Source organism: Mesorhizobium sp. M1403 (assembly GCF_040317695.1).
Classification (GTDB): Bacteria; Pseudomonadota; Alphaproteobacteria; order Rhizobiales; family Rhizobiaceae; genus Mesorhizobium.
On the sequence record NZ_JAMYKY010000010.1, the window covers coordinates 1 to 57,240 of the forward strand.

The window sequence follows — 57,240 nt, forward strand, 5'->3', positions numbered from 1 at the left end:
CACCCGCCCTTTTAGATCCCATTCCCCCCGCGCGGGCTGAGCCCGCGCGGTTCTTCGTCGTTACCGTCCTTCGCCGTTTGCCGTCTTGGCGCGCGGGAGAAAATTTGCCCCATCGCAGAATTGACGTTTACGCAAACGTCAATATTTGTTATCTCGACCGCAACGTTGGTCCGTCTGCCATCCTCATATGCTGAGGCTGATTTCGGGGCCAAGACCGCATGGTGGAGGAAACGCATGCCGATCTACAGAGCGCCGATCCGGGACACGCTGTTCGTGCTGAACGAGGTGCTGGGCTATCAGCGCTATTCCAATCTTCCCGGATTTTCCGACGCGACGCCGGATGTGCTCGAGGCCATCCTTGCCGAGGGCGCGAAGCTCGCCGAAAACGTCATGCAGCCGCTCAACCGTGTCGGCGACGTGGAAGGTTGTGTGCGCCATGTCGACGGGTCGGTGACGACGCCAAAAGGCTTCAAGGAAGCCTTCGACCAGTATCGCGAAGGTGGCTGGATGGGGCTCGCCGCACCTGTCGAGTTTGGCGGGCAAGGCTTGCCCTATGCAGTGCATACTGCGGTTGCCGAATATATGGTGTCGGCCAATATGTCGCTGATGATGTATGCCGGACTGACGCAAGGTGCGATCGCTGCGATCATCACCCATGGCACCAAAGAGCAGAAGGCGACATGGTTGCCGAAGCTGGTCGAGGGCGCCTGGACCGGCACCATGAACCTGACCGAGCCGCACTGCGGAACCGATCTCGGCTTGCTGCGCACCAAGGCCGTTCCAAATGGCGACGGCACCTATAGGATCTCCGGCCAGAAGATATTCATCTCGGCCGGCGAGCATGACATGTCGGGAAACATCGTCCACCTCGTGCTGGCCCGTATCGAGGGCGCGCCGGATGGCGTGAAGGGCATCTCGCTGTTCATCGTGCCGAAGCTCAAGCTCGATGCATCAGGCAATCCGGGCGAGAAGAACACCGTCTCCTGTGGCTCGATCGAGGAGAAGATGGGTATCCATGGCAATTCGACCTGCGTCATGAATTACGACGACGCTGAAGGCACACTGCTCGGCGAGGCCAATGGCGGGCTGAAAGCCATGTTCACCATGATGAATGAGGCGCGGCTTGGCGTCGGCCTGCAGGGGCTCTCGCTGTCGGAAGTTGCCTACCAGAATGCGGTTTCCTACGCCAAGGATCGCCTGCAGGGCCGCTCGCTGTCGGGGCCGAAAGAACCGGACAGGAAGGCCGATCCGATCATCGTCCATCCGGACATCCGCCGCAGCCTGATGACCATGAAAGCTTTCAACGAGGCCGGTCGGGCGCTGGCGCTGTGGACGGCGATCAAGTCCGACATCGCTCACCGCTCCGGTGACGACAAGGACCGCCAGGCCGCCGACGACTACACCGGGCTGATGACGCCGGTGGTCAAGGGCGTGCTCACCGACAAGGGTTTCGATCATGCGGTAATGGCGCAGCAGGTGTTCGGAGGCCACGGCTATATAGAAGAGCACGGCATGAGCCAGTTCGTCCGCGATGCCCGCATCGCCATGATCTATGAGGGTGCCAACGGCATCCAGGCACTCGACCTCGTCGGCCGCAAGCTGGCCTTGAATGGCGGTCGCGCGGTGCAGGCGTTCTTTAGGGAAGTCGGCGAGTTCTGCGAGGAGAACCGCACCGACGAGAAGATGGCGCCCTTCACCAAGGCGCTGAAGAAGAGCCTCAACGATCTGCAGGCGGCGACGATGTGGCTGATGCAGAACGGCATGGCCAAGCCCGACAATGCCGGTGCCGCCTCGACCGACTACATGCATCTCTTCGGCCTGGTGGCGCTGGGCTATATGTGGGCGCAGATGGCCAGGGTGGCCGCAGCGAAATTGGCGAATGGCGCCGACGGCGCTTCGTCTTTCTACGACAACAAGCTGGTGACGGCGCGCTTCTTCGTGGAGCGGATCATGCCGGAGACGGCGGCGCACCTTGCCCGCATCTCCAGCGGCGCCGACACATTGATGGCGCTGCCGGCCGAAGCGTTCTAGGCTCCCCTCTTCCTCGCGAGGAGGGTGGCCGCGAAGCGGCCGGGAGAGGGCGCCACGGCAGCGCGCCAGCCTCAATTCTGGCGGCGTGCTTGGAAGGAGGATCAGAGAATAAACATGACCAGTCCCGCCGAAATCCTTGGCCTTCCAAAACCCGCCTGGGCGGCGGACGAGGTCGGCATGCTTTATGACATGGCGCACCGCTTCATGTCGGAAGAGATCGCGCCGCGTTACGACGAGTTCGAGAAGAACGAGATGGTCGACCGCGAAAGCTGGCTGAAGGCGGGTGCGGCCGGCCTGCTCTGCGCCTCGATGCCGGAGGAATATGGCGGCTCGGGCGGCAGCTTCGCGCATGAGAGCGCCATCATCGAGGCGATCGCCCATGTCGGCGTCGACGGGTTCGGCATTGGCCTGCACAATTCGATCGTCGCCCCCTACATCCTCCATTACGGCTCGGACGAGCAGAAGAAGAAATGGCTGCCGAGGCTGGCGACCGGCGAACTGATCGGCGCCATCGCCATGACCGAGCCGGGTGCGGGCTCCGACCTGCAGGGCGTCAAGACGCGCGCCGAAAAGGACGGCAACCAGTACAAGCTCAACGGCTCGAAGACCTTTATCACCAACGGCCAGCTCGCTAACTTCATCATCGTCGTCACCAAGACCGATCCGCAGAAAGGTGCCAAGGGCATCTCGCTGATCGTCGTCGAGACCGACGAGGTGGAGGGCTTCGAGCGCGGACGCAACCTCGACAAGATCGGCCTCAAGGCCAACGACACGTCGGAACTGTTCTTCAACGACGTGCGTGTGCCGACCTCGAACCTGCTTGGCAACGAGGAAGGCCAGGGCTTCGTCCAGCTGATGCAGCAATTGCCGCAGGAGCGGCTGCAGATCGGCACCACTGCTATCGCAATGGTCGAGCGGGCGCTGGCTCTTACCATCGACTACGTCAAGGAGCGCAAGGCCTTCGGCAAGGCCATCATCGAATTCCAGAACACTCAGTTCAAGCTGGCCGAATTGAAGACCGAGGCGACCATTGGGCGCGTCTTCTATAATGACTGCGTTGCCCGCCACATTAACGGCGGCCTCGACCCGGTGACGGCCTCGATGGCCAAATACTGGCTGTCAGACCTGCAGGGAAAAGTCGTCGACGAATGCCTTCAATTGCATGGCGGCTATGGCTACATGAATGAATATCCGATTGCGCGCATGTTCCGCGACGCCCGCGTCCAGCGCATCTACGGCGGAACCAACGAGATCATGAAATTGCTGATCGGGCGCTCTCTCTGAGCGACTTTCAGCAAACCCAAGGAGCAGGAAAATGGCCGAAGCTTACGTCTATGATGCCGTGCGCACGCCGCGCGGCAGGGGCAAGAAGGATGGCTCGCTGCACGAAGTGCCGGCGGTGCGGCTCGGCGCCAAGGTGCTCGAGGCGATCCGCGACCGCAACGGGCTGGACACCGGCACCGTCGACGACATCATCTTCGGCTGTGTCGATCCGGTTGGCGAGGCGGGTGCAGTCATTCCACGTGCCGCTGCTTTCGAGGCCGGCTACGACACCAAGGCGCCTGGCATGCAGATATCGCGCTTCTGCGCCTCGGGCCTCGACGCCATCAATTTCGGCGCCGCCAAGATCGCGCAAGGCGCCGACGAGATCGTGATTGCCGGTGGCGTCGAATCGATGTCGCGGGTCGGCATGGGCGCCTCCGGCGGCGCCTGGTTCATGGATCCTTCGGTCGGCCTGCCCGGCTGGTTCGTGCCGCAAGGCATATCGGCCGACCTGATCGCCACCAAATACGGGTTTTCGCGCGACGACGTCGATGCCTACGCGGTCGAAAGCCAGAAGCGTGCCGCCAAGGCGTGGGGCGAGGGCCGCTTCAAGAATTCGGTGATCTCGGTCAAGGACCAGAACGGCCTGACCATTCTCGATCACGACGAGCACATGCGGCCTTCGACCGACATGCAGTCGCTGGCCGCGCTCAACCCGTCCTTCGTCATGCCCGGCGAAATGGGCGGCTTCGACGCCGTCGCGGTGCAGAAGCATCCCGAGGTGGAAGAGGTCAACCACGTCCACCATGCCGGAAATTCGTCCGGCATCGTCGATGGCGCGGCGGCCGTGCTGCTAGGCTCGAAAAAGGCGGGAAAGACGCTCGACCTCAAGCCGCGCGCGCGTATCCGCGCCTTTGCCAACATCGGCTCCGAACCGGTGCTGATGCTGACCGGTCCGGTCGACGTCACCGAAAAGCTGTTGAGGCGGGCGAAGATGAAGCTGTCGGACATCGACCTGTTCGAGCTTAACGAGGCCTTCGCTTCGGTGGTGCTGCGCTACATGCAGGCTTTCGACATTCCTCATGACCGGATCAACGTCAATGGCGGCGCCATCGCCATGGGCCATCCGCTGGGCGCCACCGGTGCGATGATCTTCGGTACGGTGCTGGACGAATTGGAACGCCGCGACCTGAACACCGCGCTGGTGACGCTTTGCATCGGCGCCGGCATGGGCACCGCAACGATCATCGAACGCGTCTGACGGAGAGAGATGATGAGCTATACCAATTTCACCCTCGACACCGACGCCGACGGCATTGCTTTGGTCACCTGGGACATGCCGGACCGTTCGATGAACGTCTTCACCCAAGAGGTGATGCTCGAGCTGAACGTCATCGTCGACAAGGTGGCGACCGATGCAGCGATCAAGGCGGCGGTCATTACCTCCGGCAAGGATACGTTCTCGGGCGGCGCCGACATCACCATGCTGCAGAAGATGCTGGCGACCTTCGCCGCCGACAAGGCAAAGGACCCAGAGAAGGCGACCAAGGCGCTGTTCGACAATGCGGGCTATATGAACGGCCTGTTCCGTAAGCTGGAAACCTCGGGTAAGCCGTGGGTTTCGGCGATCAACGGCACCTGCATGGGCGGCGCGTTCGAATTGTCGCTCGCCTGCCATGGCCGTGTCGCGGCCGATTCCGACAAAGTGAGGATGGCACTTCCCGAAGTGAAGATCGGCATTTTCCCCGGCGCCGGCGGAACCCAGCGCGTGCCGCGGCTGACCGACCAGCAGCAGGCGCTGCAAATGCTGACCTCCGGCCAGACGCTGTCGCCGCAGAAGGCCAAGTCGATGGGCCTGATCCATGAGATTGCCGAGCCGGACAAGCTGGTCGAAACCGCCAAGGCGATGATCAGGAACGGCTTGAAACCGGTGGCGCCCTGGGACGAAAAAGGCTTCAAGCTGCCCGGCGCTCCGATCTATTCGGTGGCCGGTGCCAATCTGTGGCCGCCGGCCATCGCCATCCTGCGCCGCGAGACCTATGGCAACTATCCCGCCGCTGCCGCCATCCTGAAATGCGTTTACGAGGGCTTGCTGGTGCCGTTCGACACCGCCTTGCGGATCGAGCAGCGCTACTTCACCGAGATCATGCAGACCAGGGAAGCGGCAGCGATGATCCGCTCGTTGTTCGTGTCGCTCCAGGAACTGAACAAGGGCGCGCGCCGCCCGGCCGGTGTGCCGGAAACGAGGTTTAAGAAGATCGGCGTGCTCGGCGCCGGCTTCATGGGCGCCGGCATTGCCTATGTGACGGCCAAGGCGGGCATTCCGGTGGTGCTGCTCGACCGTGACATGGAGTCTGCCGCCAAGGGCAAGGCGCATTCCGACAACCTTATCTCGGATCAGGTGAAGAAGGGCCGTGCCAAGCCACAGGACAAGGACCAGTTGCTGACGCTGATCACGCCGACGGCCGATTACGCCGATCTCGCCGGCTGCGATCTTGTCGTCGAGGCGGTATTCGAGGATTCGGCCGTAAAGAAGGGCGCCACCGAACAGGCCGAGGCTGTGCTCAAGCCTTCGGCGACCTTCGCCTCGAATACGTCCACCATACCGATTACATCGCTGGCCAGGAATTCGGCGCGGCCAAAGAATTTCATCGGCATCCACTTCTTCTCGCCGGTCGACAAGATGATGCTGGTCGAGATCATCCTCGGCAAGAAGACCGGCGACAAAGCGCTGGCCACCGCGATCGACTTTGTCCGCGCCATCAAGAAAACCCCGATTGTCGTCAACGATACGCGCGGTTTCTATGTCAATCGCTGCGTACTGCGCTACATGTCGGAAGCCTACAAGATGCTGATCGAAGGTGTTCCGGCGCCGATGATCGAGAATGCGGCGAAAGCCGCCGGCATGCCGGTCGGTCCTCTGGCGTTGACCGACGAGACCGCGATCGACCTTGCCCAGAAGATCATGAAGCAGACGATGCGCGATCTCGGCGACAAGGCGGTCGACCCGAAGCAGATGGCGCTGATCAGCACGATGGTCGACACACACGGTCGCTTGGGTCGCAAGAACAGCAAGGGCTTCTACGACTATCCGGCAAAACCTGCCAAGAAGAAGCTGTGGCCAGGCCTCAGGGACCTCTACCCGCAACTGGCGCCGGAGAGGGTCGATTATGAGGAGCTGAAGCAGCGGCTGCTGGTCACCATCGCGCTTGAGGCGGCACGGGTGATGGAGGAGGGCATCGTTACCGATCCACGCGAGGCCGATGTCGGCTCGATCCTGGCCTTCGGCTTCGCGCCCTACACAGGCGGTGCACTGTCCTACATCGACGGCATCGGCGCGAAGAAATTCGTCAAGATCGCCAAGCGCCTGCAGAAGAAATACGGCGCCGAGTTCAGGGCGCCGAAGCTGCTGCTCGACATGGCCGAGAAGGGCGAGACCTTCTATGAGCGTTTCGATCCCTATGACAGGAACGAGGCCAAGGAGGCAGCGTGACGCCGTCTTCGGCGGTGGACAAGATGGCGGCCAAGAGGTAGAACAGGGAAGGTATTTTTTCCTGTTTCGAAGGAGAGCAAGGTGCTCTCGCATGACCGCGTTTGGGCCGCCATCGACGCTCTCGCCGAGCGTTATTCGCTTTCGGCCTCCGGGCTGGCCAGGCGCGCTGGCCTCGACTCGACGGCCTTCAACAAATCGAAGCGGCTGTCCTCGGATGGGCGGCCGCGCTGGCCGTCGACCGAATCGCTGGCCAAGATCATCGAGGCGACCGGCGCCTCGCTGGATGAATTTGCGGGGCTGGTCGAAGGCCGGGGTAATTCCGGCGCACTGCCCGTGCAGAAATCGTCGGTGCCGCTGCTCGGCTTCGCCCAGGCGGGCGCCGGTGGCTTCTTCGACGACGCCGGGTTTCCGGCGGGGCAGGGATGGGACCTGATCGAGCTGCCGGCACGGGCAACCGAAACCTCCTATGCGTTGAAGGTCCAGGGCGATTCCATGCTGCCGCTTTACCGCAATGGCGATGTCCTGATCGTCGAGCCGGGGGCTATCATACGAAAGGGCGATCGCGTCGTCGTCAAGACCAATGCCGGCGAGGTGATGGCCAAGGTGCTCGACCGCCAGACACCGAAGTCGATCGCGCTGGTCTCCCTCAATCCCGATCATCCGGACCGCGACATCCCCATGCGTGATGTCGAATGGGTGGCGCGGATTGTCTGGGCAAGCCAGTAGGCGCGGGGCCGGTGCGTCTGCCTCACCTTGCCTTGGCCGTTCTGGCGATTCCGGCGATGGCCACGGCAATTGTCGCTGGCGGCCGCGCCGTCCAGAACCAAAGCGGCGGCCCTGGCGAGCAAATTCAGGTCAGCGCTGAACCCCAGCCCGCCGCGCCGGCTACGTCGGCCATCTCGAAACCAGAGGCGGCCAAGCAGGCTACGCATTCAAGGGCAATCGATCCGGAAATCGTGGTGCCGCCGCAGCTCGGTTCCGACGAGCTTGAACGGATTGAGCCGCGCGCACCGTTGAGCGATCTGGCATTGGCCGGACTGCCCAGGCCGCCAAAAACGAAAATGCCTGACGACTGGAAAGGCACGAAACTGTTCCAGCCGGTCGCGCCGGCCGCCGGGGTCATCGAGGCAAAGGGCTATTCGATTGCGGTTTCCGGCATCGACATCGTCAAGCAGGACGAGACTTGCACCGACGGCGGCAAGTCTTGGAGTTGCGGCATCCGGGCGCGAACTGCCTTCCGCGCTTTTCTGCGCGGTCGTGCGGTGGTCTGTGCCGTGCCGCCCGAAGGCGGCCGTGACCTGATCGCCGCCGAGTGCCGGATCGGCAATCAGGATATCGGCCAATGGTTGGTCGAAAACGGCTGGGCGCGCGCCGCCAAGGGCGGCGCTTACATAGAAGCCGGCGAGAAGGCGCGTGCAGCGAAAAAGGGCGTCTTCGGGCCGGCGCCGAGCGTCTCAGGCCTGCCGCCGCTCCCCGCTGCGTCGCGATCCGCGCCTGTGGCGCCGGGCTCGATCCTGGAGGAGCAGGACGGCGTCCTCAAGCCGCCAGCTGACCAGCAAGCGCCCGTCGAATGAGCTCACGCGTTTCGGCAATGCCGTAGAGTGCGGCGAAGGAACCGAAGCGCGGCCCGCGTTCCTGACCTATCAGCACCTGATAAATCATCTGGAAGAAGGCGACGGAGACGCCGGGTCCACCCTCAGGGCTCTGCTTGGAACGATCCTGGTAGCGCTCGATCTTGCGCGCGACATTGAGGGCGGCGTTCTGGATCGCCTCGCCGGCGGCGTCAGCGGGCAGCGCGGCGAGCGCTTCCGAAAGTTTGGTCAGCGCCTCGCGCTCGACCGCGTCGGCGGCACGGTACACCTTAGCCGGCTTCACGAAATCGTCGAAATAGCGGATGGCATATTCGGTCAGCCGGTCGAGTTCGGGGTGAGTTGCCGGCGTCACACCCGGTGCGTGGCGCGAAATGAAGCCCCACAGCACGTCCCTGTTCTGCGCATTCGAGGCGCTGACCAGGTTGAGCAGCAGCGCGAACGACACCGGCAGGTCGATGATAGGCGGATTGCCGTCATGCATGTGCCAGACCGGATTGCCCAGCCGTTCTTTCCAATCCTGCTTCTGATAAGCAGAGAGGAACGTGTAATATTCGTCTACCGCCTTCGGGATGACGTCGAAATAAAGCTTCTTCGCGGTTCGCGGGCGCTGGAACATATAAAGGCTAAGGCTCTCGGTCGGCGCATAAGTCAGCCACTCGTCGATGGTTAGCCCATTGCCCTTCGACTTCGAGATCTTCTGGCCGTGCTCGTCGAGGAACAGCTCATAATTGAAGCCCTCCGGCGCTGGAGCATCGAGCGCACGGCAAATCTGCCCGGCGAGCTTGACGGAATCGATCAGATCCTTGCCGGACATCTCGTAATCGACGCCGAGTGCTGCCCAGCGCATCGCCCAGTCTGGCTTCCATTGCAGCTTGGCATGACCGCCGGTCACCGGCGTCTCGAAGCGCTCGCCGGTGTCCGGGTCGCGCCACACGATGGTGCCGGCGTCGAGCTTGCGCTCATCGATCGCGACTTGCATGACGATGCCGGTCTTGGGATGGATCGGCAGGAAGGGCGAATAGCTCTGCGCCCGCTCTTCACGCAGCGACGGCAGCATAATTGCCATCACCTTATCGAAGCGCTCGAGCATCTTGAGCAGCGTCGCGTCGAAGCGGCCGGAAGTATAATAGTCGGTTGAGGAAGCGAATTCGTAATCGAAGCCGAAACGGTCGAGGAAGGCGCGCAACCGTGCGTTATTGGCGGCGCCGAAGGACGGATACTCATTGGAGAAAGGGTCCGGTATCCTGGTCAGCGGCTTGCCGAGATACGCGCGCAGCATGTCCTTGTTAGGCACATTGTCCGGCACCTTGCGCAATCCGTCCATGTCATCGGAGAAGCACAGCAGCCGCGTCTTGACCTTGTCTTCGGTCAGCACGCGGAAGGCGTGGCGCACCATAGATGTGCGCGCCACCTCGCCGAAAGTGCCGATATGCGGCAGCCCCGACGGGCCGTAGCCGGTCTCGAACAGCACCGTTTCCGGGTAGCCGCTGCTCGCGTAGCGGGCGACGATCTTTTTCGCTTCCTCGAACGGCCACGCCTTGCTTTCGGCGGCGGCGGTGAGGACTTCCGGGCTGAGATCGATCGGCTGTTGTCCGGCCATGATGCTATTTCCTGCAGCTTTGCCGGCATCCGTGCCGGCAGCCGCATGCTCTAGACTATGATCCCGAAAAGTGGAACCCGGTTTCCGGGCAGGACCGTGATCAGGCAAGAAGATATGAGCCCCGTCCCATTTAATCGGTATGGATCAGGCTTCAGGGCCTGACCGGAGCGTCAACGATCGCGGCTCTTTTTCCTTGCGGCGCCGGTCCCTCGTTCCTAACTTCGGGACCCGTCTCAAGGAGTTGTAAATGCCATTGTCGCCACACGAAGCCATGATCTACCTGATGGTCATCACCTCGGCGTCAGACCGCGACATGACCGATGTCGAACTGGCGCGGATCGGCGACGTCGTTCGATCCTGGCCGGTGTTTGAGGATTTCAATCAGGAGCGGCTGGTCGAGGTCGCCCAGGCCTGCCAGAAAATGCTGCAAGAAAAGGACGGGCTGGAGGGCGTCCTGGCGCGCGTCGCCGAGGCGCTGCCCGACCGCCTGCGTGACACCGCCTATGCCGCTGCCTTCGAGGTCGCGGCCGTCGATCTCGAAATGCGACTGGAGGAGGTGCGCGTGCTGCAGCTCGTCCGCCGGGAACTCGACCTCGATGCGCTGACGGTTGCCGCCATCGCGCGAGCCGCCAAGGCCCGCCTTCGCACGCTGACCTGAGCCAGCAGCCAAGCTCAGAAAAAGCTGACCGGAAAATAGCGCAGATAGAACTCGGCGAACGTGCCTTTCACCGAAATTTCCTGCAGCGCATAGTCGAAAGCGGCGGCCAGGGCCGGATCGTCGGCCCTGGTGGCGATCGCCATGCCCGAGCCGAGATATTCGGGCGCCAGATAGGGGCCGCCGGCAAAGCGGCAGCAGCCCGCCGCATCCGAACCGCCGAGCCAGAACGCAAAACGCATGCCATCGCCGAAGGCGGCGTCGATCTTGCCGGCTTTCAGCTCGCCATAAAGCTCCTCCGGCTTTGCGAAGGGGACGATTTGGACGTCGCCGAAATAATCGCGCAGCATCCGCTCATGCCCGGAGCCGGCGATCACGCCGACACGCTTGCTGCGCAGCTTGTCGAACATTGGTTCCGTCAGCGCCTGTGTCTTCGGCACGACGAAGCGTGCCGGAAATTGCAGGTAGGAGCGTGAAAACGCGTATTTCGACCGCGATTCCGGCGTGGCGGCGATTCCGGCAATGATCGCTTCGCCTTCGCCTTTCCGCAGCGCGCCTTCGAGCTCGGCCCAGGGCAGCGCCTGGATCTGGCATTTTTCGGCAATGCCGAGCTCGGCGCAGATGGCGCGCGCCAGGTCCACATGGAAGCCGGACAGTCGGCCTGCCCCGTCGAGAAAGTTGAAGGGCGGGAAATCGGTGGTGGTCAGGAATCGCAGCCGCGGCAGCATCGAAAGGTCCGGCTTTGGCAGCCGCACCTTGGCGTCCCAAAACACCGGCACCTGCGGCTCCGCAGCGCGCGCAGCACCCGCAAGCGATTGCACTCCGATCAGCATCGAGATCAATGAAATGGATATGCACCGAAACGCCACGCGACGACTCCGTCCAGTCTTGCCCCGGCTTTCGTACGAAATAACACAGGTTCTTGTACGAAAATAACTCAGGCACAACGGTTTTTGGTTTCATCATGGCAATTTAGGGATATTGTTTAGTGAGTTTGCAAGTGACTGTATGATGCCGGCTCAAGAGGAGCGGTGGGGCGTACAGAGGGAGCAGCTTTGCAGTCCGGGGTTGATGGCGTAGTGCGGGTTGATCACTGCCATTGGTCTCAAGTGCGGAAGGCAACATGGGGTAGATGTTGCGATGGGTCATTTCGATCGTACCCTGGAGTTGATAGATCAGTTGCAGCACGCCGGCACAGCGGCCGCCGTCTGCGAAAAGCTGCTGGGGGTAACAAGCGGGTTCGGGCTGACGGCGCTGATGGCCGGGACGGTTCCGCAACCTGGAACGCCGAGAAATCAGCAAAAGAACCATGTGCTGCTTTGCGACTGGCCGGCTGAATGGCTTGAGCGCTACGTCGCGCGCAACTACGTCGATCACGATCCCGTCGTCAGCCACATGAAGCAGCTTCAGGCGCCGTTCCAGTGGCGGGAAGCGTCTCAGGGCATCCGCATCGGCAAGAGCGGCGGCGAGGTGATGGGCGACGCCGGTGAATTCAAGCTGCGCGACGGGTTGGCCTTCCCGCTGATCACGCTCGATGGCCAGATCGTCATGGTGTCGCTGGGCGGCGAGGCTGTCGAATTGTCGGGCGCCGAGTTCGGGTTGGTCTCGTTGGTCTCGACTTATGCGATTGGCCGCGCCATGCAGCTCCACACCATGGCGGGCAAAACCATCGACCATGTCGAATTGACGCCGCGTGAGCGCGAATGCCTGCAATGGGCCGCCGTTGGCAAGTCCGAATGGGAGATTTCCCAAATTCTCGGCATTTCGGAACACACGTCAGAGAAACACCTTCTTAACGCCAAAAGCAAACTCGGTGCCGTCAACCGGGTCCAAGCCGTCGCGGAAGCGATAAGGCGCGGCTATATTAACTAGGTCGGCCGCGCCGGCCTAGAAATTCTTGCCTACGTGATCGCGTAATTTTCTCGGGGGAGCACGGCCGTATTTTCCTATTGAACCTAGGAGACGGCAAATGCTTTTTTCCCTCACCACCCAGGAATTGATGGAACGCCCAGGCCTTTGGGAGGCAGTTCATCGGTTGCGTTACAAGATTTTCGTCGAGGAGATGGGATGGACCGATCTGCAGCGCCCCGATGGCCTCGAGATCGATCAATTCGACCACGACGAGGCAGTGCACCAGATCGTCATCCGCAATGGCGAGCTCGCCGGTTACCAGCGTATGTTGCCGACGACCCGGGCACATCTTCTAACCGATGTGCTGGCGGACCTTTATGAGGGAACCCCACCGTCGGGGCCGAATGTCTATGAACTGACCCGCTATGCGGTTGCGCCGGGATTCCGCGACGGCCGGCGCGGCGTGTCGACGGTGGGCACCGAACTGATCGCCGGCTTCGTCGAGTGGGGTCTGAAGCGCAACGTCAACCAGGTGATCATCGAATTCGAGCCGATGTGGGTGCTTCGCGCGCTGCAACTGCATTTCCTGGCAACGCCGCTCGGCTATCAGCGGACCTATGGCAACCAGCAGGTCGTTGCCACACTGCTCACCTTCAACGAGCACACGCTCGACGTGGTGCGATCGCGCCGCAATCACTTTGCGCCGGTGCTGGCCAGAGGGTACCCGGACATGCTCGGACAGAGACGCGCCTCGTAAGATTGGAGAGGGCCATGAACGTTCACTCAAAAACAGAATTCCGCAATCACACGCTGATCGTCACCGTATCGTCGGGTGACGGCCGCCCGGTGCTGGACAGGCGGGCCTACGAAAGCCTGGCCAGGACATTCCATGAAGCCGCTGTCGATGACGACGTCCGCGTCGTGGTCCTGCGCGGCCTGGCCGGGTGCTTTTGCCTCGGTGCTGATTTCTCCGAATTTCTCGATGCCACCAAACATCGGCGATTGATCGCCGCCGTCACCGATATGTTCCGCACGCTGGCGACGTTCCCGAAACCGGTGCTTGCCTGTGTCGACGGCGACGCCGTCGGCGTCGGCTGCACCATCCTGTTCCACTGCGACATGGTGATCGCCTCGAGCAAGAGCACGTTCCGGGTGCCGTTCGTCGATTTCGGCCTGGTGCCGGACGCGGCGACCAGCATCCTGGCGCCGCAGAAGCTCGGCTATGCCGGTGCGTTCCGCTTCTTCTGCCTCGGCGACACGCTCGCCGCCGAAGATGCCAGGCAGCTCGGCCTTGTCGGCGAGATCGTGACGGACGTCAGTGTCGAGGAAGCCACGTTGGCCAGAGCCAGGCAGCTCGCCAAGAAGCCAGTCGCGGCACTGCTGCAGACGCGCGACCTGCTTAGGGGGGACACCGGCGCGCTCTGCGACCGCATCGATCAGGAGATCTCGCTTTTCCAGCAGGCGCTGCAGGACGACACCACGCTGAAGCGGCTGCAGCGGATTGCCCGGATGGCGGCATGAGAGCCGTGAATCGATGAGGTGAGCTTATTTTTCGAGGAAAGTCGGCCCTTCGCCGATGATCTTCTTGTCCTCCTTGCCGATGACGTCGAGGTCACGGCCGTCATAGGGAAGTGACAGGAGAATGCGCTGCATGACCGCCAGCCGTGCGCGCCGTTTGTCGTTCGCCCGCACAATGATCCAGGGCGCGAACTCCTTGTGCGTGCGTTCGACCATCAGGTCGCGCGCCTTGGTGTAGTCGTCCCATTTGGTGATGCCGGCGATGTCGATCGGCGAAAACTTCCAGCTCTTCAGCGGGCTCCAGCGACGGTCATGGAATCGCTCAAGCTGCGTTTCCCTGCCGATGTTCAGCCAGAATTTGAAGAAATAGATGCCCTCGTTGCGGATCATCCGCTCGAAATGCGGAACCTCGTCCAGAAATTGCTCGTGCTGCGCGGGCGTGCAGAATCCCATCACCGGTTCAACGCCGGCGCGGTTGTACCAGGAGCGGTCAAAGGTGACGAATTCGCCCGACGTCGGGAAGTGGTCGACGTAGCGCTGGAAGTACCATTGTCCAAGCTCAGTGGCTGTTGGCTTGGTCAGCGCCACGTTGCGCGCCGTCCGAGGGTTCAGATACTGGCGCAAAACGAAGATCGTGCCGCCCTTGCCGGCAGCGTCGCGTCCCTCGAACAGCGACATCACCCGCTTGCCCGTCGACTGTAGCCACGCCTGCGCCTTGACCAGCTCGATCTGCAGCTGCTCGAGCCTCTCGTCATACCCCTCGCTCTTCATCTTCTTGTCGTAGGGATAGCCGCCGGCGGTCAGCTTGCGGTCCTCGACCCAGTCCGGAAGAGTGGGGGCCTCGATGTCGAACTCCCGCTCCTTGCCGTCGATCATGATCTTCAACGGCCCCGACGAACCTGTAGCGGGGCCTTCCTTGGCGTTTTTCATCGAGACGAACCTTTCCAGCTTCCGGACTCATGCTATTGGGAGCCTCCATGCCGGTCCAGCAGGAAGTTCTTGAGGTGGCCGCAGACGGAGCGCAGGCGACGGAGCGCAAATGGCCGACATCGGCACAGAGCGGAAAGGCAGGGCGCAAGCCGTCGCCATGCGGCTGTGGAACAGCCGCTGGCTGCTGGCGGCCGGCTTCGTTGCAGTTCTGATGGTCTATGGTTTTGCCGGCATATCCGGCTATGTGGTGCTGCTGGCAGGCGCCGTGCTGGTTGCCGCTGCGATGCTGCCGGCCGGCGTCGCGCATCAATCGACCGAAAATGCCGCGGCCATCGAGGCGAGCGGCCTGCAACGGCTTTCCGGCGAATATCTCGCGGCGGCGGTTGCCGATCCGCTGATCATTTTCGATCGCTCCGCCGCCATCGTCCATGCCAACGCCGCCGCCTTTGCAGCCTTTGGTGGGATTGCCCCCGGCGTATCGCTGTCGCTGAAATTCCGCGCGCCGGAAATGCAGGCCTTGCTGGATAATATCTTGTCGGGCAACGTCGCTTCGGACAGCGTCGACTACATCGAGAAGCTGCCGGTCGAACGAGCTTATCGGGTGAGCGCGTCTTCTGTCGGCCACGCCACGGATCTCTACGTGCTGGTGTTCAAGGACCAGAGCGAGGCGCGCCGGATCGACAGAATGCGCGCCGACTTCATTGCCAATGCCAGCCACGAGTTGCGCACGCCTCTCGCCTCGATCGCTGGCTTCATCGAGACGCTGCGCGGGCCGGCCCGCAACGACCCCGCGGCACGCGAGCAGTTCCTGCAGATCATGCAGAACCAGACCAGCCGCATGGCGCGCCTCATCGACGACCTTCTGTCGCTGTCACGCCTGGAGATGAAGCCCTATCTCAAGCCGGGAACCGAGGTCGATCTGCGCCAGGCCATCGACAGCGTCATCGATTCGCTTGGGCCGCTGGCCAAGGAAAACGGCGTCGTCATCGAGCGGGATTTCGCGCAAGGGCCGCTCGACGTGCCCGGCGATCGCGACGAGCTTTTCCAGGTTTTTGAAAACCTGCTAGAAAACGCCTGCAAATACGGTCAGTCCGGTGGACGCGTCGTGGTGTCGATCACGCGCGGCGACAGCGATCCCGAGCCGGGCATCGACGTCACCATCAGGGATTTCGGCCCCGGCATCCCCGAAGAACATATCCCGCGCATCACCGAGCGCTTCTACCGCGTCGATGTCGAGAACAGCCGGACCCAAAAGGGCACCGGCCTTGGCCTGTCCATCGTCAAGCATATCCTGACGCGCCACAACGCCAGACTCTCCATCAGGTCGGAGGTCGGCAAGGGCGCGGCGTTCACGGTCCATTTGCCGGCTCGCTGACGCCGTACTATCTACCACATGATGGGCCGTTTCTTTTTTCTGTCATCCGGCTAGCGTATCAGCGGGGATTCGAGCGAGCGACTCAACCAGAAGATCCCGGGAAGGCATTCGTCCATGCAGTCCGTGCACATCGTCAGCGCCTATGACGAGGAGCTGAAGTATCTGTCGAAGCGCATCGCGGCGATGGGCGGGCATGCTGAGCGCATGGTCGAGCAGGCAGTAGCGGCGCTGGTCAATGCGAATCCGGGGCTCGCCCAGAAAGTCATTCGAGACGACCTGGTTCTGGATGAGGGGCAGCGTGAGATTGACGACAAGGCGATCATCATTATCGCCAAGCGCCAGCCGATGGCGACGGATCTGCGTGAGATCGTCGGCGCAATCCGCATCTCGGCGGACCTCGAACGGGTAGGCGACCTCGGCAAGAACATCGCCAAGCGGGTGGTTGCCGTCGCCGACGGGCGCCAGCCGAACAGCCTGTTCCGCGGCCTCGAGGCTTTGGCCAATCTGGCACTGACCCAGCTCAAGGAAGTGCTCGACGTCTACGCGTCGCGGTCGGTGGAGAAAATCGGTTTCGTGCGCGACCGCGACGACCAGATCGATGCCATGTACACCTCGCTGTTTCGCGAGTTGTTGACCTACATGATGGAAGACCCACGCAACATCACGCCCTGCACGCATCTCCTGTTTTGCGCCAAGAACATCGAGCGCATCGGCGACCACGCCACCAACATCGCCGAGACGATCTACTATATCGTCACCGGCGATCAGATGCCGGCCGATCGCCCGAAGGGCGACAAGACGGATAAGATAATTCTTCCCGCAACGCTGCCTGCGAAGTGAGTTCTCGAAACAAAACGTGGTGGCCGCTAGATTTGCGACTTGGTGGAGTGGCTCTCAAATCCGAAAAGCAGCTCCCCTGCTGCTCGACACTAATGCGAATTTCGGATTCGCCACCTGAGAGCAAATTGCGCTAAGCTTTCGACGCGCCGACTTCTCAGTTCCGCGATGAAAGCCTGCCTTCAGGAGGCTGGGATGGAATATGTCCGCGAGTTTGCTCCCGCGCCGCCGATGTCGGGCATAATCGCTTGCGGCGTCTATACGGCTGGGCGGCGCATCGCCGACATACCGATCGAGGAAGCCGGCGAATGGGCCGGGAAGCCGGGCCATGTCGTCTGGATCGGACTGCTGGAGCCCGACCGCAATTTATTGCTGCGCGTCCAGGCGCAATTCCATCTGCACGAGTTGGCGATCGAGGATGCCGAGCATCCGCACCAACGGCCGAAGATCGAGCAATATGGTGATGCCCTGTTCATCGTTGCCCGCACGGCGCAGCTGATCGACAGCCGTGTCACCTTCGGCGAGACGCATCTGTTCGTCGGCGCTGGCTACATTGTCAGCGTCAGGCATGGCCCGTCGACCTCCTACGCCGCCGTTCGCCAGCACTGGGAAAGCTGTCCGCATTCCCTCGCCAAGGGCGAGGATTTCGTCCTCTACGCCATTCTCGATTTCATCGTCGACAACTACATGCCGGTGCTCGAGCAGATCGAAAACGAGGTCGAGGCGATCGAGGACAAGGTTCTGCTGAAGCCGATGACCGGCTCCGACATCGAGCGGCTTTACATGCTGCGCCGCGATCTCTTGCGCCTGCGTAATGCGGCCCTGCCGCTGGTGGAGGTCTGCCGGCGGCTGACCAGCGCCGATCTGCCGCAAATCCATACAGCCATGCACCCGCTGTTTCGCGACGTCACCGACCACATCCGCACGGTCCAGGAAAAGATCGACAGCCTGCGTGAGGTTCTCGCCTTCGCCTTCGAGGCGAGCCTTCTGGTCGGCCAGAGTCAGGAGACGGCGATCTCCAAGAAGCTTGCCTCATGGGCCGCCATCTTGGCCGTGCCGACAGCATTCGCCGGCATCTACGGCATGAATTTCAGCGACATGCCGGAACTGAGGATGGAATATGGCTACCCGGCCGTACTGGCGGCAATCGCCCTGATCTGCACGTTTCTTTACTGGCGGTTTCGCAAGAATGGGTGGCTTTGAAGAGAGGTGAATAGTGAATAGGGCTAAATGGGAGCCTTGCTTCTTACGCCAGGCTCAAGCCGCCACCATTCACCTGCTCCGCCGCCGCTCCGACGCCGGCTGGAACGCCACCCGGGCGTGGTACTTGCAGTAGGGTCCGGTTTCGGCGGCGTCGTTGCCGCAGAAATGGAAGTCTTCCGAAAGCGGATCGCCATTCGGCCACTTGCAGGTGCGCTCGTTCAGCTCGACGAGTTGCAGATGCCGGGAGATCGGCACGACGACGTTTTCGACCGGGCGGATATAGTGGCGCGACACCGGTTCGGCATCGAACTGCGCCTTGAGCGCGGTCGCACCGATCGACATCGACGTGGTGGCATGGCGCGTGGCGCTTGCTGCCCGCGACACCGATTTCTGGATCGTCGATCCCTGTACCGTCTTCTTCTGGCGTGCCGGTGATGCGGTTGTGCGTCCGCGGCCGGACAGTTTCAGCCGGTGCACTTTGCCGATGACCGCATTGCGGCTGACCCCACCAAGCTGTGCGGCGATCTGGCTGGCGCTGAGACCCTCCGACCACAATTTTCTGAGAAGTTCGACTCGCTCGTCAGTCCAGTTCATGAGACCGCGCTCCTGCTGAAAAGTGCGGCAATCGGAATCCATTCCCGACCCGGCTTCTGCCGGGCAGACACCACATATATCGGGTGATTAGGTCCGCCGCACGAAATCTAGTTATTTCTCTACTACAATTACCTTATGCGCTGACTCGGTGACAAGAGTCCCAAGGCCAACACGAATCGGTTTTTTCGGTTTTCCCCAACTTGCCCGGTCGCTTATGAGCCGGCATTGTGCTGGGGGGCTTGCCGCACGTCCTTGCGCGACCTTTTCGTTGACTTCACGGCCGAAAAACACGATAAGCCACAAGGGCCGCCGCTTTGGCGGCTTTTTGATTTTCCGGTTCCGGAGACGCATATAATGAGCGGTTCGGCGCTTTTCGAGACCTTTGTTCGCGCACCCCTGGCTTTCGACCACGGTGAAGGCACCTGGCTGGTCACCGACAAGGGCGAGCGATATCTCGATTTCGCAGGCGGCATCGCCGTGAATTCATTGGGCTACAGCCATCCGCATCTGGTCGCGGCCCTCACTGAACAGGCCGCCAAGCTCTGGCACGTCTCCAATCTGTACGAGATTCCGGGACAGAGCCGGCTCGGCGAGCGGCTGGCCGACGCCAGCTTCGCCGACAAGGTGTTCTTCACCAATTCCGGCGCAGAGGCGCTTGAATGCGCCATCAAGACGGCGCGGCGCTATCACTTCGTCAAGGGCCATCCCGAGCGCTTCCGCACCATCAGCTTCGAAGGCGCCTTCCATGGCCGCACCCTGGCGACCATCGCCGCCGGCGGCCAGTACAAATATCTGGAAGGTTTCGGCCCCAAGGTCGACGGCTTCGACCAAGTCGGCTTCGACGACATCGACGCCGCCGAAAAGGCGATCACGCCTGAAACCGCGGCGATCCTGATCGAGCCGGTGCAAGGTGAGGGCGGCATCAGGCAAGTGCCGTCGCAATCGCTGAAGCGGCTCAGGCAGCTCTGCGATCAGCACGGACTGCTCTTGATTTTCGACGAGGTCCAATGCGGCGTCGGCCGCACCGGAAAGCTGTTCGCGCATGAGTGGGCGGGTGTCACACCCGACCTCATGGCGGTGGCCAAGGGCATCGGCGGCGGCTTCCCGATGGGCGCCTGCCTCGCCACCGACGAGGCAGCGGCCGGCATGACCGCCGGCGTGCACGGCACCACCTTCGGCGGCAATCCGCTGGCCATGGCGGTCGGCAACGCCGTGCTCGACGTGGTGCTGGAAGACGGCTTTCTCGATGACGTCCGGCGCAAGGCGCTGCTCTTGAAACAGGGGCTGGCCGGTGTCGCCGACGAATTTCCGGACGTTATCGAAAGCATCAGGGGCACCGGCCTGATGCTCGGCCTTAAATGCGCGATGCCCAACACCAAGGTTACGGTGGCACTGCGCGACCAGCATCTCTTGACGGTTCCGGCCGGCGACAACGTTATCCGTCTGCTGCCGCCTCTCACCGTCACCGATGCCGAGATCCACGAGGGGCTCGAGCGCATTCGTGCCGGCGCCAAGAGCCTGGCGGATGCCATCGTCGCTGCCGCCGCGAAGTAATCCTGGAATTCCTGATGTCCCTTCGCCACTTCACCGATCTTTCCGCCGTTTCCGAAGGCGATCTGCGCTTCATGCTCGACGACGCAGCTGTGCGAAAGGCGAGGCTCAAGGCCGGCGAACGCACCAAGCCGCTCGAAGGCAAGGTGCTGGCGATGATCTTCGACAAGCCCTCGACGCGCACGCGCGTGTCGTTCGACGTCGGCATGCGGCAGTTGGGTGGCGAGACGATCATGCTGACTGGCACCGAGATGCAACTTGGCCGTTCCGAGACTATTGCAGACACGGCCAAGGTGCTGTCGCGCTATGTCGATGCCATCATGATCCGCACCACCTCGCATGACCGGCTGCTGGAACTGACGGAAAACGCTACGGTGCCCGTCATCAACGGGCTGACCGACGAAACCCATCCCTGCCAGTTGATGGCCGACATCATGACCTTCGAAGAGCACCGCGGTCCGGTGGCCGGCAAGACGATCGCCTGGACCGGCGACGGCAATAATGTCCTGCATTCTTTACTGGAGGCCTCTGCGCGGTTCCGCTTCAAGCTGAACGTCGCCGTGCCCGAAGGCAGCGAACCGGCTCAGAGGCATGTCGACTGGTCGAAGGCCAATGGCGGCAAGCTGAAATTCACTCGTTCGCCCGAGGAGGCCGTTCACGAGGCCGACTGCATCGTCACCGACTGCTGGGTCTCGATGGGTCAGGAGCACCGTGCGCGCGGCCACAATGTCTTCTTGCCCTATCAGGTCAACGCGGCCCTGATGGCGAAAGCCAAGCCGGACGCGCTGTTCATGCACTGTCTGCCGGCGCATCGCGGTGAGGAGGTTACCGACGAGGTCATCGATGGGCCGCATTCGGTGGTGTTCGACGAGGCCGAGAACCGGCTCCACGCCCAGAAGGCGGTTTTGGCCTGGTGCCTGGGCGCTTGATCCGGGCCGCCTTGATCCGGGAGTTCGTGGTGCCTATCTCAGGCGCATCACGCAAATCGAGCGCGTCTCGTCGCATGCGCCCCGGAGGGCGGCATCGCCGCGCCCCGGAGCTTTGTCATGTTGGAAACTCGTCAATTGGCTGAACATCAACCCAAGCTCGGCGAGTTCGGCTACGCCGGCGACGACCATGTCGTGCCGTTTGAGGTCGGCCCGCTCGACGTGCGCGGCCGTACCGTCCAGCTCGGGCCGATGCTCGACGCTATTCTCAGCCGCCACGAGTATCCCGAGCCGGTGGCACGACTACTGGCCGAAGCCTGTGTGCTGACCGTCCTGCTCGGAACTTCGTTGAAGTTCGAGGGCAAGTTCATTCTGCAGACCCGCACCGACGGGCCGGTCGATATGCTGGTCGCGGATTTCTCCACGCCGCACGCGCTGCGCGCCTATGCCCGCTTCGATGCCGACCGGCTGGAGGCTTTGACGGCTGCCGGCGAGACGTCGCCGCAGACGCTGCTCGGCAGCGGCGTCCTGGCGCTGACAATCGACCAGGGCGCCCACACGCAACGCTACCAGGGCATCGTCCAGCTCGACGGCGTCACGCTGGAAGAAGCCGCACGCACCTATTTCCGCCAATCGGAGCAGATTCCGACCGACCTACGGCTTTCGGTGGCCAAGCTTCTGACGCCCGGCGTCGGCGGTGCCCGCGAGCAATGGCGCGCCGGTGGCCTGCTGGCACAATTCCTGCCGCAGTCGCCGGAACGCATGCGCGTACCCGACCTTCCCGGGGGCGACGGCGATCCGCGTGAGGAAATCCACGACCCGACCGACAATTCCTGGCAGGAACTGCTGGCGCTGCTTGGTACCATTGAACCGACCGAGCTGATCGATCCGACTATCGGCGCCGAGCGGCTGCTTTACCGGCTGTTCCACGAGCATGGTGTCCGCGTCTTCGGCGGCGTGCCGGTCGCCGACCAGTGCTCATGCTCGAGGGAGAAGATCCGCGGCATCCTCGAGGGTTTTTCCGCCGAGGAGATCAGAGACAGCACCGAGGATGGTAGCATTCACGTCGCCTGCGAATTCTGCTCGAAGCAATATGACTTCGACCCGGCGGAATTTGCAGCGGCTCAATAACGAGCGTCAGTGCGGCTGCCTTCGCAGAACTTGGGTTCCTCGCCCCGCAAGGCGGGAAGAGGAATCAAAGTGAACGTCAATTGACGGTGCGCCGCGTGCCTGGCAAATCGAGTGAGAAGGCGGGGATGGCGACGTCGAAGGTCTCGCCCCGCTTGTTGCGCATTGTGTAGTGCCCGACCATGATGCCGGACGGGGTCGAGAGCGGGCATCCAGACGTATACTGATAGCTGTCGCCGGGGTTGAGTCCCGGTTGCTCGCCGACGACCCCGGGGCCGCGCACTTCCTCGACCTTGCCGGTGCCGTCGGTAATGTGCCAGTAGCGCGACAGAAGCTGCACGAACTCGTCCGACTGATTGTCGATGGTCACCTGGTAGCCCCAGACATAGCGGTTTTGCGGCGGGTCGGAGTGATCCTCCAGATAGAACGGCCTGACCTGCACTTCGATGTTGCGGGTGACGGCGCTGTACATAAACTGCTCCAAAGCAATGTAGATGGAACTTTCGACGCTCAGCGCAGTTTGATCAACGATGCGCGTCATCTCCTTGCCCGACTCAAGCGCAGGTGCCGAAAAACAATGTCATTTAAGTGACACATGACAATGATGGTGTGCAGGCTTGTGCCGGGCGACTCGGTGTTCTGTCGAATTGTTGAAAACGGCCGTCAGGCGGCCGGCATTTCTGGAGTGACCAGATCTCGATGGAACCGACATTCGCAGCCGCCCTCTTTTCCATAGCTCTCCTTCTTTCAAATCTCGCCAGCATCCTGTTAGCTTCGCTGAAGCTGAAGCGAGCAGCCAGGATCGCATCGCCCGCCGCCACCGTGCTACCGGTATCGATCGTCGTCCCGGCGCGCGGCGTCGAGCCGTTTACCGAGGAGACGCTGGAGCGCGCCTTCTCACTCGACTGGCCGCGCTACGAACTCATCTTCTGCGTCGCCCATGCCGACGACCCCGTGGTCAAGTCGATCACCGCTGCAATGGCGCGTTTTCCGGCTATACGCGCCCGGCTGCTCGTCGGCGACGACCGCATCAGCGGCAATCCGAAACTCAACAATTGCGTGAAGGGTTGGGAAGCGGCGCTTTATCGCTGGGTCATCCTTGCCGATTCCAACGTGCTTATGCCGAGCGATTATGTCCAGCAGCTGATGGCGGCATGGCGGCCCGACACCGGCCTCGTCTGCTCGACGCCGATCGGCTCGCGGCCTGAAGGGTTTTGGGGGGAGGTCGAATGCGCCTTTCTCAACACGCTGCAGGCACGCTGGCAGTACGCTGGAGAGGCGCTCGGCCTTGGCTTCGCCCAGGGCAAGAGCATGTTGTGGAACAAGTCGATGCTTGACGCCAATGGCGGCATCCGCGCACTGGCCGCCGAGATTGCCGAGGACGCCGCCGCGACCAAGCTGGTCAACCGGCTCGGACTGCGGGTCAATCTTGTCGCTTCGCCGTTCGAACAGCCGCTCGGCCGGCGCACGCTTGGCGAGATCTGGTCTCGGCAGGCGCGTTGGGCGCGGCTGCGCCGCGTCACCTTCGCGCTGTTCTTCGCCCCCGAGATCCTGATCGGCGCGGCGCCGCCGCTGGTGCTTGCGCTGATCGCGGCGGCTGACGCCGGCGTCAGCCTGCCGGCAACCGCCATCGCCGTGCTGGTCGCGGCCTACCTGCCGGAATGTGCCCTGGCCTGGGTCAAAGGATGGCACCTGTCGCTGCGCACCATCTTGGCAATGATGGTTCGCGACTGCATGCTGCCGGCGATATGGGCGCGCGGCTGGCTGAGCGGCGCCGTCGACTGGCGCGGCAACGTTATGACCATCCAGACCAAGGCCGTCGCGGAGCTGGAAGAGACCCCGTCCGGCGCCTGACCGGCACGTCCGGCGCGGGCTGTACGAACCCGCTCGCCCTGTTCGGCCAGCCTTATCCGGCAGCTCTCAGCGCTTGCTCGATATCTTCGAGCAGATCGTCGGTATCTTCCAGGCCGACGGAAAGCCTGAGCGTTCCCGGTCCGATGCCGAGCTCGGCGCGGGCCTCATCGGTCAAATTCTTGTGCGTGGTCGTCGCCGGATGGGTGATCAAGCTCTTGGCGTCGCCGAGATTGTTGGAAATCAGCACGATGTCGAGCGCGTTCTGGAAAGCAAAGGCCGCCTGCTTGCCGCCCTTCACATCCAGGCAGATCAGCGTCGAACCACCCGACATCTGCTTCTTGACCACGGCCGCTTGCGGGTGGTCGGCACGGCCGGGATAGATGACGCGGGCGATTTGCGGGCGCTCGGCGAGGAAATCCGCGATGCGGCCGGCACTTTCCGTCTGCTGGCGTACGCGCAGCGGCAGCGTCTCCAGGCCTTTCAGCAGGGTCCAGGCATTGAAGGGCGAGAGGCTGGGGCCGGTGTGGCGGAAATAGTCATGCAGGTTCTCGTCGATCCATTTTTTGTCCGACAAGATAACGCCTCCAAGGCAGCGCCCTTGGCCGTCAATATGCTTGGTGGCCGAATAGACGACGATATGGGCGCCGAGCTGCAAGGGTTTCTGCTGCAAGGGCGTGGCGAAGACATTGTCGACGATCAGCCTGGCGCCAATCGAGTTGGCAAGTGCCGCGACGGCGGCGATGTCGACCACCTCCAGCGTTGGGTTGGTCGGGCTTTCCAGGAAGAACAGTTTGGTGTTCGGCTTGACCGCCTGTTCCCAATTGGCGATGTCAGTGCCATCGACCAGCGTTGCCTCGATGCCGTATTTCGGCGCCAGCGTCTCGACCACCCAGCGGCAGGAGCCGAACAATGCGCGCGCCGCCACGATATGGTCGCCCGCCTTGGCGCTGCACAGCAATGCTGCCGTCACCGCCGCCATGCCGGACGCCGTGGCGCGCGCGTCCTCGGCGCCTTCCAGCGCGCACATACGCTTTTCGAACATGTCGACCGTCGGATTGGCATAGCGCGAATAGATGAAGCCCGGCTCCTCACCCTTGAAGCGCGCTTCCGCTGCTTGCGCCGTCTCGTAGACATAGCCTTGGGTGAGATACATCGCCTCAGAGGTCTCGCCGAAGCCGGAACGCAGCGTCCCGGCATGCACGAGTGCGGTCTGAGGCTTCCAGTCGCGCTTCTTGGTCATCATCTATCCAAACACCAAAAATGGTCCAAACAACAAAAAACCGGTCGCGAAAGTCGCAACCGGTCCATATGGCCTTGCGGCCCGACGGTCCTTTAGCGACTTGTTTAACGTGGCTGCAAGCCGACCGGCCAAATCACCACGGGATAACGAGCTTTAGACCCGCGCCACGCTTGCGTCAATTGCCGGCATGATTAAGAGGGTTGTACCAAGCAGGTGCCAAAGGCGTCCAGTGTCGGACCTGCGGCAGAACAAGACCTCGCCCGGCGTTCGAACGGAGCCAGACCCTTGCGGCAGACAGGCATTCTTCCCGATCAGGATATTTCCGCGCTGTTCCAGACGGGCGCGCTGAAATCGCCGCGCACGCTCGATGCCGATCAGATCCAGCCGGCCAGCCTTGACCTCAGGCTCGGCGACAAGGCCTGGCGGGTGCGTGCTTCTTTCTTGCCCGGCCCGGACCACAGGGTTGTCGACAAGCTCGACCGGCTGAAGCTGCACGAGATCAACCTCGCCGAAGGTGCCGTGCTGGAAACCGGCTGCGTCTACATCGTGCCACTGCTCGAAAGCCTGGCGCTGCCCGCGCATATTTCCGCCTCGGCCAACCCGAAGAGCTCGACCGGGCGGCTCGACATCTTCACTCGGGTAATGACCGACCGCGGCCACGAGTTCGACAAGATCGCCGCCGGCTATGAAGGCCCGCTCTATCTGGAGGTCAGCCCGCGCACCTTCCCGATCGTCGTGCGCACCGGTTCGCGGCTGTCGCAGATCAGGTTCCGCACCGGCAATGCGCTGTTGTCGGAAAGCGAGCTGCACGAGTTGCACCGCGCCGAGATGCTGGTCGCCACCGAACCACCCAACATCTCAGGCGGCGGCATCGCGCTGTCGATCGACCTCGACGGCGACAAGGATGGGCTGGTCGGCTATCGCGGCAAGCACCACACCGGCCTGGTCGACGTCGACAAGCGCGCCGCGCAGGATGTCGTCGATTTCTGGGAGCCGCTCTACAAGAGCGGTGCCGGCGAGCTGGTGCTCGATCCGGACGAATTCTACATCCTGGTGTCGCGCGAGGCGGTGCATGTGCCGCCGCTCTACGCCGCCGAAATGACGCCCTTCGATCCGTTGGTCGGCGAGTTCCGCGTCCATTATGCCGGTTTCTTCGACCCCGGTTTCGGCCATTCGGCGTCGGGCGGCACCGGCAGCCGGGCGGTGCTCGAGGTGCGTAGCCACGAAGTGCCGTTCATTCTCGACCATGGCCAGATCGTCGGGCGGCTGGTCTACGAGCACATGCTGAAACGGCCGCAGGCACTCTACGGCACCGATCTCGGCTCCAACTATCAGGCGCAGGGCCTAAAACTGTCCAAGCATTTCCGCGCCGCGCGCTGAGCTTCCCCTTACTTGCGGCCTATGCCGGCTCAAAGCGCCTTCACGGCGACCTTCACCGGCTGCTCGATTTCGAGCGGGTTGCGCAGCGGCAGGCCGAAATCCTGCGCCTCGATTTCGAACACGTCGCCAGCCTCCGTCCTGATGCCGTCGGCGAAGGACAGCGTCGCCGTGCCGAACATGTGCACATGCACGTCGCCCGGCTGGCGGAAGGCCGAGTATTTGAAGTGGTGATGCTCGAGATTGCCAATGGTGTGCGACATGTTCGCCTCGCCCGACAGGAACGGCTTTTCCCAAAGCAGCTTGCCGTGGCGCAGGATGCGTGAAGCGCCGCGGATATCGGATGGCAAATCGCCGATCAGGATCTCCGGCCCGAACGAGGCGTTGCGCAGTTTCGAATGGGCGAGGAAGAGATAATTCACGCGCTCGGTGACGTGGTCGGAAAACTCGTTCGACAGCGTGAAGCCGACGCGGAACGGGGCGCCGTCGTCGCCGATCACATAGATTCCGGCGATTTCCGGCTCCTCGCCGGCATCCTGGGCGAAGGCGGGCGACATGAGCGCCGCGCCGGGCGCCACTGCCATGGTACCGTTGCCCTTGTAGAACCATTCGGGCTGCACGCCGATCTGGCCCTTCGCCGGCTTGCCGCCCTCCAGCCCCATGCGGAACATCTTCATGGAATCGGTCAGCTGTTCCTCGCCGCCATCGCTGAGCTTCTTGTGCATGGAATCGCGGGTCGAGGCGGAGCCGAGATGCGTCAGCCCGGTGCCGGTGAGATGGAGATGCGCCGGATCGGGATGGTTGATCGGCGACAGCAGCCGTCCCTTCTTGTAGGCTGCGTCGAGATCGACGGTTTCGCCGAAGCCCTTGCGCTCGATCAGGGCGACAAGCCCGGTGCCGGTGCGCGCGGCTTCCATCGCCAGCGAATAGACGCTGCGAGCGCCGTTGATGACGCGGGTCTTGCCGCCGTTGCGGGCAACGACGCGGATCGTCTCGGCGTCGTCGAGGATCTGTGAGATCAGCATGGTAACCCTCTCTGAATTGCGGCCTGCCTTCTTGGCAAACCCTGCCCGGCGCGGCTCGGACCCTGTCCACGCCGCGGTTGAAATTCTTCGTCCGGATTGCGCTCGCGGGTCAGGTCCCTCGGGGGACTTCTTCGCGCCGCCCGGCAGCGCCGCGATGTGACCCGTATGCCTCCTGGTTGCCTCTCAAGCCTTGTTCTTGTTGTAGACGTCGAAGACGACGGCGCCGAGCAGCACCAGGCCTTTGACCACCTGCTGCCAATCGACATTGACGCCCATGATCGACATGCCGTTGTTCATGACGCCCATGATGAAACCGCCGACCACCGCGCCGATGACCTGGCCGACGCCGCCCATCGCCGAAGCGCCACCAATGAACACCGCGGCGATGACGTCGAGTTCGCTGCCGAGGCCCGCCGCCGGCACCGCCTGCCCCAGGCGCGCCGCGATAATCAGGCCGCCGAGTGCCGACAGCACGCCCATGTTGATGAACACCATCAACGTCAGCCGTTCGGTCTTGATGCCCGATAGCTGCGCTGCCTTGGCATTGCCGCCCATCGCATAGATGCGGCGGCCGATCGTCATGCGTTTGGTAACGAAGACGAACAACGCGATCAGCACGCCCATCACCATGAGAACGATGGGCAGGCCCCTATAGGTGGCGAATTGGTAGACCAGAAACAGCGCCAGCCCGCTGATCACCAGGGTCTTGACGACGAACAGCGAGAAAGGCTCGGCTTCGTAGCCATGCCGCTCGCGGGTGCGCCGCGCCCTGAGCCCGAAATAGGCATAGGCGAGCACGGCGGCGAGGCCGATCACGATAGTCGTCAGGTGCAGCGTCAGGCCGCTGCCGACAATGGTTTTGCCGGCGGCGTTCACGGTCGGTGGTATCAGCGTCAATGGGCCGATCAGGTCCGGAATGAAGCCGGAACTCAGCGCCTTGAAGCCGACTGGAAGCGGCCCCACGGAAGACCCGCCACCCAGCAACGCCTGACAGATGCCGCGGAAGATCAGCATGCCCGCCAGCGTGACGATAAAGCTCGGTATTCGGTGATAGGCAATCCAGTAGCCTTGTGCCGCGCCGATCGCGCCACCCACGATCAGGCAGACGATCGACACCACCAGCGGATTGCTCAACGGGCCAAGCGGCCAGATAACCATCATCATCGCCGCCAGTGCGCCGATGAAGCCGGCGACTGAGCCGACGCTGAGATCGATATGGCCCGAAACGATCACCAGAAGCATGCCCAGCGCCATCACGATGATGAAGCTGTTCTGCTGCACGAGATTGCTGAGGTTCACCGGCTTGAACAGCGTTCCGGACGTGGTGAACTGGAAGAACACCATGATTGCGATCAACGCCAGCACCAACCCGTATTCGCGCAGATTGGTGACCAGCGCCGAGACGGCAATGCGAGGTGCCTGTTGTATATCCTGGGCGACGCCGGTTTGCGGCCCGGGAGCGCTTTCGGTGCTCATGATGCTTTCCCTTCTCCACGGACGATGGCGCGCATGATCTTTTCCTGGCTGGCGTCGCTCGCCGCCATTTCGCCGACGATGCGTCCTTCGTTCATGACGTAGATGCGGTCGGTGATGCCGAGCAGTTCGGGCATTTCCGACGAGATGACGATGATTGCCTTACCCTCGGAGGCGAGACGCGCGATGATCGTATAGATTTCATATTTGGCGCCGACATCGATACCGCGTGTCGGCTCGTCGAGGATCAGCACTTCCGGATTGGCGAACAGCCATTTCGACAGCACCACCTTCTGTTGATTGCCGCCAGAAAGATTGCCGGTCATCTGATAGACGCTCGAGGCGCGGATGTTGGTCCTGCCGCGATAATCGTTGGCGACGGAAAGCTCGCCCAAATCGTCGATCACGCCATGGCGCGAGACGCCGGGCAGGTTGGCCAGCGTGATGTTGTGCTTGATATGGTCGATCAAGTTGAGACCGTAGGTCTTGCGGTCCTCCGTAACATAGGCGATGCCGTGTTCCACCGCCTTGCTCACCGAAGAGACATCGATCGGCTTACCGTTAAGGAACACCTCGCCGGTGATGCGACGGCCATAGGACCGGCCGAACAGGCTCATGGCAAACTCGGTCCGACCGGCGCCCATCAGCCCGGCAATGCCGACCACCTCGCCCTTGCGGGCGTTGAGGTTGATGCCCTTGATGACCTGCCGCTCGGCATGGATGGGATGGTAGACCGACCAGTTTTTCACTTCGAGAACGGTCTCGCCAATCTTCGGCTCTCGCGGCGGGTAGCGGTCGTCGAGCGAACGGCCGACCATCGAGGTGATGATGCGGTCCTCCGAGATATCCTTCTTGGCCAGCGTCTCGATGGTCCGCCCATCACGGATGATCGTGACCTTGTCGGCGACCCGGTTCACCTCGTTGAGCTTGTGCGAGATCAGGATCGAAGTGATGCCCTGCCGCTTGAATTCGAGCAGCAGATCGAGCAGCGCCTGGCTGTCCTTTTCGGACAGGCTCGCCGTCGGCTCGTCCAGAATGAGCAGCTTCACTTCCTTGCTGAGCGCCTTGGCGATCTCGACCAGCTGCTGCTTGCCGACGCCGATATTGGTGATCAGCGTGTTGGGGTCTTCCTTGAGGCCGACCTTCTTGAGCAGGGCGCTGGTGCGCGTCTCGTTGGCATTCCAGTCGATGACGCCGTATCTGGCCTGCTCGTTGCCGAGAAAGATGTTTTCGGCGATCGACAGCATCGGCACCAGCGCAAGCTCCTGGTGGATGATGACGATGCCCTTGCGCTCGCTGTCATGGATGCCTTTGAAATGGCACTCATCGCCGCGATAGATGATCTGGCCGTCATAGGTGCCGGACGGATACACACCCGACAGCACCTTCATCAGCGTCGACTTGCCGGCACCGTTCTCGCCGACCACGGCATGGATCTCGCCTTCCTCGACCATGAGCTTGACGTTCGACAGCGCCTTGACGCCGGGAAATGTCTTGGTGATGTCGCGCATCTCCAAAATCGTCGATGCCATTGAGAATACCACTCCTGCGAGGTCCGCAAACAATACCGGGCTGGCTCGCCAACGAAAAGGGGCCCTGCCTGCGCAGGACCCCAGGCTTTGTAACCGCGATTACTTCAGTTCTTCGGCCTTGATGTAGCCGGAGTCGACCACCAGCGCCTGGTAGTTCGACTTGTCGACGTCATGCGGCGTCAACAGGATCGAGGGAACGACCTTGACGTCGTTGTTGTAGGTCGTGGTGTCGAGGCCTTCCGGCTTGCCGCCCGAGAGCACCTTGTCGACGAGTTCGACCGTCGCCTTGGCGAGTTCGCGGGTGTCCTTGAACACGGTCGAATACTGCTCGCCGGCGATGATCGCCTTGACCGAAGCGGTCTCGGCGTCCTGTCCGGTGACGATCGGCCATGGCTGATCGGCAGTGCCGTAGCCTACGGCGCGCAGCGAAGCGATGATGCCGCGCGACAGGCCGTCATAGGGCGAGAGCACGCCATCGACGCGGCTGCCGTCCGAGTAGTTGGCGGAGAGCAGATTGTCCATGCGGGCCTGGGCGGTTGCCGCCAGCCAGCGCAGCGTGCCGACCTTGTCCATGCCCATCTGGCCGGACTTCACGACGAGGGTCTTGTCGTCGATCAGCGGCTGAAGAACCGACATGGCGCCGTTATAGAAGAAGAACGCATTGTTGTCGTCCGGCGAACCGCCGAACAGCTCGATGTTGAACGGGCCTTTCTTCTCGGGATAGCCGAGGCCCTTGAGCAGCGATTTGGCCTGGATGACGCCGACGCCGAAATTGTCGAAGGTGGTGTAGTAGTCGACATTTGGCGTCTTCTTGATCAGGCGGTCGTAAGCGACGACGACGACGCCGGCGTCATTCGCCTTCTGCAGCGCATCGCCCATCGTGGTGCCGTCGATCGAAGCGATGATCAGCGCCTTCGGGCCTTTGGTGATTTCGTTTTCCAGCTGGCTGAGCTGGTTCGGAATGTCGTCCTGCGCGTATTGCAGGTCGACAGTGTAGCCCAGAGCCTCGAGCTGGGACTTGACGGCGTCGCCGTCGTTGATCCAGCGCTGCGAGGTCTTGGTGGGCATCAGCACGCCGACCAGGCCTTCGCCCGCTTGCGCCGGCAGCGTCATAGCCGCGATGCCTAGGGCCGCGACGGCGGCCAGTGTCTTGATAATCTTCACATTAACTCTCCCTGGTTGATGGACGCGTACCCTTGGGTTTCGTGGGCCGCGCAATCGTGCAGGAGCGCCAAACGCGCCGCTGCCGTCAATCGATCTCCGGTATCCTCCCAATCGGCCCCGAAACTCTGGTTTCAATCGATACGAGTTTTCCCTCGTCACCGACCGTCAAGTCTCAGGACGCGCGAAGGGTGTGTCGCTTTGCCATAACTGTCAAATGCGATCTTTGATGGTTGCTATATCGAGACTGATATGGCTTAGGCTAGTGACGACGCTGCCGGATCCAGCTGGGGCGCCGGGCGTAGGAGTAGGGAAAAATCATGGCGGCGCTGCGAAATCCTGGCGGAATATCAGCCGGTTACGATGAAATCCCGGGTGATGGCGGAACCTTGCTGCGCAGCGGCTTGAGCCTGCGTCACATGCGCATGATCGCAGCCCTCGACGAGCACGGGCGGGTGAGTGCCGCGGCCCAGGTCATGAACATCTCGCAGCCGGCGGCTTCGCGCATGATCGCCGAGATGGAGGCGGTGCTCGACGTCAAGCTCTGCGAAAGGCTGCCGCGCGGCATCACGCTGACGCCCTATGGCAAGGCATTGGCACGGCGCGCGCGATCGATCCTGCTCGAGATGCGCGAGGTCGACCGCGAGATCTTCGAGCTCAAGGCGGGCAAGGGCGGCTCGGTGTTCCTGGGCGCGGTCACGGCACCGGCGATCGAGCTGGCGGTCCCGGCGATCCGCGAGATCCGGCGCCTCTATCCGCGCATCGAAATCACCATGCAGGTCGAGACCTCGAACGTGCTGGCGCGCGAGCTGATCGCCTCTCGGCACGATTTCATCATCGCCCGCATCCCCGACGACCTCAATCCGCGGCTGTTCGAGGCCCGCGTCATCGGCGTCGAGAAGGCCTGCCTGATCGTGCGCCGCGGCCACCCGCTGACCAAGGGCAAGGCAGTGCGGCTGGAAGACACCGCCGCCTATGACTGGGTTTTCCAGTCGGGCGGCTCGCCGCTGCGCCAAGCCATGGAAAGCAACTTTTTGAACCGCAACATCGCGCTGCCGGATCGCATCCTCAACACCAGCTCGCTGTTACTGACTCTGGTCATGGTCGCGCAATCCGACGCGATCGCGCCGGTGTCGATCCAGGTCGCGAAGTTCATTCAGAACCCCGAAGGGCTCGACGGCGCCATCGACGTCGTCCAGACCGAGTTCGACATCGAGGTCAGGCCCTACAGCCTGATCACGGTAAAGAACCGCGCGCTGTCGCCGGCGGCCAAGATGCTGCACGATTTTATTTTGCGGGAGGTGGGCTGAGGATTGGAGCGGGTAGCGGGGCGCATCCCGTGGCCGGCCAGACGACCAGACAGGCCCACCAGCAGCGGCGCCGATGCACGTCGGCCACAACTGCTGCGTGATGCTCAAAAAAAGCCCGCCAGCAGAAGCCAGCGGGCCAAGGGTAGACATTCCGGTTGGGGTCATTCGAGGCCCCGCCGACCCTCAATGTGAGATATTCGACGAACTGGCACATCGGCCAAACAGATGAAGGACGGCCAGCCGAGCTGTAAAACTGCCTGTAAAGCCGCAAATTTTCAACATCGCCAACTCAGGCGCAACCCGTGTGGCAAAAGCTGGAGCGGGTAGCGGGAATCGAACCCGCGCGTTCAGCTTGGGAAGCTGACAAGCTACCATTACATCATACCCGCGCTGGTTCCTCCGATATCATGGCCCGGCGCCGATGCGCAATCCGGTTTGAGGGCTCGGCTTGATGCCGGGCGGTCAACTGCGTATTTCTGGGCATGTGCCCGAATCGCGGCACCCGACTGTGGAGACAGGCCTTGTCCGCACTGAACCGCTTTCTCGGCGATACGCCGCTCCGGGTGATCTTGAAGCTGCTTGTGGTGTCGTTCCTCGTCGGCCTGGTCATGAACGCCTTCGGCTGGTCGCCGATGGACGTGCTCTACGGCATCCGCAAATTCTTCATCGACCTGTGGAATTTGGGCTTCCACGCCATCGACCGCTTCCTCGGCTACATCCTGCTCGGTGCCGCGATCGTCGTGCCGGCCTTCATCCTGCTCAGGATCGCCAATTTCAGGAAGTAGAGCATGATCCCAAAAAGTGGGAACCGGCTTTCGGAAAAGATCATGCTCAAACAAACAGCCTTTCACGCGTAGCCCGCAGCCACCTCGAACAGGATGGCGTGGCGTGCGGCAAGTGCTGCGACATCCGTCGAATAGCCGCCGCCGATAACGCCGCACACCGGGACGCCTAGCGTGCGGAAATGGCGGATCACCATATCGTCGCGGGCGCGCAGCCCGTCATTCGACAGCGCCAGCCTGCCGAGCCGGTCCTCGGCATGGACATCGACGCCGGCATTGTAGAAGACGAGATCCCAGCGCTTTCGCGCCGACAGCTCCGGCAGGATGGCGCCCAGCCGCTCCAGATAGGCTGCATCGCCGGTGCCGTCGGGCAGGGCGACGTCGAGGTTGGAGGCGATCTTGCGCGCGGGGTAGTTGCGGTCGCCATGCATGGAGAAGGTAAACACGCGTGGCTCGTCGTTCAGGATATCCGCCGTGCCGTCGCCCTGATGCACGTCGAGGTCGACGACCAGGATGTTTTGGGCGGCACCTTCGGCGAGCAGCACCAGCGCGGCAACGGCCACGTCGTTGAAGGTGCAGAAGCCGGCGCCTTGCGCGCGCCGCGCGTGATGACTGCCGCCGGCCGTGTTGCAAGCGATTCCGTTCAGCAAAGCCAGCCGCGCCGCCATCACCGTGCCGGCCGTTGCGAGCTGCGCCCTCAGCGAAACCCGCGGTCCCACGGGAAAGCCGATCTCGCGCTCGATCCTCACCGGCACGTCGCAGGCAAGCACCTGGTCGACATAGTCTGCCGCGTGGGCAAGCTTCAGCCATGATGGCCGCGCCACCGCTGGTGTGTTGAGCGCTTCGGGCCGCGCCAGGCCGCGTGCCCGCAAGGCGTCCATCAGCAGCGGATATTTGCTCATCGGGAAGCGGTGGTTGACGGCGAAACCGGCGTCGTAATCGGGATGATGAACGATCTGCAAGGACATGGGACGGCCGGTGCGCCAGAGGCGGGTTTCGGTTGACCATGCCGGGATGGATGGTTGCGCGAGGTCCGCAAACTGGGGCACATCGGCTAGCCGATCAAGCCGCAACAGGAAGCAACACACGTTTGGAGCAGGCTTTACCCACCGAAGCCCACGTCACCGAAGCCAGGGCTTTCGTCGTCACCAACCGTTCGGTGCTCGCCATCGCCGTGCCGATGACGCTTGCCTATCTGACGACGCCGTTGCTCGGAATTGTCGACACGGCGGTGGTCGGACAGTTCGGCGACGCCGCCCTTCTCGGCGGCCTGGCGGCCGGCGCCCTGATCTTCGACGTCGTTTTCACCACCTTCAACTTCCTGCGCTCCGGCACCACCGGCCTCGTCGCCCAGGCCTTCGGGCGCGGCGATGCACTGGAGGAGCAGGCGGTGTTCTGGCGCGCCGTGCTGATCGCGGTCGTCGCCGGCATCGTGTTTGCCGCACTTGCGCCCCTGGTTTCGGCTGCCGGGCAATGGTTCATCGGCGCCGAGCCGCGCGTCGGCGCGGCGATGGACGTCTATATCCGCATCAGGATGCTCGCAGCACCGTTCTCGCTTATCAATTACGCCATCCTTGGTTATGTGCTGGGGCGCGGCGAGGGCGGGCTCGGGCTGATGCTGCAGCTGGTGCTGAACGGCATCAATATCGCGCTCTGCTTCCTGCTCGCCCTGGAGCTTGGCTGGGGCGTTGCCGGCGTCGCCTGGGCGACGCTCACCGGCGAGTTCGTCGCCATGCTGCTTGGTCTCGCCATCGTCGGCCGGCGCTTCTGGGCCGCACCCAGGCTGCCGCGCCATCGCGTCCTCGATTTGCCGGCATTCCTGCGCATGATGTCGCTCAATCGCGATATCATGATCCGCTCCTTCTCACTGCTCGCCGCCTTCGCGCTGTTCACGCGCCAAGGCGCGCAATTCGGCACGCTGACGCTGGCCGCCAACGCCGTGCTGATGAACCTCTTCCTGGTTGCCGGCTATTTCCTCGACGGTTTCGCCACCGCCGCCGAACAGCTGGCCGGGCGCGCCATCGGCGCCCGTGCCGCCACGGCGTTTGACCAGGCGGTGCGGCTGACGCTGCTTTGGGGGCTCGGCCTGGCAGGCGTGGCGACGCTCGTGCTCCTGCTGGAAGGCACCGGTCTGGTCGCCCTGATCACGACCTCGACAGACGTCCGCGCCGTCGCCGACATCTACTTGCCATGGGCGGCATTCACCGCACTCAGCGGCGTGCTGGCTTTCGAGATGGACGGTGTTTTCATCGGCGCGACATGGTCGCGCGACATGCGCAACATGATGCTGGTGTCGTTCCTGGCGTTCAGCGCCGCGTTGCTGATCCTGGCGCCGGCGTTCGGCAATCACGGCCTGTGGGCGGCGCTGCACGTGTTCCTGCTGGTACGCGGCTTCAGCCTGCTCACTATATTGCGGCTGCGGGTGCGCACGGCCTTTAACTGATCGCTAAAGCGGTTTCGTCGCCCAGTGATCGAGGCGGCTGTCGCGAAGCTCGCGCAGCGACTTCAGCCCTTGACTGTCCATGAAACGGACCATGCCGGAAAGAATACGCCCCGGCAGCGCAGGCCCGGCATAGATCATGCCGGTATAGAGCTGGACGAGATCGGCGCCGGCACGGATCTTTTCCAGCGCCGTCTCGGCGGAATCGACGCCGCCGACGCCGATGATGGCGGGATCCGGGCCAAGTAGTTTTCGCATCCTTGCCAGCACGATGGTCGAGCGCTCGAACAAGGGTTTTCCCGAAAGCCCGCCGGTCTCGCCGGCAAGGCCGGCGCTGCGCAGGCCGGCTCGCGCGATCGTGGTGTTGGAGACGATGACGCCGTCCATTTGCTTGTCGGTGATCTCGGCGGCGATGTCCTCCAGTTCGGCCTCGACCAGGTCCGGCGCGATCTTGAGAAAGACGGGCGGCTTTGCCGGTGCCGCCGCACGCGCGGCCATGACCCGCGACAGGAGTTCACCAAGCTGTTCGCGCGCCTGCATGTTGCGCAGGCCCGGCGTGTTTGGCGAGGAGATGTTGATCGTCAGATAGCCGGCGTATCGCGCAAACCTGATCACGCCGCGCTCATAGTCGCCGACGCGGTCGGCGCTGTCCTTGTTGGCGCCGACGTTGACGCCGACGACGCCGGCGCGGCCCTTGCGGGCAGCAAGACGTTTTTCCGCGGCGGCGTGGCCTTCATTGTTGAAGCCCAGCCGGTTGATCACTGCCCCGTCCGAAGGCAGCCGGAAGATGCGCGGCTTCGGATTGCCCGTCTGCGGCAGCGGCGTGATCGTGCCGACCTCGGCGAAGCCGAAGCCGAGGCCGAGCAGTGCGTCCGGCACTTCGGCATTCTTGTCGTAGCCGGCCGCCATGCCGAGCGGGTTCGGGAAATCGAGCCCGCAAAGGCTGACCTTTAGCTTGTCGTCTCGCAAAGGGCGCCCGGCGACCGGCAGGCCGCATCTCAGCGCGGCAATCGACAGCCCATGCGCGGTTTCCGGATCGAGCGTGAACAGCAGTTTCTGGCCGATCCGGTCGAACGCGCTCATTCGGCCTCCAGCGCCGGGAATTCGTGCCGGCCGTCGGCACCGAGCGGCAATGCCTGCACCGAGATGACCGCATCGAGGCCGAGCCCGCCATAGAGATGCGGGAACAAGGCGCCGCCGCGCGAGACCTCGTATTTCAGCGCATCGCCGAGGTGCGCGCCGTCGACGGCGACCAGCAGCAACCCGCTCTGGCCGGCGAAATGCTTGGCTGCCGTTTCCCGAACCTGCCCGGCGGTGGAAAAATGGATGAAGCCATCGGCGACGTCGATCGGCGCGCCGGTGAAGCGGCCTTCTCGTTCAGCCTCGCGCCACAGCGCCTCGGGAACTATCTTGTAGATGATCTCGGACATCGTTGCGCTATAATCCGAACCGACGACGCGGGGAAGGGCAGGCCCGCGTTCTTCCCCATTTCAGGTTCTTCCCCAATTCCGGCGCAAACTGTGATAGATTGCGCCGACTGGCTCATGGAGGAAAACATGCGTCTGAAACACGTCTTGATCCCCGCAGCACTGGTCTCGCTTGTCGCAGCTTCGGCCTTTTCCGAGGAAGCCGATCGCTACCGGCTGGAAAAATCGGCCAATGGCTATGTGCGCATGGATACGCAGACCGGCGCCATGTCGCTCTGCGAGGAGCGTTCCGGTCAGCTCGTCTGCAAGACGGCGGCCGACGAACGTGCCGCCTTCCAGGATCAGATCGACCGGCTGCAAAATTCGGTGAAGGCGCTCGACGAACGCGTCGCCAAGCTCGAAAATTCGCTTGCCGCGCGTTTCGAATCGACTTTGCCCAGCGAGGAGGATTTCAACAAGACGATGGGCTACATGGAGCGCTTCCTGCGCAGCTTCATGGATATCGTCAAGGACATGGACAAGGACGAAGACGGCGCCAAGCCCAATTCGCAAAAGACCTAGGCAATTCGCAAAAAGACCTAGGGCGGGAATAGCAAGCCGGCCACGCCGAACAGCGGCGTAGCGTTATGATCGTTCAGATCCTGCAAGGCGGAAAATCGCCAACGGGATTCGGGGAGGGATATCACCGTTGGGCTACACATTCGTCATCGCCGACGATCATCCGCTTTTTCGCGGTGCATTGAGGGAGGCACTCGCCGGCATCGGAGATGTTGCCGCCATTCACGAGGCCGGCGATTTCGAAAGCGCCAAGGCGCTGGTCCTGGCCAATGAGGATGTCGATCTGGTCCTGCTCGACCTCTCGATGCCGGGCGCAAGCGGCCTTTCCGGCCTGATCTCGTTGCGCGGCATCCATCCGGCGGTGCCGATGATGGTGGTCTCGGCGCATGACGATCCGGTGACGATCCGGCGCGCGCTCGACCTGGGCGCCTCGGGGTTCATCTCCAAATCGGCCAGCATGGAAGAGATCCGCAATGCGGTGCAGTCGGTGCTCGCAGGTGATATCGCGGCACCCGCCGGGGTCGATCTCGGCGTCGAGCGCGATCCCGAGATTTCCGACCTGATCAAGCGGCTGCAGGCGCTGACGCCACAGCAGACGCGCGTGCTCGGCATGCTGGCGGAGGGACTGCTCAACAAGCAGATAGCCTATGAGCTCGGCGTCTCCGAAGCGACGATCAAGGCGCATGTCTCGGCCATCCTGCAGAAGCTCGGCGTCGACAGCCGCACCCAGGCGGTCATCCTTTTGTCCAAGATCGGCAGCGACCCGGTGCAGGCCGCCGGCTGATTCTTATTCGGCCGCCGGCGCCAGCGGCCTGACCCTGGCCATCATCGAGCGCAGCATCGCCGGTTTCAACGGCTTGCTGATCACAGGCACGTCGAGCCTGCCGGCGGCGGCGCGAACCTCGCTGGAGCGGTCGGCGGTGACCAGCACGGCCGGCAGGTCCTCGCCATGGATCGCACGCAACTGGGCGATCAATTCGAGGCCGGTCTTGTCGTCGAGATGATAGTCGGCAAGCACGATGTCCGGCCGATGCATGGCGGACCTGTCGAGATCCTCCGCGCCGGAAAGCGTGTCGACGCTGCAGCCCCAGCCCTCGAGCAGCAGCCGCATGCCATCGAGGATGCGGCCGTCATTGTCGATGCAGAGCACACGCAGCCCGGCAAGCGAGGCCGCGGCATGGGCAGGTGCCTTCACCTCAGCCTCGCGTCGCGGTGCCTGCACGGCCGCCACCGGCAGCAGCACGGAAAAGCGCGTGCCCTTGCCGGGATTGGAGAAGATCCGGATTTCGAGGCGCAGGACGCGGGCGATGCGGTCGACGATGGAGAGCCCCAGGCCGAGGCCTTCCGCCTCGCGCATGCCCTCGTCGAGCCGGGTGAATTCGCGGAACACGGTGTTGAGCTTGTCGCCGGCAATGCCGATGCCGGTGTCGATAACCTGGATCTCGGCCAGTTCGCCGCGCCGCCGCACGCCGACCAGGATGCGGCCATGGCGCGTATATTTGATGGCGTTGGAGACCAGGTTCTGGATCAGCCGGCGCAGCAGATTTCGATCCGTCATGACGCTGAGCGACGACGGCATGATCGAGAGTTCGAGCTTCTTTTCGGCGGCAAGCGGCCGGAAGTCGTTGCCGATCTGGCGCAGCAGCCCGTCGAGGCCGAAGCTCGTATCGTCCGGCTTCATCGCGCCGGCATCGAGGCGCGAAATGTCGAGCACCGCGCCGAGGATGGTCTCGACCGATTCCAGCGACGATTCGATATTCATCGCCGCCTTACCGGCAGGCCCCTTGCCGGTCTTCTCGATCAGCGACGAGCAATAGAGGCGGGCGGCGTTCAGCGGCTGCAGGATGTCGTGGCCGGCGGCAGCGAGGAAGCGCGTCTTGCCGAGATTGGCCTCCTCGGCCAGCATCTGCGCCTGCGCCAGCTCCTCGTTGACGCGGGTGAGCTCGGCGGTGCGGCTCTTCACGCGCTGTTCCAGCGATTCATTGGCGCGCTTCAGCGCCAGATCCTGCTCGACGCGCCCTGAGATGTCGGCATAGGTGGCGACGATGCCGCCGTCCGGCATCGGATTGGAGCGCAATTCCAGGATACGCCCGCTGGTCTTCAGCTCCATCTGCCATGGGCTGACGAAGCTGGTCAGGCGGTTCAGCATGGTGACGCGCTGGTCTGGCGGTATATCGCCGCGCTCGGCAAGGTGGCGCAGGATACGATCGAGCGAGACGCCGACCTGGCCCATTTCGTCGGGCAGGTCGAACAGCGCCCGGTACTGGCGGTTCCAGCAGATCAACCGGAAATCGCGGTCGAAGACGGTGATGCCCTGTTCCATCTGGTCGAGTGCGATCTGCAGCAGGTCGCGATTGTGCTGTAGCGCCTCGGTGGCGTCGTCGAGCAGGCGGAAGGCGTCCTTGGATTCGCGGTCGTTGCGGCGCAGCAGCAGCGACAGGATCAGCCGCGCCGAGGAGGAGCCGACGGCACTGGCCAGAAGCTGCTCGGAGAAGCGGATGACATCCATGCTGGCCTGTTCGTTGCCGTGCAGTGAAGTGCCGCTGCTCTTCTCGAATGACTGGAAGGAGCGCTCGGTGCGTTCGACACCGAGATAGCGCGCGATCGTGTCCTTGAGGTCGTTGACGGTGATCGTGGTGCGGAAGCGGCGCAGGCTCGGCAGCGGCCCCGCCTCGCGCGGCACGAAGATCGACGCCTGGATGCGTTCCAGCGGCACCGACGCGCGTGACAGTGAGCCGAACACAAAAAACAGCGTGTTGATCGACAGGCTCCACAGCACGCCATGGTTCAGCGGCTCGGCGACGGTGCCGAACAGAGCCTGCGGCCGCAATGCATCGAAGCCGAACAGGCCGTGGACGAGGATGCCGGTGTCGGGCGCGGCGAGCGAGGGAAGCAGCAGCGTGTAGCTCCAGACGACGATGCCGGCCACCATGCCGAGTGCCGCACCCCTTCCGTTGGCGCCGCGCCAGACCAGGCCGCCGATCATTGCCGGCGCGAACTGCGCGATCGCGGCGAACGACATCAGGCCGATCGAGGATAGCCGCGCGCTGTTGGTGCTCTCGCGATAATAGAGGAAGGCGATGAACAGCATGATGAAGATCGCCGCCCGCCGTACATTGAGGATGAGCGTCGACCAGTCCTCGCTCTCTGAGGTCGTGGTCCGCAGCAATCGCCTCACGAACAGCGGAATGACCAGGTCGTTGGAGATCATGATCGACAGCGCGACGCTTTCGACGATCACCATTGCCGTCGCCGCCGACAGGCCGCCGATAAAGGCGGCCATGGCCAGAACGTCGTGGCCGCTGAACAGCGGCAGTGACAGCACATAGAGGTCGCTGCTGGTCCTGGGGCCGACCAGTTCCAGGCCGGCCAGCGCGATCGGCAGCACGAACAGGTTGATTGCCACGAGATAGAGCGGAAACACCCATGTCGCCGTGCGCAGCTCAGCCTCGCTGCGGTTCTCGACGATGGTGACGTAGAACTGGCGCGGCAGCATGAGGATGGCAAAGCCGCTCAGGCATGTCAGTACCAGCCAGGTCGCGAGCGAGGTGTTGTAGCCCATCGCCTGGCGCACCTGCGTGTTTTCGGCGAGCCGGTCGAACATATCGCCTGGCCCGCCGAAGATCAGAAACGTGACCATCAGGCCTATCGCCAGGAAGGCGGCGAGCTTGACCACGGTCTCGACCGCCACCGCCAGCACCAGACCGTCCTGGTGTTCGGTGGCGTCGGCATGGCGCGTGCCGAACAGCACGGCAAACAGCGCCAGCAGCATGGCAACGACAAGCGAGATGTCGCTGACGAACGGATCGAACGACGGCGGCGAGCCGGTATAGTGCTCGACCATCAGGCTGACCGAGCCGGAGATCGCCTTCAATTGCAGCGCCATGTAAGGCACCGCGCCTATGGTTGCGATCAGCGTGGCGATCGCCGCGACAGCGAAGCTCTTGCCGTAGCGGGCGCCGAGAAAGTCGGCGATCGAGGTGATCTTCTCGGTCTTTGCCAGCCTGACGATGCGCTGCAGCAGCGGAAAGCCGAACACGAACACCAGAACCGGTCCGATATAGATGCCGAGGAATTCGAGGCCGCGCTCGGAGGAGAGCCCGACCGAGCCGAAGAAGGTCCAGGAGGTGCAGTAGATGGCGAGGCTGAGCGCATAGATAAAGGGCCGGGCGCGGCCAGGCCCGGATGAAGTCGAGCGCCGGTCGCCCAGGCTGGCGATAGCAAACAGCAACGTCACATAGGCGATCGCGATGATGACGATGAACCAGCCCTGCACGCCTCGAACTTCCTCCCTGCGCCGGCTTTTTCATCCGGCCTTGCAGACGCAATCACAGCTTGGCCACCGAGTCCATCGCGGCTTTCGGCGCATTATGGCCGCGGCTTCGCGCAATCCAGGCCGGGGAAACACGTCTTTGCTCCTGTCGCAACCGCAGGTTTTTGCTATTCTGCCTGCCGGTCGATGCCGAGGGCGTGGACGGCAGCACGGCCGGTCAGGAAAAGGAGGGTCGAATGCTGAAAGAGTTTCAGGAATTCATTTCCAGGGGCAATGTGATGGACCTGGCCGTCGCCGTCATCATCGGCGCTGCCTTCGGCAAGATCGTCACCTCGCTGGTCGACGACATCATCATGCCGGTCATCGGGGCGATTTTGGGCGGATTAGACTTCAACAACTACTTTCTGCCCTTGTCCTCGGCCGTTAACGCCACATCGCTGGCGGATGCCAAGAAACAGGGCGCGGTCTTCGCCTATGGCAGCTTCATCACCGTGGCGTTGAACTTCCTTATCCTCGCCTTCATTATCTTCCTGATGGTCAAGGCGGTGAACAATCTGCGCCAGCGGCTGGAGCGCGAGAAACCGGCTACCCCGGCCGCTCCGCCACCAGCCGACGTCGCGCTGCTCACCGAAATTCGCGATCTCCTCGCCAGAAAGTAGCGCCTGCGGCAACTTTCTGGACCAAAACCCCGGTCGCTTGCGGCCGGGGTTTTCTGTTTTCGTCCGCCCTGAAACACGCTAGCAGTCGAGCAAACGAAAACGGACCCATCCATGACCCTGATCGATACTCTGCGCGCCGAAGCGCGGGCGGCGCCCGAAAGCGGCATTGTCGCCGTCATGAATCGTGGCCGCGGCCGCGACGGTATGATCCCGCTTTGGGCCGGCGAGGGCGACCTGCCGACGCCTGCCTTCATCACCGATGCCGCCGCCAAGGCGCTGGCCGCCGGCGAGACCTTCTACACCTGGCAGCGGGGCATTCCCGAACTCAGGCAGGCGCTCGCCCGCTACTACACCAGGCATTTCGGCAAGACTTTCGCCAACGAAGAATTCATCGTCACCGGCTCCGGCATGCATGCCATCCAGATGGCCATCGACGCGGTGGCCGGCAAGGGCGACGAACTTGTCTACCTGTCGCCGGCATGGCCGAATTTCGCCGCCGCCGCCGGCGTGGCCGGCGCCGTTCCGGTTGCAGTCACCCTTGATCAGTCCGGCAATGGCTGGTCCTGCGATGTCGACAAGATCGCAGCGGCGATCACGCCACGGACCAAGGCGCTGTTCGTCAACACGCCGTCCAACCCGACCGGCTGGACCGCCGACAAGGAGACGCTGCAGGCAATCCTCGATCTCGCCCGCGAAAGGGGCCTGTGGATCATTGCCGACGAGATCTATTCGCTGTTCCACTACGGCCATGGCCGCGCGGCGTCGTTCATCGACATCATGGCCGATGAGGACCGCATCCTGTTCGTCAATTCCTTTTCCAAGAACTGGGCGATGACCGGCTGGCGCATCGGCTGGATCAAGATCCATCCCGCCTTGCAGCAGGTGTTCGAGAACCTGGTCCAGTATTCGACTTCCGGCGTTGCGCAATTCATGCAGCGCGGCGCCGTCGTCGCCCTCGACGAGGGCGATGCCTTCATCGTCGAACAGGTGGAGCGGGCGAGGGCGGCGCGCGACCTCGTCTGCGGCATTCTCGCCGAAACCGGCAGGGCGCGGTTCACCGTGCCGCAGGGCGCGTTCTATCTGTTCTTCGCCGTCGACGGCATCACCGATTCCCGCGCTGCCGCTTTCGACATGGTCGACCGCGCCAATGTCGGCCTGGCCCCCGGCACCGCCTTCGGCCCCGGCGGCGAAGCTTTCCTCAGGCTATGCTTCCACCGCCGCCTCGACCAGCTCGAAGAAGCCGCGCACCGGCTGGCGAAATGGATGAAGACTGTGTGAGGTGTGTTGAGCTTCGCGCCAGGCATCGCAGCACTGAAAAATGAGGCGGCACCGATAGGCGGCTTCCGCAATGGTGCCCGTAGCGGCGGAGGTTACCCGCCCGACTTCGGCACCAGCAACGGAATGACGCGGTCGCTCTTGGCCACTGAAGGCCGGCCGGCCGAACCGTAGGGAATCCCCAACGCATCCCATGTCTCGACTAGCGCGTCCTGTAAGGAGGCAATCAGCGCGTCAGAATGGAACGGTGTCGGCGTGATGCGCAGCCGTTCGGTGCCGCGCGGCACTGTCGGGTAATTGATCGGCTGGATATAGATGCCGTGCACGCCGAGCAGGCGGTCGCTGGCCATCTTGCAGAGCTCGGGATCGCCGACCAGCAGCGGCACGATGTGGGTAGGTGACTCCATTACCGGCAGGCCGGCCGCGGCAAGCACTTCCTTGGTCCGCGTCGCCTGACGCAGCTGCGCGTCGCGCTCGGCCTGCGAGCGCTTGAGATGGCGGATCGAGGTGGTTGCCGCGGCAGCGATCGCCGGCGGCAGCGCCGTGGTGAAGATGAAGCCCGGCGCATAGGAGCGCACGGCGTCGATCACGGCGCTGGTGCCGGTGATGTAGCCGCCAAGCGTGCCGAACGCCTTGGCCAGTGTGCCCTCGATGATGTCGATGCGGTCGGCCAGCCCTTCGCGCTCGGTGATGCCGCCGCCGCGCGGCCCGTACATGCCGACGGCATGGACCTCGTCTATATAAGTCATCGCATTGTAACGCTCGGCGAGGTCGACGATCTGCTTGATCGGCGCGATGTCGCCATCCATCGAATAGACGCTCTCGAAGACGATCAGCTTGGCACGCTCGCGGCCGGCCGCCTGCAGCAGGCTTTCGAGATGCGCGACGTCGTTATGGCGGAAGATCTTCTTCTCGGCGCCCGAGCGCCGCACACCCTCGATCATCGAAGCGTGGTTAAGCTCGTCCGAGATGATCAGGCAATTGGGAAGCAGCTTTGCAATGGTCGAGATCGACGCTTCGTTTGAAACGAAGCCGGAGGTGAAAACCAGTGCCGCTTCCTTGTCGTGCAGGTCGGCAAGCTCCAGTTCGAGCTCGACCAGCGGGTTGCTGGTGCCCGAAATGTTGCGGGTGCCGCCGGCCCCCGATCCCATTTTGCCTGCCGCCTTCTGGAACGCGGCGATGACGTCGGGATGCTGGCCCATGCCGAGATAATCGTTGGAGCACCAGACGGTGATTTCCTCGGCGCGGCCATTGGCACGCCAGATGGCGCGCGGGAATTTTCCCACGATACGCTCAAGGTCGGCGAAGACGCGATAGCGACGCTCTGCATGGAGCTGGTCGATCGCTTCCTCGAAGAACCGCTGGTAATTCATGTCGCCTTCCCAATTTTGCGCGGGATCATAGTCATTGGCCTATTCGCCGTCCACCGCACCGTTTTGGTCAAAATGCCACGCCCCAGGCCTGTTCCTAACGACCACGGAACGTGGCCTATTCCCTTGATGTGGATCAATCTTGTTTCAGGACAATGCCACCCGCCGATGAGACTGGTTACCGCAGATTGTAATGGCCTGGCGGCAGGTTTTCCAGTACGGCGACGATTGAGACAGTTCCGATAAATCATGAATAGCGAGGATGCGGATGACGGTTTTGGTGACAGGCGGTGCCGGCTATATCGGCAGCCATATGGTCTGGGAGTTGCTGGACACGGGCGACAGCGTCGTCGTCCTCGACCGGCTTTCGACCGGCTTTGAATGGGCGGTGGCTCCGGAAGCAAAGCTCGTCGTCGGCGATGTCGCCGACAAGGAATTGGTCGCCTCGATCATCCGCGACAACAAGGTCGACGCGATCATCCATTTCGCCGGCTCGATTGTCGTGCCCGAATCGGTGGCCGACCCGCTTGCCTATTACGAGAATAACACTTGCAAGACACGCACCCTGATCGAGACCGCGGTGCGCGAAGGCGTGCCCAATTTCATCTTTTCCTCGACCGCCGCCGTCTATGGCGGCGCCGGCCTGGAGCCGGTGCGCGAGGACGCCAGGCTTGCGCCGGAATCGCCCTACGGCCTGTCCAAGCTGATGAGCGAATGGATGCTCCGCGACGCGGCTATTGCCTATGGGCTGCGCTATACGGCGCTGCGCTATTTCAACGTCGCTGGCGCCGACCCGAAGGGCCGCACCGGCCAGTCGACGCCCGGCGCCACGCATCTGATCAAGGTCGCCTGCGAGACGGCGCTCGGCAAGCGCCCCTTCATGCAGGTGTTCGGCACCGACTATCCGACGCCGGACGGCACCTGCATGCGCGACTATATCCATGTCAGCGACCTGGCGGCGGCGCATCGGCTGGCCCTGCAGCGGCTGCGTGCCGGCGGATCGAGCCTGGTCGCCAATTGCGGCTACAGCCACGGCTATTCGGTGCTCGAGGTCATCGACAGCGTACGCCGCGTCTTCGGCCATGATTTCGAGGTGCGGATGGGCGAGCGCCGCCCCGGTGACGCCGCCGCGGTTGTCGCCAATTCGGAGCTGGCCCGCGGCGAACTCGGCTGGACCCCGCAGCGTGACAACCTCGACCAGATCGTCTCCGATGCGCTTGCCTGGGAGCGCATCCTGACCAGCAAGAATTCGGCTCTGGGCTAAGCGCGGGCTCTCCGCAAGGGCTCGTCGGCAGGAGGCAGAGGCGCTATTGAAGGGCCTCACGGCTGAGCGTGCAGGCGTTCGGCTGCGTTCGACTTGGGGGCGGCATGAAAATATCGGTGCTTGGAGCCGGCGTCGTTGGCACGGCGGCGGCCTATTGTCTGGCCAGCGACGGCCATGAAGTCACGGTGATCGAGCGCCATCCGGCGGCGGCGCGCGGCACCAGCCAGTCGAATGCCGGCCTGGTATCTCCCGGCGATGCCACCGCCTGGGCTTCGCCCGCCGCGCTTAAAACGTTCCTGCGAGCCCTCTACAACCACGATCTCGGCATCAAGGTGCGGCTGCGCTTCGATCCGTATTTTGTCGCCTGGAGCCTGCGCTTCCTGCGCCAGTGCACGCATAAGCGCATGCGCGCCAACACCGAGATCAAGCTGCGCCTGGCGCTTTATTCACGCGACTGCATCAACGCCATCTCCGCTGACACCGGCGTTCCCTATGACGAGCGCAAGAAAGGCATTCTGTATTTCTTCCGCTCGCAGCAGAGCTTTGATACCGGCACCGACAATTACCGCTATCTCGCCGAACATGGCCTGCCGATCGAGATCGTCGGCCGCGACCGGCTGGTCGAGCTCGAGCCCGGCCTTGCCGGAGCCAAGGACAAAATTGCCGGCGGCGTCTATTCGCCGATCGACCAGACCGGCGATTCCAGTCAATTCACGCAGCGCCTCGCTGCCTATGCCGCCGAAAAACTCGGTGTCCAATTCCTCTACGGCACGACGGTCGAAGGCCTCGACATCGACGGCGACCGGGTGCGCGCGGTGATGACCTCGGCCGGCCCGGTGGCCGGCGACGCCGTGGTCATTTCCATGGGGCCGGAGAGCGGTCTGCTCGGCCGCCGCTACGGCATCGACCTGCCCGTCTATCCCGTGAAGGGCTATACCGTGACCGTTCCGCTGGAAGATGAAAGCAAGGGGCCGATCATGGGCGGCGCCGACGAGGACCGGCTGATCGGCTATTCCAGGCTGGGAAATCGGCTGCGGATGTCCTCGACGGCGGAGTTCACCGGTTTCGACCGCACGTTCAAGCCGCGCGATTTCAACTCGATCCTGAACACCGGCAAGGACCTGTTCCCCGGCGCCTTCGACGAGAGCAAGGCCGAGCTCTGGGCTGGACTTCGCCCGATGATGCCGAACTCCGTGCCGGTCATCGGCCGGGCGCGGTATGACAATCTATATCTCGATACCGGCCACGGCCATCTCGGCTGGACCATGGCCTGCGGTTCGGGAAAATTCCTTGCCGACGTGGTCGCCGGCCGCAAGCCGGAGATCGATCCACAAGGATTGCTCTACGCGGGCTAGCAACGGCCTGACCGCAGGGCGCCATGAGCTCGGCGGTCAGGCTCGTTCGTCGACTGCCGAACGCCAGGAGCGCACGTAACTTGTCCAGAGTGGATCGGCCGACGGTTCGGTCCTTTCGCCTCTGCCTTGCGGTGTCCCCTGGTCCGACGCCAGCAAGGCGGCGCCGATGCTGGTGCCTGTCGCAGCCGCGGAGGCAATGACGGCGCGCGCCGTCGCCGCAGCCAGCATGCGGGTGAACAGCCGGTTGCGGGCGAAGGGTCCTTCGACGATGGTTGACCCCCCGCCGCCGATCAGATCGAGGCAGGTCGCGGTCATCAGCGCCAGGTAGAACGAGATGGCGACAAAGCGCTGGCCATTGTTGATGCCGTCCGCGTTAAGCCATGCCGCGGCGCAGTGCGGAAACGGCCCCGAACCCCGTTGGATCGAAGGCAATAGGGACGTCTTGCGCGCGAGCACCGCGGCGACATCGTCTTCGGTCCAGTCTTCCGATTGGCCTTCCGTCAGCACGGAGAACTCGCGGCCACCCATGAAGCGCGCCGAGGGCACGGCATCGCCGAACGCGTTGACATTGACCAGCGTGTCCCGCGCCGGATCGAGCGTGACCTTGCTGCCGCCAACCGCCATCGACACCACCCAGGTGCCGGTCGAGACGACGGAGAAAGGCGGCTTGTCGGACAGGAGATGCGGCAGCAGCGAGGCGTTGGAATCGTGCAGGCCGCAATACACCGGCGTTTGCGGATCGAGGCCGGTTTGCCGCGCCAGAGCGGGCAGGATCGGGCCCAAGCGGTCCTTGGCCTGCCGCACCGGCGCCATTAGCCGGCGCCATTCCAGCCGGTCGACCAGTGAGGAAAAATCCGCTTTCCACGGGTTCCACAGATCGGTGTGGCAGCCGAGCGAAGTCACCTCGCTGGCGGCGACGCCGGTCAGGCGCAAGGCCCAGTATTGCGGATACATCAGCATCGCGGCGGCCCTGGCGAAATCCGCTGGAAAGCGCTTCTGCTGCCAGAACAACTGCGCGCCGAGATTGAGGCCGGCCGGCAGGCGCGGCGTGCCGGTCTCGGTGAAAGGCGGGCGGATCGCGTCGTAGTCCTTGGCGAAGGCATCCGGACCGTCGAACTCGTAATCGAGCACCGGCAGCGCCAGTTCGCCTGATGCGTCGGCCAGCACCGCCGTTGCGCCATGGGTGGTGATCGATATCGCGTCGATGCGCTGCTCGCGATCGATCTCGGCCAGGCTGCCGAGGATGAACGCCCATAACCGCTCGACGTCGTGGTGCGGATACGGGCGTTGCCGAACCGGCTCGTTGACCATCCTGCGCAGCGCCACTTCGCTTGCTGCGGCGAGATCGACCAGCGCCACCTTGGCGTTGGTCTTGCCGATATCGATGACGGCGACGTGGCGGGTCATTCCATATGGAACATTGTTTCCAGCGGCACCGCCACCGGCTCGTTGTTCGGCTTGGTTTCCATGATGTCTGCCATCTCGGCCCACCAGCGCTGCATCGCCGGATGCTTAGGCAATTCGTCCATGCCATGGTCGTCACGGCGCCACAGCACGCCGAACAAGGTGTTGGTCTCCTCGTCGAGATGGATCGAGTAATCGGAGATACCAGCCTGTTTTAGCAACGCGACGAGTGACGGCCAGATGTCGTCGTGGCGCCTCTTGTATTCGGCCTTCATGCCGGGATTGAGCTTCATCTTGAACGCATATTTTTCGGGCATCAGGCAAAGCGCTCCCGCCGCACGCGCTGCCACAGGATCGGCAGCGCGATGACGATGATCAGCAGCAGGCCGATGAAGATCGACATGACGATCCCCGGCACGTTGAGCAGGCCAAGACCGAAGGTCACCAGCCCCATGATGAAGGCCGCCAGCACGACGCCCAGAATGCTGCCGGCGCCGCCGAGAATGCTGACGCCGCCGAGCACCACCATGGTGATGACTTCGAGTTCGTAGCCCTGCGCGATCGACGGCCGGGTCGAGCCGAGCCGTGACGTAATCAGCACCGAGGCGATGCCCGCCATCAGGCCGGTCAGGCAAAACAGGATGAACTTGATGCGGCCGACACGCACGCCGGAAAACTGCGCCGCAACCGGGTTGTTGCCGATGGCAAAGACCCGGCGGCCGAAGCTCGTCCGGTGCAGAAGGAACCAGTAGACGACGGCCGCAACCAGGAAAAGCGTCAGTTCGAACGACACCACCCACCAGACATAACCTTGGCCGAAGAAGGCGAAGCTCGCGGGATAGCCCTTGTAGGCCTGGTCGCCGAGGATGATGAAGGCAACGCCGCGAAACAGGCTCATCGTGCCGATGGTGACGACGATCGACGGCAGCCCCAGCCTGGTGACGAGCAGCCCGTTGAAGGCGCCGCAGCCGAGCCCGACGACGATGCCGATTGCCACCAGGACAGGCGTGCCGGCGCCGGCCTGCACCGCCATGCCCATCATCGTCGAGGCGAGTGCGATGATAGCGGCGACCGACAGGTCGATTTCGCCGGAGATGATCAGCAGTGCCATGGCCAGCGCGATCAGCGCCTTTTCGGTGAAGTTGAAAGTCAGGTCCGACAGCGACCACGCGTCGAGGAAATAGGGCGAGGCAAAACTGTTGACGGCAAAGATGGCGACCGCCACGACGACCAGCAGCGCCTCCCATGAGAAGATCGCCGCAGTGAACGGCTTGTCGAGTCGGTTCGGAACATGGCGCGGGGCAGGGGTATCGGTCATGCCACTTCCGCCTTTTTGAGGATGATGCGGCCTTGCCGGCGTTCGCCGCGCGCGTTGAGCACCACGGCCAGGATGATGGCGCTGCCCGAAATCGCCATTTGCCAGAAGGGCGAGATATTGATCACCGGCAGCGCGTTGGAGATGATACCGAGGAACAGCGCGCCGAGCACCGCGCCGCCGACCGAGCCGATGCCGCCGGCGATGGAGATGCCGCCGATGACGCAGGCGGCGATGATGTTGAGCTCATAGCCGTTGGCGACCTCGACCGAGGCGATGACGTAGCGCGAGATCCAGAGATAGCCGCAGAGGCCGCCGATCATCCCCGAAATGCAGAAGACGATGAATTTCGTCCGGCCGACGTCGATGCCGGCATAGACCGATGCGGTCGGGTTGACACCGATGGCGTAGATCGAGCGGCCGAGCGCCGTGCGCGTCATCACAAGGAAGAACAAGGCGATGACCAGCAGGGCAATCCATGACAGCACCGGTATGCCGAGGAACGTCGCGCGCTGCAGGCCGATGAAATCGGGGCTCATCTGGTCGGCGTTGACCCAGGCGCCGCCTGAAATAACGAAGGTGGCGCCGCGGTAGATGGTGAGAGTGCCGAGCGTTACCACGATCGAGGGAATGTTCAGCCGCCACACCAACAGGCCATTGATGGCGCCGAGCACCAGGCCGACCAGAAGTGCGATGACGATCAGCAGCGGGATCGGGATTGCCGGATGCGCGGCGTTCAGCATCGCCACCACCATGCCGGTGAAGCAGAGATTGGCTGCCATCGACAGGTCGATCGAGCGGGTCAGGATAACCACCATCTGGCCGAGCGCCAGGATCATCAGGATCGACGTGTCGTTGAACACCTGGCGCACATTGCCGGGAGCGGCAAAGCCCGGAAAACGCATCGAGATCAGCCCGATCAGCACGGCGATTGCCGCCAGCAGCCAGACTTCGCGGTATTTGAGAAGAGCCTTCATGCCGCGATCCCCGCTGCCGTCCTGACCAGCGTTTCGGCGTCGAGCCCCTTATTGTCGTAGACCGCGGCAATGCGGCCCTCGCGCATAACGACGACACGGTCGGACATGCCGAGAATTTCCGGCAGTTCGGACGACACCATGATAACCGACAGGCCTTGCGCGACGAGCTCGGCCATGAAGCCGTGCACGGCGGCCTTCGAGCCGATGTCGATGCCCTTGGTCGGCTCGTCCAGTATGATCACCTTGGGCGCGGTCGCCAGCCATTTGGCGATGACGATCTTCTGCTGGTTGCCGCCCGACAGCGTGCCGACGTCCTGGCTGAGCGAGGAGGCGCGCAGGTCGAGCCGCTCTGTGTAGGAGCGGGCTAGCGCAAACTCTTCCGCCAGCCGCAATATGCCGGATTTGGAGGTTCGCTTGAGCGAAGGCAGCGAGACATTCTGGAAGATAGGCAGGCCGATCACCACGCCTTGCTTACCGCGTTCCTCCGGCACATAGACGATGCCGGCATCGATCGAATCCGCCGCCGATTTCGGCGCGATCGCTTTGCCTTCCAGCGTGATCGTGCCGCCGCTGGTGCGGGTGATGCCTGATATCGCCTGCATCACCTCGCTGCGCCCGGCGCCGACAAGACCGTAGAAGCCGAGGATCTCGCCCCTGTGCAGCTCGAAGCCGATATCATCGAACTCGGTCGGATGCGACAGGCCGGAGACGGCCAGCACCGGCGCGCCGATCTCGGCCTTGCGCTGCGGAAAGATATGGTCGACCGCGCGGCCGACCATCATGCGCACGATCTGGCTCTGGCCGGCATCCTTGATCAGGCCTTCGCCAACCATCTCGCCGTCACGGAACACGGTATAGCGGTCGGCGATGCGGTAGATCTCATCGAATTTGTGGCTGATGAACAGGATCGCCTTGCCGTCGCTCTTGAGGAATTCGATCAGCAGGAAAAGCTCTTCGATCTCCTTCATCGAAAGTGCTGCCGTCGGCTCGTCCATGATGACGATCCGCGCGTCGATCGACATGGCGCGGGCAACGGCGACGAGATGCTTGTTGGCGATGCCGAGATCCTTCAGCCTGGCATCGGCGTCGATATGGCCGGCGCCCATCGTGTCCAGCACCTCGCGGGCATTCTTGCGCATGGTGCGCCAGTCGATGGTCTTGAAGCGGGTGCGCGGCGCATGGCCGAGGAAGATGTTTTCGGCCACCGTCAGATCGTCGAACAGCACGGTTTCCTGATGGATGGCGGTGATGCCATGCCCGAAGGCGGCATGGGCGCTGGGCAAAGCGACGGGCTGGCCGTCGATGTTGATTGTGCCTGAATCGGGCTGATAGATGCCGGTCATGATCTTGACCAGCGTCGACTTGCCGGCGCCGTTCTCGCCGATCAGCGCGGTCACCTGGCCGGGATAGAGCGACAGGCTGACATCGTGCAGCGCGCGCACGCCGGGAAAGCTTTTCGAGATGCCGGACAGCGTCAGCCGCGGCCCGGGAGACAAAGGCGCTTCCTTCGCCACTTCGTGTTGGGCTGTCGTGTCCATAATCGTATCAAGCCCTGAAACTAGGTCCGGTTGAGGCCGCGGCGGGGCCAAGGTCCCGCCGCACCAGTTCGAAGGCTCCAGGATCAATAGATCTTGGAGAACTTTTCGATGTTCGACTTGTCGAACTGGAAGGGCGGAGCCATCGCAGCCGAGTTGGTGTCGTCGAGCGTGACCTTGCCGACGCGGCCGATCGACAGCGTAGCACCGGGCTTCGCCTCTTCCTTCTTCACCGCCAGGTCGTGGGCGAGGTAGACGGCCGAATAGCCGAGGTCGATCGGGTTCCACAGCGCAACCGCTTGGCTGGCGCCGTTGTCGATGAACTTCTTGAACTCCGACGGCAGCGCCAGGCCGGTGACGTTGACCTTGCCGATCAGGCCTTCATCGGTCACCACCTGCGCGGCGGCAACGACGCCGACCGTGGTCGGTGCGATGATCGCCTTGAGGTTCGGGTAGGACTTCAGCAAGCCCTTGGCCTCGTCCGTGCTCTTGGCCGAGTCGTCGTCGCCATAGACGGTGGCGACGAGCTTGATCTTGGGGAACTTCTCCGGCAGCACCTTCTTGGCCGCGTCGATCCAGGCGTTCTGGTTGGTCGCGGTGGACGAAGCCGACAGGATGGCGACATCGCCGCCTTCCGGCAGGTAGTCGGCGGCAAGCTTGATGATGGTCTCGCCGATCAGGTTGGTGTCGGAAGGGTTGAGGTGAAGCTGGCGGCCTTCCGGCGCGACGCCTGAATCCCACGAGATGACGGTGATGCCGCGTTCCATCGCCTTCTTCAGCGCCGGAACCAGCGCGTCGGCGTCATTGGCCGAAATGGCGATGGCGTTGACCTTCTGGGCGATCAGCGAATTGACCACTTCGATCTGCGCTTCGGCGGTCGCCTTGGTCGGGCCGGTGTAGATGATCTCGACGTCGCCGAGTTCCTTGGCCGCCTCTTCGGCGCCCTTGTTGGCGGCGTCGAAGAAGCCGTTGCCGAGCGACTTCACCACCAGCGCGATCTTGACGTTTTCGGCATAGGCGGCATTCACGAACATGGCAGCGGAAAACGCCGCCGTAACCATCAGTTTCTTCAGAAAGCTCATCGAATATCCTCCCTTGAGCGTTGCATTCCATCGCCGCTGCGGGCGTGAGTTTTCTCAGGCCTGCAGCGAAGATTCTTCCTTGTTGCTTGCCGTTGTGCGGGCGACGATCAGCGTCACGCCGGCGGTCTCCAGCATCTTGGCTTCGCGATCCTCGATGCCGTCGTCGGTGATCACCGTGGCGATGCGCGACAGGCCGCACAGGATCAGGCTCGAGCGCTTGCGGAATTTCGAGGAGTCGACCAGCACCACCAATTCGTCCGCCTGGTCGATAAGCTTCTGCTCGGCCTGGATCAGCAGCGGGTCGCCTTCCATAAGACCCAGCGGCCCCAGTCCCTGCGCGCCCATGAACATGCGGCGCGCGTAGAAATTGCGCGTCACGTCATTGTCGAAGGGCGACAGGATGATGTTCTGCTCGCGGTAGATGGTGCCGCCCGACAGCATCACCGTGTTCTTGGAATGCCTGAGCAGGTGCTCGGCGATCGGAAAGGAATTGGTGAAGATCGGCATGCGGCGGCCGCTCAGGAAATGCACCATCTGGAACGTGGTGGTGCCGCCGTTGATGATGATCGGCTCGCCGTCCTTGCAGAGTTCCACGGCCTCTCGTGCGATCGCCCGCTTCTGCGAAGCGTTGATCGTCTCGTTGACGGAAAACGGCCGGCCGGCAAGGCCGATGAACTGCGGAGGCGAGAGCGCCTCGGCGCCGCCGCGCACTCGGCGCAGCCGCTTTTGCACATGCAATGCCGCGATGTCGCGCCGGATCGTCGCCTCCGACGACTCCGTCAGGTCGACCATCTCCTGCACCGTCACCACAGGCTTTTCCTGGACGGCGGACAGAATGATCCTGTGGCGCTCTTTCTCGTGCATGGTTCCTCCCTGCTTGAGCATCTAGGCACCCAAAGCGCGCAGTGTCAATCATTTCCGATCAGATAATTTCATTGTGCAGTGCAATATGATTGATATTGATCGTTTGTGATTGACAAGACAGCCGCTTGCGTAGAAATTCGCACAAAAGGGACCCGCGCCGTTTGCGTGTCCCAAAGGGAGGATTACCTATGCTCGACAAGCGCTCCGGCACGCGCCTCGCCAATCTTTGGGATGACGCAAAAGCGCAAGCGATGAGCGAGCCCGAACGTCTGGTCTATCGCTCGAATGTTCTTGGCTCCGACAAGCGCGTCACCAATTATGGCGGCGGCAACACCTCCTCCAAGATCTGGCAAAACGATCCGCTCACTGGGCAGAGCGTGGAAGTGCTGTGGGTCAAGGGCTCGGGCGGCGACAGCGCCTCGATCAAACTCGACGGCTTCGCCACGCTCTACATGGACAAATTGCGCGCGCTGAAAGGTCTCTATCGTGGCCTCGAACATGAAGACGAGATGGTCGGCTATTTGCCCCACTGCACTTTCAACCTCAACCCGCGCGCGGCCTCGATCGACACACCGCTGCATGCCTTCGTGCCGAAGCCTTATGTCGACCACATGCACCCCGACGCCATCATCGCTATTGCCGCCGCCAAGGATTCGCAGGCGCTGACCAAGGAGATATTCGGCGACACGATCGGCTGGCTGCCATGGAAGCGCCCGGGCTTCGAACTCGGCCTGTGGCTGGAGAAATTCTGCCTCGAGAACCCCGAGGCCAAGGGTGTCGTGCTGGCAAGCCATGGCCTGTTCAGCTGGGGCGACACGCCGAAGGAATGCTACGAGACGACGATTTCGGTGATCAACCAGGCGATCGACTGGTTCGAGCGCAAGAGCCAGGGCAAGCCGATCTTCGGCGGCGAAATCGTCAAATCGCTCGATGCACCGGCGCGTCGCGCTGTGGCTGCAAAACTGATGCCGAGGATCCGCGGCCTGATCTCGGAGAAAAGCCACAAGCTCGGCCATTTCGACGATTCTCCTGCGGTGCTCGAATTCGTCAATTCCAGGGATTTGCGGCCGTTGGCGGCACTCGGCACATCCTGCCCGGACCACTTCCTGCGCACCAAGATCCGGCCGCTGGTCATCGAGTT

At 62.9% G+C, this 57,240-nt stretch carries 50 protein-coding genes, 1 tRNA gene and 1 riboswitch (1 of these 52 only partly in view); of the genes, 28 read left to right on the forward strand and 23 right to left on the reverse strand.

The window, feature by feature from the left end:
* Positions 1-234 precede the first annotated feature (234 nt).
* From NKH01_RS17615 to NKH01_RS17640, 6 genes are all read left to right on the forward strand, one after another.
* Positions 235-2,031 carry an acyl-CoA dehydrogenase gene (locus tag NKH01_RS17615; RefSeq protein ID WP_352482491.1) on the forward strand — a complete coding sequence of 599 codons (1,797 nt, stop codon included), beginning with the start codon at positions 235-237 and terminating at the stop codon, positions 2,029-2,031.
* Positions 2,032-2,145: 114 nt separating this feature from the next.
* A complete protein-coding gene (locus NKH01_RS17620; RefSeq protein ID WP_023719511.1) occupies positions 2,146-3,315 on the forward strand; it encodes an acyl-CoA dehydrogenase family protein in 1,170 nt (389 codons plus the stop codon).
* Positions 3,316-3,346: 31 nt separating this feature from the next.
* Complete coding sequence (locus tag NKH01_RS17625) at positions 3,347-4,555, forward strand: acetyl-CoA C-acetyltransferase (RefSeq protein WP_352547915.1); 1,209 nt, start codon at positions 3,347-3,349, stop codon at positions 4,553-4,555.
* Between the two features lie 12 nt (positions 4,556-4,567).
* The gene (locus tag NKH01_RS17630; RefSeq protein ID WP_352640403.1) at positions 4,568-6,787 is read left to right on the forward strand and encodes a 3-hydroxyacyl-CoA dehydrogenase NAD-binding domain-containing protein; all 2,220 of its coding nucleotides are present in this window, start codon (positions 4,568-4,570) and stop codon (positions 6,785-6,787) included.
* Positions 6,788-6,868: 81 nt separating this feature from the next.
* Complete coding sequence (locus tag NKH01_RS17635; protein WP_023719508.1) at positions 6,869-7,513, forward strand: S24 family peptidase; 645 nt, start codon at positions 6,869-6,871, stop codon at positions 7,511-7,513.
* An 11-nt stretch (positions 7,514-7,524) separates the two neighbouring features.
* Complete coding sequence (locus NKH01_RS17640; RefSeq protein WP_352493783.1) at positions 7,525-8,361, forward strand: thermonuclease family protein; 837 nt, start codon at positions 7,525-7,527, stop codon at positions 8,359-8,361.
* On the opposite strand, the gene NKH01_RS17645 is transcribed toward NKH01_RS17640, so the two are convergent.
* The gene (locus NKH01_RS17645; RefSeq protein ID WP_352716970.1) at positions 8,324-9,979 is read right to left on the reverse strand and encodes a lysine--tRNA ligase; all 1,656 of its coding nucleotides are present in this window, start codon (positions 9,977-9,979) and stop codon (positions 8,324-8,326) included. The two genes, NKH01_RS17640 and NKH01_RS17645, sit on opposite strands and share 38 nt — an antisense overlap.
* A gap of 247 nt (positions 9,980-10,226) precedes the next feature.
* Between NKH01_RS17645 and NKH01_RS17650 the strand changes: the two genes are divergently transcribed.
* Positions 10,227-10,637, forward strand: a complete 411-nt coding sequence (locus NKH01_RS17650; protein WP_023719505.1) for a tellurite resistance TerB family protein — start codon at positions 10,227-10,229, stop codon at positions 10,635-10,637.
* Positions 10,638-10,651: 14 nt separating this feature from the next.
* On the opposite strand, the gene NKH01_RS17655 is transcribed toward NKH01_RS17650, so the two are convergent.
* Positions 10,652-11,503: an ABC transporter substrate-binding protein gene (locus tag NKH01_RS17655; RefSeq protein ID WP_352482486.1), complete on the reverse strand. Its 852-nt coding sequence runs from the start codon at positions 11,501-11,503 to the stop codon at positions 10,652-10,654.
* Positions 11,504-11,774: 271 nt separating this feature from the next.
* Here NKH01_RS17655 and NKH01_RS17660 point away from each other — a divergent pair, with 271 nt between their 5' ends.
* From NKH01_RS17660 to NKH01_RS17670, 3 genes are all read left to right on the forward strand, one after another.
* On the forward strand, positions 11,775-12,506 hold the full coding sequence (locus NKH01_RS17660) for a helix-turn-helix transcriptional regulator (RefSeq protein ID WP_023719503.1): 732 nt from the start codon (positions 11,775-11,777) through the stop codon (positions 12,504-12,506).
* Positions 12,507-12,603: 97 nt separating this feature from the next.
* The gene (locus NKH01_RS17665) at positions 12,604-13,242 is read left to right on the forward strand and encodes an acyl-homoserine-lactone synthase (RefSeq protein ID WP_023719502.1); all 639 of its coding nucleotides are present in this window, start codon (positions 12,604-12,606) and stop codon (positions 13,240-13,242) included.
* Positions 13,243-13,256: 14 nt separating this feature from the next.
* Positions 13,257-14,006 (forward strand): enoyl-CoA hydratase-related protein, encoded by a 750-nt coding sequence (locus NKH01_RS17670; protein ID WP_023719501.1) that lies wholly within the window; start codon positions 13,257-13,259, stop codon positions 14,004-14,006.
* 24 nt (positions 14,007-14,030) lie between these two features.
* On the opposite strand, the gene ppk2 is transcribed toward NKH01_RS17670, so the two are convergent.
* On the reverse strand, positions 14,031-14,933 hold the full coding sequence (gene ppk2, locus NKH01_RS17675) for a polyphosphate kinase 2 (RefSeq protein ID WP_023719500.1): 903 nt from the start codon (positions 14,931-14,933) through the stop codon (positions 14,031-14,033).
* 109 nt (positions 14,934-15,042) lie between these two features.
* On the opposite strand from ppk2, the gene NKH01_RS17680 reads away from it, so the two are divergent.
* The 3 genes from NKH01_RS17680 (at position 15,043) to NKH01_RS17690 (ending at position 18,348) form a co-directional block, all read left to right on the forward strand.
* Positions 15,043-16,308 (forward strand): sensor histidine kinase, encoded by a 1,266-nt coding sequence (locus NKH01_RS17680; protein ID WP_352640404.1) that lies wholly within the window; start codon positions 15,043-15,045, stop codon positions 16,306-16,308.
* Between the two features lie 114 nt (positions 16,309-16,422).
* Positions 16,423-17,148: a phosphate signaling complex protein PhoU gene (gene phoU, locus NKH01_RS17685; RefSeq protein WP_023719498.1), complete on the forward strand. Its 726-nt coding sequence runs from the start codon at positions 16,423-16,425 to the stop codon at positions 17,146-17,148.
* A gap of 192 nt (positions 17,149-17,340) precedes the next feature.
* Complete coding sequence (locus tag NKH01_RS17690; protein WP_023677347.1) at positions 17,341-18,348, forward strand: magnesium and cobalt transport protein CorA; 1,008 nt, start codon at positions 17,341-17,343, stop codon at positions 18,346-18,348.
* Positions 18,349-18,417: 69 nt separating this feature from the next.
* Here the strand turns inward: NKH01_RS17690 and NKH01_RS17695 are convergent, their stop codons facing one another.
* Positions 18,418-18,942 (reverse strand): GcrA family cell cycle regulator, encoded by a 525-nt coding sequence (locus tag NKH01_RS17695; protein ID WP_023719497.1) that lies wholly within the window; start codon positions 18,940-18,942, stop codon positions 18,418-18,420.
* A gap of 354 nt (positions 18,943-19,296) precedes the next feature.
* Here NKH01_RS17695 and NKH01_RS17700 point away from each other — a divergent pair, with 354 nt between their 5' ends.
* The 3 genes from NKH01_RS17700 (at position 19,297) to NKH01_RS17710 (ending at position 22,550) form a co-directional block, all read left to right on the forward strand.
* Complete coding sequence (locus NKH01_RS17700) at positions 19,297-20,496, forward strand: aspartate aminotransferase family protein (RefSeq protein WP_023719496.1); 1,200 nt, start codon at positions 19,297-19,299, stop codon at positions 20,494-20,496.
* 14 nt (positions 20,497-20,510) lie between these two features.
* Positions 20,511-21,422: an ornithine carbamoyltransferase gene (gene argF, locus NKH01_RS17705; protein WP_031194171.1), complete on the forward strand. Its 912-nt coding sequence runs from the start codon at positions 20,511-20,513 to the stop codon at positions 21,420-21,422.
* Positions 21,423-21,539: 117 nt separating this feature from the next.
* Positions 21,540-22,550 (forward strand): Hsp33 family molecular chaperone, encoded by a 1,011-nt coding sequence (locus tag NKH01_RS17710; RefSeq protein ID WP_023719494.1) that lies wholly within the window; start codon positions 21,540-21,542, stop codon positions 22,548-22,550.
* A 76-nt stretch (positions 22,551-22,626) separates the two neighbouring features.
* Here the strand turns inward: NKH01_RS17710 and apaG are convergent, their stop codons facing one another.
* On the reverse strand, positions 22,627-23,019 hold the full coding sequence (gene apaG, locus NKH01_RS17715; protein ID WP_254816331.1) for a Co2+/Mg2+ efflux facilitator ApaG/CorD: 393 nt from the start codon (positions 23,017-23,019) through the stop codon (positions 22,627-22,629).
* A 227-nt stretch (positions 23,020-23,246) separates the two neighbouring features.
* Here apaG and NKH01_RS17720 point away from each other — a divergent pair, with 227 nt between their 5' ends.
* On the forward strand, positions 23,247-24,401 hold the full coding sequence (locus NKH01_RS17720; protein WP_352790954.1) for a ceramide glucosyltransferase: 1,155 nt from the start codon (positions 23,247-23,249) through the stop codon (positions 24,399-24,401).
* A 52-nt stretch (positions 24,402-24,453) separates the two neighbouring features.
* On the opposite strand, the gene NKH01_RS17725 is transcribed toward NKH01_RS17720, so the two are convergent.
* A complete protein-coding gene (locus tag NKH01_RS17725; RefSeq protein ID WP_352790956.1) occupies positions 24,454-25,644 on the reverse strand; it encodes an O-succinylhomoserine sulfhydrylase in 1,191 nt (396 codons plus the stop codon).
* 69 nt (positions 25,645-25,713) lie between these two features.
* Positions 25,714-25,791, reverse strand: a riboswitch (SAM riboswitch).
* A gap of 135 nt (positions 25,792-25,926) precedes the next feature.
* Here NKH01_RS17725 and NKH01_RS17730 point away from each other — a divergent pair.
* Complete coding sequence (locus tag NKH01_RS17730; protein ID WP_353006240.1) at positions 25,927-27,021, forward strand: 2'-deoxycytidine 5'-triphosphate deaminase; 1,095 nt, start codon at positions 25,927-25,929, stop codon at positions 27,019-27,021.
* Positions 27,022-27,050: 29 nt separating this feature from the next.
* On the opposite strand, the gene araD1 is transcribed toward NKH01_RS17730, so the two are convergent.
* From araD1 to chvE, 4 genes are all read right to left on the reverse strand, one after another.
* Positions 27,051-28,043 carry an AraD1 family protein gene (gene araD1, locus NKH01_RS17735; RefSeq protein ID WP_353021426.1) on the reverse strand — a complete coding sequence of 331 codons (993 nt, stop codon included), beginning with the start codon at positions 28,041-28,043 and terminating at the stop codon, positions 27,051-27,053.
* Between the two features lie 183 nt (positions 28,044-28,226).
* Positions 28,227-29,519 (reverse strand): multiple monosaccharide ABC transporter permease, encoded by a 1,293-nt coding sequence (mmsB, locus tag NKH01_RS17740; protein WP_352790962.1) that lies wholly within the window; start codon positions 29,517-29,519, stop codon positions 28,227-28,229.
* A complete protein-coding gene (mmsA, locus tag NKH01_RS17745) occupies positions 29,516-31,048 on the reverse strand; it encodes a multiple monosaccharide ABC transporter ATP-binding protein (RefSeq protein WP_353021428.1) in 1,533 nt (510 codons plus the stop codon). The genes mmsB and mmsA overlap by 4 nt, the downstream gene beginning before the upstream one ends.
* Positions 31,049-31,147: 99 nt before the next feature.
* The gene (gene chvE, locus NKH01_RS17750) at positions 31,148-32,212 is read right to left on the reverse strand and encodes a multiple monosaccharide ABC transporter substrate-binding protein (protein WP_023719486.1); all 1,065 of its coding nucleotides are present in this window, start codon (positions 32,210-32,212) and stop codon (positions 31,148-31,150) included.
* Between the two features lie 317 nt (positions 32,213-32,529).
* On the opposite strand from chvE, the gene NKH01_RS17755 reads away from it, so the two are divergent.
* A complete protein-coding gene (locus tag NKH01_RS17755; protein ID WP_352716963.1) occupies positions 32,530-33,519 on the forward strand; it encodes a LysR family transcriptional regulator in 990 nt (329 codons plus the stop codon).
* Between the two features lie 315 nt (positions 33,520-33,834).
* Here the strand turns inward: NKH01_RS17755 and NKH01_RS17760 are convergent.
* Positions 33,835-33,908 (reverse strand) — tRNA-Gly (locus NKH01_RS17760).
* Between the two features lie 93 nt (positions 33,909-34,001).
* Here NKH01_RS17760 and NKH01_RS17765 point away from each other — a divergent pair.
* Positions 34,002-34,304 carry a DUF6460 domain-containing protein gene (locus NKH01_RS17765; protein WP_254816341.1) on the forward strand — a complete coding sequence of 101 codons (303 nt, stop codon included), beginning with the start codon at positions 34,002-34,004 and terminating at the stop codon, positions 34,302-34,304.
* A 62-nt stretch (positions 34,305-34,366) separates the two neighbouring features.
* On the opposite strand, the gene NKH01_RS17770 is transcribed toward NKH01_RS17765, so the two are convergent.
* Positions 34,367-35,269 (reverse strand): histone deacetylase family protein, encoded by a 903-nt coding sequence (locus NKH01_RS17770; RefSeq protein ID WP_352482474.1) that lies wholly within the window; start codon positions 35,267-35,269, stop codon positions 34,367-34,369.
* Positions 35,270-35,319: 50 nt separating this feature from the next.
* On the opposite strand from NKH01_RS17770, the gene NKH01_RS17775 reads away from it, so the two are divergent.
* Entirely contained in the window at positions 35,320-36,744 is a 1,425-nt protein-coding gene (locus NKH01_RS17775) for an MATE family efflux transporter (RefSeq protein ID WP_352860760.1), read from the forward strand.
* Positions 36,745-36,747: 3 nt separating this feature from the next.
* Here the strand turns inward: NKH01_RS17775 and NKH01_RS17780 are convergent, their stop codons facing one another.
* Both NKH01_RS17780 and NKH01_RS17785 read right to left on the reverse strand, forming a co-directional pair.
* Positions 36,748-37,824, reverse strand: coding sequence for a quinone-dependent dihydroorotate dehydrogenase (locus NKH01_RS17780; RefSeq protein WP_353021429.1), 1,077 nt, complete (start codon positions 37,822-37,824; stop codon positions 36,748-36,750).
* Positions 37,821-38,171 carry a DUF952 domain-containing protein gene (locus NKH01_RS17785; RefSeq protein WP_353021432.1) on the reverse strand — a complete coding sequence of 117 codons (351 nt, stop codon included), beginning with the start codon at positions 38,169-38,171 and terminating at the stop codon, positions 37,821-37,823. The genes NKH01_RS17780 and NKH01_RS17785 overlap by 4 nt, the downstream gene beginning before the upstream one ends.
* Before the next feature lie 126 nt (positions 38,172-38,297).
* Between NKH01_RS17785 and NKH01_RS17790 the strand changes: the two genes are divergently transcribed.
* Together NKH01_RS17790 and NKH01_RS17795 are read left to right on the forward strand one after the other, a co-directional pair.
* Positions 38,298-38,729 carry a hypothetical protein gene (locus tag NKH01_RS17790; RefSeq protein ID WP_352493790.1) on the forward strand — a complete coding sequence of 144 codons (432 nt, stop codon included), beginning with the start codon at positions 38,298-38,300 and terminating at the stop codon, positions 38,727-38,729.
* Between the two features lie 118 nt (positions 38,730-38,847).
* Complete coding sequence (locus NKH01_RS17795; RefSeq protein WP_502893818.1) at positions 38,848-39,510, forward strand: response regulator; 663 nt, start codon at positions 38,848-38,850, stop codon at positions 39,508-39,510.
* A 3-nt stretch (positions 39,511-39,513) separates the two neighbouring features.
* Here the strand turns inward: NKH01_RS17795 and NKH01_RS17800 are convergent, their stop codons facing one another.
* Complete coding sequence (locus NKH01_RS17800) at positions 39,514-43,002, reverse strand: PAS domain-containing hybrid sensor histidine kinase/response regulator (protein ID WP_353021433.1); 3,489 nt, start codon at positions 43,000-43,002, stop codon at positions 39,514-39,516.
* A gap of 233 nt (positions 43,003-43,235) precedes the next feature.
* Between NKH01_RS17800 and mscL the strand changes: the two genes are divergently transcribed.
* Both mscL and NKH01_RS17810 read left to right on the forward strand, forming a co-directional pair.
* A complete protein-coding gene (gene mscL, locus NKH01_RS17805; protein ID WP_023719476.1) occupies positions 43,236-43,658 on the forward strand; it encodes a large conductance mechanosensitive channel protein MscL in 423 nt (140 codons plus the stop codon).
* A 111-nt stretch (positions 43,659-43,769) separates the two neighbouring features.
* Positions 43,770-44,936, forward strand: coding sequence for a pyridoxal phosphate-dependent aminotransferase (locus NKH01_RS17810; protein WP_352547899.1), 1,167 nt, complete (start codon positions 43,770-43,772; stop codon positions 44,934-44,936).
* A 92-nt stretch (positions 44,937-45,028) separates the two neighbouring features.
* Here NKH01_RS17810 and hemA read toward each other — a convergent pair whose 3' ends face one another.
* Positions 45,029-46,306 (reverse strand): 5-aminolevulinate synthase, encoded by a 1,278-nt coding sequence (hemA, locus tag NKH01_RS17815; RefSeq protein ID WP_023719474.1) that lies wholly within the window; start codon positions 46,304-46,306, stop codon positions 45,029-45,031.
* A 265-nt stretch (positions 46,307-46,571) separates the two neighbouring features.
* Here hemA and galE point away from each other — a divergent pair, with 265 nt between their 5' ends.
* Together galE and NKH01_RS17825 are read left to right on the forward strand one after the other, a co-directional pair.
* A complete protein-coding gene (gene galE / locus NKH01_RS17820) occupies positions 46,572-47,567 on the forward strand; it encodes a UDP-glucose 4-epimerase GalE (protein ID WP_023719473.1) in 996 nt (331 codons plus the stop codon).
* Between the two features lie 104 nt (positions 47,568-47,671).
* Complete coding sequence (locus tag NKH01_RS17825; RefSeq protein WP_353021437.1) at positions 47,672-48,922, forward strand: D-amino acid dehydrogenase; 1,251 nt, start codon at positions 47,672-47,674, stop codon at positions 48,920-48,922.
* 36 nt (positions 48,923-48,958) lie between these two features.
* Here the strand turns inward: NKH01_RS17825 and NKH01_RS17830 are convergent, their stop codons facing one another.
* The 7 genes from NKH01_RS17830 to NKH01_RS17860 all read right to left on the reverse strand — a co-directional run bounded on the left by NKH01_RS17830 (position 48,959) and on the right by NKH01_RS17860 (position 56,099).
* A complete protein-coding gene (locus tag NKH01_RS17830) occupies positions 48,959-50,329 on the reverse strand; it encodes an FGGY-family carbohydrate kinase (RefSeq protein WP_352919180.1) in 1,371 nt (456 codons plus the stop codon).
* Complete coding sequence (gene rhaM, locus NKH01_RS17835) at positions 50,326-50,643, reverse strand: L-rhamnose mutarotase (protein WP_352482465.1); 318 nt, start codon at positions 50,641-50,643, stop codon at positions 50,326-50,328. Before rhaM ends, NKH01_RS17830 begins: the two co-directional genes overlap by 4 nt.
* Positions 50,643-51,644: an ABC transporter permease gene (locus NKH01_RS17840; protein WP_352482463.1), complete on the reverse strand. Its 1,002-nt coding sequence runs from the start codon at positions 51,642-51,644 to the stop codon at positions 50,643-50,645. The genes rhaM and NKH01_RS17840 overlap by 1 nt, the downstream gene beginning before the upstream one ends.
* Entirely contained in the window at positions 51,641-52,618 is a 978-nt protein-coding gene (locus NKH01_RS17845) for an ABC transporter permease (protein WP_352493795.1), read from the reverse strand. Before NKH01_RS17845 ends, NKH01_RS17840 begins: the two co-directional genes overlap by 4 nt.
* Positions 52,615-54,156, reverse strand: a complete 1,542-nt coding sequence (locus NKH01_RS17850) for a sugar ABC transporter ATP-binding protein (RefSeq protein WP_352919182.1) — start codon at positions 54,154-54,156, stop codon at positions 52,615-52,617. Before NKH01_RS17850 ends, NKH01_RS17845 begins: the two co-directional genes overlap by 4 nt.
* A gap of 83 nt (positions 54,157-54,239) precedes the next feature.
* Positions 54,240-55,235, reverse strand: coding sequence for a rhamnose ABC transporter substrate-binding protein (rhaS, locus tag NKH01_RS17855; RefSeq protein ID WP_023719466.1), 996 nt, complete (start codon positions 55,233-55,235; stop codon positions 54,240-54,242).
* A 54-nt stretch (positions 55,236-55,289) separates the two neighbouring features.
* Positions 55,290-56,099, reverse strand: a complete 810-nt coding sequence (locus NKH01_RS17860) for a DeoR/GlpR family DNA-binding transcription regulator (protein ID WP_352493797.1) — start codon at positions 56,097-56,099, stop codon at positions 55,290-55,292.
* 188 nt (positions 56,100-56,287) lie between these two features.
* On the opposite strand from NKH01_RS17860, the gene NKH01_RS17865 reads away from it, so the two are divergent.
* On the forward strand, positions 56,288-57,240 hold the 5' end (the start) of the coding sequence (locus tag NKH01_RS17865) for a bifunctional rhamnulose-1-phosphate aldolase/short-chain dehydrogenase (RefSeq protein ID WP_023719464.1). 1,150 nt of this gene lie beyond the right edge of the window; 953 of the gene's 2,103 nt are visible here — the first part of the coding sequence; its start codon is at positions 56,288-56,290; the stop codon falls past the right edge of the window.

Coding starts and splice junctions, on each gene's coding strand:
- NKH01_RS17615 (WP_352482491.1), top strand. CDS start 235: ATGCCGATCTACAGAGCGCCGATCCGGGACACGCTGTTCGTGCTGAAC.
- NKH01_RS17620 (WP_023719511.1), top strand. CDS start 2,146: ATGACCAGTCCCGCCGAAATCCTTGGCCTTCCAAAACCCGCCTGGGCG.
- NKH01_RS17625 (WP_352547915.1), top strand. CDS start 3,347: ATGGCCGAAGCTTACGTCTATGATGCCGTGCGCACGCCGCGCGGCAGG.
- NKH01_RS17630 (WP_352640403.1), top strand. CDS start 4,568: ATGAGCTATACCAATTTCACCCTCGACACCGACGCCGACGGCATTGCT.
- NKH01_RS17645 (WP_352716970.1), bottom strand. CDS start 9,979: ATGGCCGGACAACAGCCGATCGATCTCAGCCCGGAAGTCCTCACCGCC.
- NKH01_RS17650 (WP_023719505.1), top strand. CDS start 10,227: ATGCCATTGTCGCCACACGAAGCCATGATCTACCTGATGGTCATCACC.
- NKH01_RS17660 (WP_023719503.1), top strand. CDS start 11,775: ATGGGTCATTTCGATCGTACCCTGGAGTTGATAGATCAGTTGCAGCAC.
- NKH01_RS17665 (WP_023719502.1), top strand. CDS start 12,604: ATGCTTTTTTCCCTCACCACCCAGGAATTGATGGAACGCCCAGGCCTT.
- NKH01_RS17670 (WP_023719501.1), top strand. CDS start 13,257: ATGAACGTTCACTCAAAAACAGAATTCCGCAATCACACGCTGATCGTC.
- ppk2 (WP_023719500.1), bottom strand. CDS start 14,933: ATGAAAAACGCCAAGGAAGGCCCCGCTACAGGTTCGTCGGGGCCGTTG.
- NKH01_RS17680 (WP_352640404.1), top strand. CDS start 15,043: ATGGCCGACATCGGCACAGAGCGGAAAGGCAGGGCGCAAGCCGTCGCC.
- phoU (WP_023719498.1), top strand. CDS start 16,423: ATGCAGTCCGTGCACATCGTCAGCGCCTATGACGAGGAGCTGAAGTAT.
- NKH01_RS17690 (WP_023677347.1), top strand. CDS start 17,341: ATGGAATATGTCCGCGAGTTTGCTCCCGCGCCGCCGATGTCGGGCATA.
- NKH01_RS17695 (WP_023719497.1), bottom strand. CDS start 18,942: ATGAACTGGACTGACGAGCGAGTCGAACTTCTCAGAAAATTGTGGTCG.
- NKH01_RS17700 (WP_023719496.1), top strand. CDS start 19,297: ATGAGCGGTTCGGCGCTTTTCGAGACCTTTGTTCGCGCACCCCTGGCT.
- argF (WP_031194171.1), top strand. CDS start 20,511: ATGTCCCTTCGCCACTTCACCGATCTTTCCGCCGTTTCCGAAGGCGAT.
- NKH01_RS17710 (WP_023719494.1), top strand. CDS start 21,540: ATGTTGGAAACTCGTCAATTGGCTGAACATCAACCCAAGCTCGGCGAG.
- apaG (WP_254816331.1), bottom strand. CDS start 23,019: ATGTACAGCGCCGTCACCCGCAACATCGAAGTGCAGGTCAGGCCGTTC.
- NKH01_RS17720 (WP_352790954.1), top strand. CDS start 23,247: ATGGAACCGACATTCGCAGCCGCCCTCTTTTCCATAGCTCTCCTTCTT.
- NKH01_RS17725 (WP_352790956.1), bottom strand. CDS start 25,644: ATGATGACCAAGAAGCGCGACTGGAAGCCTCAGACCGCACTCGTGCAT.
- araD1 (WP_353021426.1), bottom strand. CDS start 28,043: ATGCTGATCTCACAGATCCTCGACGACGCCGAGACGATCCGCGTCGTT.
- mmsB (WP_352790962.1), bottom strand. CDS start 29,519: ATGAGCACCGAAAGCGCTCCCGGGCCGCAAACCGGCGTCGCCCAGGAT.
- mmsA (WP_353021428.1), bottom strand. CDS start 31,048: ATGGCATCGACGATTTTGGAGATGCGCGACATCACCAAGACATTTCCC.
- NKH01_RS17755 (WP_352716963.1), top strand. CDS start 32,530: ATGGCGGCGCTGCGAAATCCTGGCGGAATATCAGCCGGTTACGATGAA.
- NKH01_RS17765 (WP_254816341.1), top strand. CDS start 34,002: ATGTGCCCGAATCGCGGCACCCGACTGTGGAGACAGGCCTTGTCCGCA.
- NKH01_RS17770 (WP_352482474.1), bottom strand. CDS start 35,269: ATGTCCTTGCAGATCGTTCATCATCCCGATTACGACGCCGGTTTCGCC.
- NKH01_RS17775 (WP_352860760.1), top strand. CDS start 35,320: ATGGTTGCGCGAGGTCCGCAAACTGGGGCACATCGGCTAGCCGATCAA.
- NKH01_RS17780 (WP_353021429.1), bottom strand. CDS start 37,824: ATGAGCGCGTTCGACCGGATCGGCCAGAAACTGCTGTTCACGCTCGAT.
- NKH01_RS17785 (WP_353021432.1), bottom strand. CDS start 38,171: ATGTCCGAGATCATCTACAAGATAGTTCCCGAGGCGCTGTGGCGCGAG.
- NKH01_RS17790 (WP_352493790.1), top strand. CDS start 38,298: ATGCGTCTGAAACACGTCTTGATCCCCGCAGCACTGGTCTCGCTTGTC.
- mscL (WP_023719476.1), top strand. CDS start 43,236: ATGCTGAAAGAGTTTCAGGAATTCATTTCCAGGGGCAATGTGATGGAC.
- NKH01_RS17810 (WP_352547899.1), top strand. CDS start 43,770: ATGACCCTGATCGATACTCTGCGCGCCGAAGCGCGGGCGGCGCCCGAA.
- hemA (WP_023719474.1), bottom strand. CDS start 46,306: ATGAATTACCAGCGGTTCTTCGAGGAAGCGATCGACCAGCTCCATGCA.
- galE (WP_023719473.1), top strand. CDS start 46,572: ATGACGGTTTTGGTGACAGGCGGTGCCGGCTATATCGGCAGCCATATG.
- NKH01_RS17825 (WP_353021437.1), top strand. CDS start 47,672: ATGAAAATATCGGTGCTTGGAGCCGGCGTCGTTGGCACGGCGGCGGCC.
- NKH01_RS17830 (WP_352919180.1), bottom strand. CDS start 50,329: ATGACCCGCCACGTCGCCGTCATCGATATCGGCAAGACCAACGCCAAG.
- rhaM (WP_352482465.1), bottom strand. CDS start 50,643: ATGCCCGAAAAATATGCGTTCAAGATGAAGCTCAATCCCGGCATGAAG.
- NKH01_RS17840 (WP_352482463.1), bottom strand. CDS start 51,644: ATGACCGATACCCCTGCCCCGCGCCATGTTCCGAACCGACTCGACAAG.
- NKH01_RS17845 (WP_352493795.1), bottom strand. CDS start 52,618: ATGAAGGCTCTTCTCAAATACCGCGAAGTCTGGCTGCTGGCGGCAATC.
- NKH01_RS17850 (WP_352919182.1), bottom strand. CDS start 54,156: ATGGACACGACAGCCCAACACGAAGTGGCGAAGGAAGCGCCTTTGTCT.
- rhaS (WP_023719466.1), bottom strand. CDS start 55,235: ATGAGCTTTCTGAAGAAACTGATGGTTACGGCGGCGTTTTCCGCTGCC.
- NKH01_RS17860 (WP_352493797.1), bottom strand. CDS start 56,099: ATGCACGAGAAAGAGCGCCACAGGATCATTCTGTCCGCCGTCCAGGAA.